Here is a 55,206-nt window from a genome sequence, read left to right as displayed (position 1 = left end):
GGACGCTTCCGAAGGCCTGCTGGTGACCCTGCCGAAATCCTTCGACCAGGATCCGGCCAACGTGGCCCTGGCGGATGCCTTCAAGGCCAAGAAAGAAGACCCGAGCGGTCCGTTCGTGTTCCCTTCCTACTCGGCTGTCCAAGTGATTGCCGAAGGCATCAAGGCCGCCAAGTCCGAAGACGCCACCAAAGTGGCCGAAGCCATCCACGCCGGTACGTTCAAGACCCCGACCGGCGACCTGAGCTTCGACACCAAGGGCGACCTGAAAGACTTCAAGTTCGTGGTCTACGAGTGGCACTTCGGCAAACCTAAAACCGAAGTCTCGCCTCAATAAGGCCCTGTCTGACTGACTGCCAATAAAGCCCACGGCGTGCCGTGGGCTTTGTTTTGCGAACGTATTGGGCCTGTTTTCCGTGATCCGGAAGCCCGCCCACCTGAAAATCTCAAAACCGTCATCAGCGGTTCGCTGGCAAAACCTGACCCGAAGTGGATGCAGATCCACGGGGCGCAGGCGGGAAAATGACTCCACCAGTGAAATGCGTATCAGGTTTTTAGGAGCGCTGTAATGCCTGACCTCTATCACTTTTTCCAACAGCTGGTTAACGGTCTCACCGTTGGCAGCACGTATGCCCTGATCGCCATCGGCTATACGATGGTTTACGGCATCATTGGAATGATCAACTTCGCCCACGGCGAGGTGTACATGATCGGTTCCTATGTGGCGTTCATTGCCATCGCGGGCCTGACCATGATGGGACTCGACAGTGTCCCGCTCTTGATGACCGCGGCCTTCATCGCGACCATCGTCGTTACCAGTGCCTACGGCTACAGCATCGAACGGATCGCCTACCGCCCCCTGCGCGGCAGCAACCGTCTGATCCCGCTGATCTCGGCCATCGGCATGTCGATCTTCCTGCAGAACACGGTTTTGCTGGCGCAAGACTCCAAGGACAAATCCATCCCCAACCTGATCCCGGGCAACTTCTCCATCGGGCCGGGTGGCGCACATGAAGTGCTGATCTCCTACATGCAAATCGTGGTGTTCGTGGTGACCCTGATCGCCATGCTCGGCCTGACCCTGTTCATCTCTCGTTCCCGCCTGGGCCGCGCCTGCCGTGCCTGCGCCGAGGACATCAAGATGGCCAACCTGCTGGGTATCAACACCAACAACATCATCGCCCTGACCTTCGTGATCGGTGCCGCGCTGGCGGCGATCGCGGCCGTGCTGCTGAGCATGCAATACGGCGTGATCAACCCCAACGCCGGCTTCCTGGTCGGTCTCAAGGCCTTCACCGCCGCGGTACTGGGCGGCATCGGCAGCATTCCGGGCGCCATGCTGGGCGGCCTGGTACTTGGGGTGGCGGAAGCCTTCGGTGCCGATATCTTCGGCGACCAGTACAAGGACGTCGTGGCGTTCGGCCTGCTGGTTCTGGTGTTGTTGTTCCGGCCAACCGGCCTGCTGGGCCGTCCGGAGGTTGAGAAAGTATGACTAGGAATCTTCGACAGGCGTTCTTCAGCGCCTTGCTGGTGTGGGCCGTCGCCTACCCGATACTCGGTTTGAAACTGACCATCGTCGGCATCAACCTGGAAGTCCATGGCACCAGCCCCACCACGCTGATGATCATCGCCGCGTGTTCGGTGCTGATGTTCCTGCGGGTGCTGTTCGACCAGCAGATCAGCGCGGCCTGGAAGTCCTCGCCCAATATGCCGGTGATCCCGGCCAAGGCCAGTAACTTCCTGACCCTGCCGACCACCCAGCGCTGGATCATCATTGCGTTGATCATCGGTGCGCTGGTCTGGCCGTTCTTCGGCTCCCGCGGCGCAGTGGACATCGCCACCCTGGTGCTGATCTACGTGATGCTCGGCCTGGGCCTGAACATCGTGGTCGGCCTGGCCGGCCTGCTGGACCTGGGGTACGTCGGCTTCTACGCCGTGGGCGCCTACAGCTATGCGCTGCTGTCGCACTACTACGGCTTGAGCTTCTGGATCTGCCTGCCTATCGCCGGCCTGATGGCGGCCACTTTCGGCTTCCTGCTGGGCTTCCCGGTATTGCGCCTGCGCGGTGACTACCTGGCGATCGTGACCCTGGGCTTCGGCGAGATCATCCGCCTGTTCCTGCGTAACCTGACCGACCTCACCGGTGGTCCGAACGGTATCAGCAACATCGATAAACCGACGTTCTTCGGCCTGTCCTTCGAACGCCGGGCCGCCGAGGGCGTGCAGACCTTCCACGAGTACTTCGGCATCGAATACAACTCGATCAACAAGGTGATCTTCCTTTACCTGGTCGCGCTGTTGCTCGCGCTGTTCGCCCTGTTCGTCATCAACCGCTTGCTGCGCATGCCCCTGGGGCGTGCCTGGGAAGCCCTGCGTGAAGACGAAATCGCCTGCCGCGCACTGGGCCTGAACCCGACCGTGATCAAGCTGTCGGCCTTCACCCTGGGTGCCTGCTTCGCCGGTTTCGCCGGCAGCTTCTTCGCCGCGCGCCAGGGCCTGGTGACGCCGGAGTCCTTCACCTTCATCGAGTCCGCGACCATCCTCGCCATCGTCGTGCTGGGCGGCATGGGCTCGCAGCTGGGCGTGGTCCTGGCGGCCACCGTGATGATCCTGCTGCCTGAACTGATGCGCGAATTCAGCGAATACCGCATGTTGATGTTCGGCGCCATGATGGTGCTGATGATGATCTGGCGTCCTCAAGGCCTGCTGCCCATGCAACGCCCACACATGGAGTTGCGCAAATGAGCCGTGAGATCCTCAAAGTAACGGGCCTGAGCATGCGCTTCGGCGGCCTGCTGGCGGTCAACGGCGTGGCCCTGACCGTCAAAGAGAAACAAGTGGTATCGATGATCGGCCCGAACGGCGCCGGCAAGACCACGGTGTTCAACTGCCTGACCGGTTTCTACCAGCCCACCGCCGGCAGCATCCTGCTCGACGGCGAGCCGATCCAGGGCCTGCCCGGCCACAAGATCGCCCTCAAGGGTGTGGTGCGCACCTTCCAGAACGTGCGGCTGTTCAAGGACATGACCGCGGTCGAGAACCTGTTGATCGCGCAGCACCGTCACCTGAACACCAACTTCCTGGCCGGCCTGTTCAAGACCCCGGGGTTCCGCAAGAGCGAGCGCGAGGCCATGGAATACGCCGAGTACTGGCTGGAAAAGGTCAACCTCAAGGAGTTCGCCAACCGTCCCGCCGGCACCCTGGCCTACGGTCAGCAGCGGCGCCTGGAAATCGCCCGGTGCATGATGACCCGTCCGCGGATCCTCATGCTCGACGAACCGGCCGCCGGCCTCAACCCGCGGGAAACCGAAGACCTCAAGGCGCTGATCGGCGTGTTGCGCGAAGAGCACAACGCCACGGTGCTGCTGATCGAACACGACATGAAACTGGTCATGAGCATTTCCGACCACATCGTCGTGATCAACCAGGGCACGCCCCTGGCCGACGGCACGCCGGAACAGATCCGCGACAATCCTGAAGTGATCAAAGCCTACCTGGGGGAAGCGTAAATGCTGCAGTTCGAAAACGTTTCCACCTTCTACGGCAAGATCCAGGCGCTGCACAGCGTCAACGTCGAGATCCGCCAGGGCGAGATCGTCACCTTGATCGGTGCCAACGGCGCCGGCAAATCCACCCTGCTGATGACCCTCTGCGGTTCGCCGCAGGCCCACAGCGGCAGCATCCGTTACCTGGGTGAGGAACTGGTGGGGCAAACCTCGGCGCAGATCATGCGCAAGAGCATTGCCGTGGTGCCGGAAGGTCGTCGGGTGTTCGCCCGCCTGACCGTGGAGGAGAACCTGGCCATGGGCGGGTTCTTCACCGACAAGGGCGATTACCAGGAGCAGATGGACAAGGTCCTGGGCCTGTTCCCGCGTCTCAAGGAGCGCTTCAACCAGCGCGGCGGCACCATGTCCGGCGGCGAACAGCAGATGCTCGCCATCGGCCGCGCGCTGATGAGCAAGCCCAAGCTGTTGCTGCTCGACGAACCGTCCCTGGGCCTGGCGCCGATCATCATCCAGCAGATCTTCGACATCATCGAACAGCTGCGCCGTGACGGCGTGACGGTGTTCCTGGTGGAACAGAACGCCAACCAGGCGCTGAAGATCGCCGACCGTGCCTATGTACTGGAAAACGGCCGGGTGGTGATGCAAGGCACCGGCGAAGCCCTGCTGACCGACCCCAAGGTGCGCGAAGCCTATCTGGGCGGCTGAGCACTTGCTGCAAACAAGAACGGCCCTGCGGGGCCGTTTTTTTTCGCCTGGAAATCGCCCCTCCTGTAGCCGCTGCCGCAGGCTGCGATCGGGGCAACGCCCCCGCACAGGCTGACCACTCGGAAGGCTCGGTACACCGTGCTGCCAGTGATTGCGCCGGCTTCGCCGTCGATCGCAGCCTGCGGCAGCGGCTACAACTGGATTTTTTTCACCTGGGCTGTAACAAACCCCAGCGACCTTTCTCTAGAGGGGTAAGCAGGCACGAATGCCTGCCTACACCACTACCTTTTCTGGAGAAACACCATGACCGCTACCACTCGCACCCTGTCCGCCGCCGCCCTGGCCCTGGCCCTCGGTTCTGCCTTGAGCATCGCCGCGCTGCCGACCACCGCCCAGGCCGCCGACAACATGGAGAAATGCTTTGGCGTCGCCATGAAGGGCAAGAACGATTGCGCGGCAGGCGCGGGCACCACTTGTGCCGGTACCGCCAAGGTCGACCACCAGGCCAACGCCTGGAAGCTGGTTCCTAAAGGTACCTGCGAGAAAACCGCCAGCAGCACCTCGCCTACCGGTTTCGGCCAACTGCAAGCCTACAAAGCCAAGTCGTAAGCAACCTGCCTGAGTGTCGATGATGAACATGGCCGTACCACTCCCCCTCCATCCCGCCACTCAGGCGACCGTCTCCAGCCTGCCGCAACGCGCCGGGCTGGGGCTCAAGACCGAGCACTTTCGCCAGGTCCTGAAGGAACAGCCCGATATCGGCTTCTTTGAAGTCCATGCGGAAAACTACATGGTCGCTGGCGGGCCGTTCCATCACTACCTGGGGCTGATCCGCGAACAGTATCCGTTGTCGCTGCACGGCGTCGGCCTGTCGATCGGTGCCGAAGGTCCGCTGGACCAACAGCACCTGAAACGCCTGGCCGTGCTGATCGAGCGGTATCAACCCCAGTCCTTTTCCGAACACCTGGCCTGGTCCAGCCATGGCCCGGTGTTTCTCAATGACCTGCTGCCCCTGGCCTATGACCGGCCGACCCTGAACCGCGTCTGCGAACACATCGACCAGGTGCAGAGCACACTGCGCCGCCCCATGCTGCTGGAGAACCCGGCGACCTACCTGGAGTTTCGCCAGTCGAGCATGGACGAGGCCGAATTCATCCGCGAGGTGATACGCCGCACCGGCTGCGGCCTGTTGCTGGACGTGAACAATGTCTACGTGGCGTGCATCAACCACCGGCGCGACCCGCTGGCCTATATCGATGCCCTGCCGCTGCACGCGGTGGGCGAGATCCACCTGGCCGGGTTTGCCGAAGACACCGACAGCCTGGGCGACCGGCTGTTGATCGACGATCACGGCGCGCCGATCGATAACGCCGTATGGGCGCTGTACCTGCGGCTGCTGGAACGGATCGGAGCGACCGCGACCCTGATCGAGCGCGACAACCAGGTGCCGGCGTTTTCCGTGCTGCACGCTGAAGTACGCCAGGCGGATGAGCTGCTGCAATGCGCCAGGAGGCTGCCGTGAACACACAAGCCAGCTTCGCCAGCGCCCTGTTCGACTCCGAGCAACCCTGCCCTGCGGACCTGTACTGCGGCAACGGCGCCGACCCGGCCAGCCGCTTCGCGGTGTACCGCAACAATGTGCAGAGCTCGTTGATCAACGCCCTGGCCGATGCCTATCCGGTGGTGGCGCAACTGGTGGGCGATGAGTTCTTCCGGGCCATGGCCGCGCTCTACGTCAGGTGCTTCCCGCCCACCAGCGCCGTGCTCAGCGACTATGGCCATGACTTCGCCGATTTCATCGGCGGTTTCCCTCCCGCCGCCGCCGTGCCTTACCTGGCCGATGTCGCGCGCCTGGAGCGCCTGCGGGTCACCGCCTACCACGCCGCCGACGCCTGCCCGGTGCCACTGGCGCAGCTCGCGACGGCCATGGCCGAACCGCAAACGCTGGGGCAATTGCGCCTGGAACTCCATCCCTCGCTCGGCCTGCTGAACTCGCCCTATCCGGTGGTCGATGTATGGGCCGCCCACCAGGGCGATGACGACTGGCAAGGCGTCGACCTAAAGAACATCGACCTGTGCCAAGGACAAGACGCCCTGGTACTGCGTCATGAGCTGGAGGTCGAGGTGTTCGCCATCGACGCCGGGGTCGCCTGCTTCATCCATGCCCTGCACCACTCGCAGCCACTGCAAGTCGCCGCGGCCAATGCCTTGGCTGTCGATCCGGCGTTCGAGCCGAGCCAGGCCCTGGCGCTGCTGATCGGTCGCGGCGCCATCACTCGCCTGTCCCCCCATTCCGAGGTCTGAACATGCACACCCACTGCACCAAGCATCACCCGCTCACCCATGGGGTGAACCGGCTCATCCAGCTGCTGGAGCGTATTCCCCACAGCCTGATCGCCTTTATCGCGCGCTTCTCCATTGCCGCGGTGTTCTGGAAGTCCGGCCAGACCAAAATCGAGGGCCTGGCCATCGACCTGTTCTCCGGGACGTTCGAGTTCGGCATGCCGCGCCTGGCCGACTCGACCATTCCCTTGTTCCAGAGCGAGTACCGGGTACCGCTGCTCTCCCCCGAACTGGCCGCACACCTGGCGGCATTCGCCGAGCATCTGTTCCCGCTGCTGCTCCTGGTCGGTTTCGCCACGCGCTTCTCTGCACTGGCGCTGCTGGGCATGACCCTGACCATCCAGCTGTTCGTCTACCCCGACGCCTACCCGACCCACGGCACCTGGGCGGCGGTCCTGCTGTACCTGATGGCCCGCGGCCCCGGCAAGCTGTCCATCGACCACCTGATCGCCCGCCGCTATCGCTGAGCCCCCGCTGTAGCGCTGTAGCCGCTGCCGCAGGCTGCGATCGGCCCCGAAGGGGACGCAAGGTCTTGAGATCGCTGAAGGCCTTCGGCCTTATCGCAGCCTGCGGCAGCGGCTACAGGCGCAAACCGTCAGGTCAAAGGCGATCCAGCGCTTCGCCGCTGCGCTTGAACCAGCCGATCAGGTAATCGGCCAGGACCTGGGTACGCCTGGGCAACCCGCCCTGATACGGATGCACCAGGTACATCGGCATGCTGCGGGTCTGGTAATCGCGCAGCAGCCCGCGCAAACGCCCGTCGGCCAGTTCCGCCTGCAGCAGGTAGGACGGTAGTCGGGCGATCCCCGCCCCCACCAGCGCGGCCTTTTTCAGCAGGTTGTAGTGATTGCTGGCGAAAGGTCCCGACACCCGTACCCGAAACAGTTCGTGCTGCTGGTGATAGAGCCACTCCTCACGGCCGCTGTAATGGCTGTTGAGCAGGCAGCGATGCTCGGCCAGGTCCCTGGGCGCCTGTGGCTCGCCATACTGTTCCAGGTAAGCCGGGCTGGCGCAGGTCATCTCGTGCCAGGCCAGCAGCGGCCTGGCCACCAGTCGTTGGTCATTGGCCACTTCCGAACGGATCGCCAGGTCGAAACCGTCCCGGGACAGATCGCGGTAGTTGTTGTTCAGCTCCAGCTCGATCTGCACCTCGGAGTACTGCCGGGAAAACTCCAGCAGCAGGCCTTCGAAGAAGGTCTCGCCCAGGGACACCGGCACCGTCAGCCGCACCGGCCCGGCCATGTCGTCCTTGAGCCGCGCCAGCGCCTGGCGCGCCCGCTCGACCTGAACCAGCAGCGCCTGGGCCTGGGGCAACAAGGCGGCGCCCGCCGCGGTCAGGCTCAAGCGCCGTGTGGTGCGCTGCAACAGCACCACCGCGAACTGCGTCTCCAGGGCGCTGATGCGCTTGGACAATTGCCCCTTGCTGCACCCCAGTTGCTGGGCGGCCAGGGTAAAACTGCCTGCCTCGATCAGCACGGCGAACGCCGCCAGGTCATCCATCTCACTCATGGATTGTTTCCATTTGAAAACCAAAGGTTGCCTATTAGCGCGCTAATCAACAGGAAAAACCAGCACTAGACTGCAACCTCGTTCAACCCACGCGAGGAACAACCCCATGAAAATTCTTCTGATCGGCGCCAACGGCACCATTGGTTCGGCCGTCGACAAAGAGCTGTCGCAACGCCATGAAATCATCCGCATCGGCCGCAACAGCGGTGATTTCCAGGTGGATATCAGCGACAGCGCCTCGATCCGCGCACTCTTCGAGCAAACCGGCACATTCGACGCGCTGATCTGCGCCGCGGGCAATGTCACCTTCGCGCCGCTGGGCGAGATGAGCGCCCAGCACTTCGCCCTGGGCCTGCAGGACAAGCTGATGGGCCAGGTCAACCTGCTGCTGATCGGCCGCGAGTTCGCCAACGACGGCGCCTCGTTCACCTTCACCTCCGGCATCCTCAACCGCGACCCGATCCGCAGTGGCGCCTCGGCGGCCCTGGTCAACGGCGCCATCGACGGCTTCGTCCGCGCCGCCGCCATCGAACTGCCACGCGGCCTGCGGGTGAACTCGGTGAGCCCGACCGTGCTGGAAGAAGCCATGGACAGCTACGCCCCGTACTTCCGTGGCTACAAACCGGTTCCCGGCGCCGATGTGGCGCTGGCCTACGCCAAGAGCGTGGAAGGCCTGCAGACTGGCCAGACCTTTATCGTCGGCTGACCCACGCCTCTGCAGGAGCGAAGCTTGCTCGCGATAACATTGCACCCGGCATACCGCAGCGCCTGGATCGCCGGCAAGCCTGGCTCCTACAGAGACATGAGTGGATCCAGGGTTGTGATGAACGGTCAGGCTGCGTAACGTGGCGACACTTGATTGGAGACCCGACGATGCGTGCCGCCCGTTCCCTTGTTTGTATTGCCCTGCTCCCCCTGTTTGCCGGTTGCCAGATGCTGTCGGTGTTCGATGGCCAGTCCCGGACGCAGTCCCAGGCCGGCCAGACCCGCATGCAGGGCACGCTGACCGCCGCCGACGGCCAGTTGCTGTTCAAGCCCTGCGTCGGCGAGCAGCGTTATGTGGTCAAGGACAACGGCGGTACCAGCATCCTCCAGGAAGCCGCCAGCCTGGCCGACCAGCAGGGCACGCTGTTCGCCGACCTGCGCGGGCATTTCTCCCCGAGCAAGTCCGGCGGCGCCGACAGTGAAGTGGCGCTGAGCCAGCTGTATCGCGTCGAACGCTCGAACGACGCCTGCAGCGATCCCGACTTCCCGCGCCTGATCCTGCGGGCCAGTGGCAAGGCCCCGGACTGGAACGTCGACGTCAGCGCCAAGGGCATGCGCATCGAACGCGCCGGCCAACCGGCGCTGGCGCTGCCCTACCTGGAAGAGCAACTGGGCGACGGCCGTTTCAACCTCAGCAGCGAAGCCAACAACCGCCACGTCGAACTCTGGGTCGCGCCGCAGCGCTGCGTGGACAGCAAGACCGGCAGCGTGCAGCACCTGACGGCGGAACTGCGGGTCGATGGCCAGGTCCAGCGCGGTTGCGCCTATTTCGGCGGCTCGCGCAGCGACTGAGGCGACGGGCAACCGTTTTAACCTCACGGGGTCCGGGCTTTGCGGCTTATAATCGCCGGTTTGTAAAACCGCCCTGACGCATTGGTGCGTCCCGCGAACCGGACCCTGTCATGTTACGAATCACCGAACTCAAGCTGCCGATCGACCATCCCGATGAAGACCTGCGCCCTGCCATCCTGCAGCGCCTGGGCATCGCCAGCGAGGACCTGCTCGACTTCACCCTGTTCAAGCGCAGCTACGACGCGCGCAAGAAGTCATCCGAGCTGTGCTTCATCTATACCCTCGATCTGAACGTGCGCGACGAGGCCAGGCTGCTGCACAAGTTCGCCGACGACCGTAACGTCAACCCGGCGCCGGATGTCAGCTACAAGGTCGTCGGCCAGGCGCCCACCGACCTGGAACAGCGCCCGATCGTGGTGGGTTTCGGCCCCTGCGGGATTTTCGCCGGCCTGCTGCTGGCGCAGATGGGCTTCAAGCCGATCATCCTCGAGCGCGGCAAGGAAGTGCGCCAGCGCACCAAGGACACCTGGGGCCTGTGGCGCAAAAGCGTGCTCAACCCGGAATCCAACGTGCAATTCGGCGAAGGCGGCGCGGGGACCTTCTCCGACGGCAAGCTGTACAGCCAGATCAAGGACCCGAAACACCACGGCCGCAAGGTCCTGCACGAGTTCGTCAAGGCCGGCGCGCCGGAAGAGATCCTCTACGTCAGCAAGCCGCACATCGGCACCTTCCGCCTGACCGGCGTGGTCGAGAACATGCGCCAGCAGATCATCGCCCTGGGCGGTGAAGTGCGCTTCGAGCAACGGGTGACCGACGTGCTGATCGAAGACGGCCAGCTGGTCGGCGTCGAGCTCAACAGCGGCGAACAGATTCACTCGAAACACGTGATCCTGGCCCTCGGCCACAGCGCCCGCGACACCTTCCGCATGCTCCACGGCCGTGGCGTGTACATGGAGGCCAAGCCGTTCTCCGTGGGTTTCCGCATCGAACACCCGCAGTCGTTGATCGACAGCGCACGCCTGGGCAAGTACGCCGGTCACCCGAAGCTCGGCGCCGCCGACTACAAGCTGGTGCACCACGCGAAGAACGGCCGTTCGGTCTACAGCTTCTGCATGTGCCCGGGCGGCACCGTGGTGGCGGCGACCTCCGAGCCGAACCGCGTGGTCACCAACGGCATGAGCCAGTACTCGCGCAACGAGCGCAACGCCAACTCCGGCATCGTGGTCGGCATCACCCCGGAAGTGGATTACCCGGGCGGCCCGCTGGCCGGTATCGAGCTGCAGGAACGCCTGGAATCCCACGCCTTCGTGCTCGGTGGCAGCAACTACGAAGCACCGGCGCAACTGGTCGGCGACTTTATCGCCGGCAAGCCGTCCACCGCCCTGGGCAGCGTCGAGCCGTCCTACAAGCCGGGCGTCGCCCTGGGCGACCTGGCCCTGGCCCTGCCGGACTTCGCCATCGAGGCGATCCGCGAAGCGCTGCCGGCCTTCGAGCGGCAGATCAAGGGTTACTCCCTGCACGACGCGGTGCTGACCGGGATCGAGACCCGCACCTCGTCGCCGCTGCGCATTACCCGCGACGAATCGATGCAGAGCCTGAACGTGAAAGGCCTGTACCCGGCCGGTGAAGGCGCCGGTTATGCCGGCGGCATTCTGTCGGCCGGTGTCGACGGGATCCGCATCGCCGAAGCGGTGGCACGCAACATCCTCGGGATCGAGGCGTAAAAAAAGGCCCCTTTACAGGGGCCTTTTCACAGGCAGGCTCGCTCCCCAAGGAGCGGGCTTGCAGCCTCAGATGCCAGCGCGCAATACGCTGGCCGGCAACGCCTCGCCACGTTCCACACTCGCCGCCACCGACTCGATCAAGGCCGTCAACTGGTAACCCTGGGCGGTCAGCCAGTCCTGATCGTAATAGGTGGTTGCATAACGCTCGCCACCGTCACACAGGATGGCGACGATCGAACCACTCTCGCCGGCCTGTTTCATCTGCTGCGCCGCCATCAGCGCGCCGATCAGGTTGGTACCGCTGGAACCGCCCACCCGCCGTCCCAGGCGCTGCGCCAGGTAATGCATGGCCGCCAGCGACAGGGCATCCGGCACCTTGACCATCGCATCGATCACCTTGGGCAGGAACGACGCCTCGACCCGTGGCCGGCCGATCCCTTCGATGCGCGAGCCGCAATCCAGGCGCAGGCTGGCGTCACCGCTCTGGTAGTAATCGAAGAACACCGAACGCTCGGCGTCGGCGCAGAGTACCCGGGTGCAATGCTGGCGATACCGCACATAACGCCCCAGGGTAGCGGTGGTGCCGCCGGTGCCCGGACTGGAGATCAGCCATTTGGGCTCCGGGTAGCGCTCGAAGCGCAGCTGCTGGAAGATCGACTCGGCGATGTTGTTGTTCGCCCGCCAGTCGGTGGCGCGCTCGGCGTAGGTGAACTGGTCCATGAAATGCCCGCCACCCTCCCGGGCCAGGCGCTCCGACTCGGCGTAGATCTGCGTCGGGTCCTGCACCAGGTGGCTCTTGCCGCCGTAGAAGGCGATCTGCGCGATCTTTTCCTGGGACGTGGTGGCCGGCATCACCGCAATGAACGGCAAGCCCAGCAGGCGCGCGAAATAGGCCTCGGAAATCGCCGTCGAACCACTGGACGCCTCGATCACCGGCGCCCCGGGCTTGAGCCAGCCGTTACACAGCGCATAGAGGAACAACGAACGCGCCAGGCGATGCTTGAGGCTGCCGGTGGGATGGCTGGACTCGTCCTTGAAATACAGCTCGATGCCCGGCAGGCCCGGCAGGGGCAAGGGGATCAGGTGGGTGTCGGCGCTGCGCTGGAAGTCGGCTTCGATGATCCGGATGGCCTCGCGGGCCCACTGACGGTTGTCGCTCATGGTGTTTTCTCGTTGGCTCGAACGCCACACAGGACGCAGAAAGATGAAGTGCACCCAGCATAGGCGATCCAGGCACAAGGAAAATCGGGCGCTGCAACAGGCAAAAGTCCCCGGCCCGTCGGGATGGGGCCGGACATGTTAGGAAACATCCCCGGTCTCTCACAGGTACAGTTTTGAATCAATTGGATACACAACTGCTAGGCTGGTTTTCCAGCAGGCCGCTGCCGCGCTGCATATAACAAAAAAGAATATAACTTTTGTTTTAACAACTAACAGTACGGGTTAGGGTGTGCCACCTTTTTGGTTTTCTGATGGAGAGCGACCTTGCCTCTGCGTAGCACTTTCACGCGTTTCTTTCAGTTGGAAGCTGCCAGCGGTCTGTTATTGATTGCCGCTGCCGTGCTTGCCCTGATCATCAACAACTCACCGCTGTCCTGGCTGTACAACGGCCTGCTGGACACTCCCGTGGTCGCCCAGATCGGCGCCCTGAAAATCGCCAAGCCCTTGCTGCTGTGGATCAACGACGGCCTGATGGCCATGTTCTTCCTGCTGATCGGCCTGGAGGTCAAGCGCGAGCTCCTCGACGGCCACCTGTCCAAGCCTTCACAGATCGTCCTGCCGGGCGCCGCCGCCATCGGCGGCATGGTGGTACCGGCGCTGATCTACTGGTTCCTCAACAAGGACAACCCGCCGGCGCTCAGCGGCTGGGCGATCCCCATGGCCACCGACATCGCCTTCGCCCTCGGCGTGCTGGCCCTGCTGGGCAAGCGGGTTCCGGTGTCGCTGAAGCTGTTCCTGATGACGCTGGCGATCATCGATGACCTGGGGGCCATCATCGTCATCGCGATTTTCTACTCCGGCGCCCTGTCGACCCTGTCGCTGGTACTCGCGGCTGCCTGCCTGGCGGCGCTGGTGGCGATGAACCGCCTGGGGGTGGTCAAGCTCGGGCCGTACATGATCATCGGCCTGATCCTCTGGGTCTGCGTGCTCAAGAGTGGCGTCCACGCGACCCTGGCCGGCGTGACCCTGGCATTCTGCATCCCGCTGCGCACCCGCAATGCCGAGCCTTCGCCGCTGCTGAGCCTGGAACATGCGCTGCATCCGTGGGTCGCCTACGGCATCCTGCCGCTGTTCGCCTTCGCCAATGCCGGCCTGTCGCTGCAGGGCATCACCGTGGAAAGCTTCACCCACTATGTGCCCATGGGCATCGCCATCGGCCTGCTGCTGGGCAAGACCGTCGGCGTGTTCGGCCTGACCTGGCTGGCGGTGAAGATGGGGCTGGCCGCCCTTCCCGGCGGCGCCAACTGGGGCCAGGTGCTGGGCGTGGCGATCCTCTGCGGGATCGGCTTCACCATGAGCCTGTTCGTGGGTTCCCTGGCCTTTGTGCCCGGCAGCAGCGAATACGCCGGCATGGACCGCATGGGCATCCTCACCGGCTCGCTCTTCGCCGCCCTGATCGGCTACGCGGTGACGGCCGCGGCCAGCCGCAAGAACCCACAACTGCCGGCATAACCGCCGGCGTTGCCAGGGCTGAAAACACAAAACCCCGACCAGTTGCCTGGCCGGGGTTTTGTTTTGTCGCGGTTAACGCTTAGTGGGCGACACGGCTGGTGCCGTTGACGCTCATGATGCGTACGCGCTCGCCAACGCGGAACACTTCGTTTTGTTCAACTTGTTGTACATAGGCACGCATGCTGCCGTCGTCTTCACGCACGGTGATTTCCACGCCCTGGGTACGGGTCAGGCCTTCCTCGGTGGCGGAACCGATCAGGCCGCCCGCCACCGCACCGATGACCGCCGCCACGATGCTGCCTTTGCCGCCGCCGATGGCGCTGCCGCCAACGCCGCCGACCGCTGCACCAGCGAGGCCGCCGATCGGGGTCTTGGTGCCTTCGATTTTCACCGGACGCAGGGATTCGATGGTGCCCATGCGAACGGTCTGTACGCGACGCGCCTCGTCACGGGAGTAAGAGTCACCGGACAGATTGGATTGGCAACCGGTGAGCAACATGGCCATCGTGGAAAAGGAAGCAACCAGCAAAACAGACTTACGCATAGGATCAACTCCAAAGGACAGATAATCATTAAACTCCGCAGCTTGACGCCTGTCACGGCGTCGCCCGGATAAAATGTGTTCCATTCAGCAGCAGTACAGACTGCTTGCCTATAAAAACTCTTCACACGGTAGCGCTTATTTCCCGAGTTGCGCCACCGGCCAAAGGATTTTCCATGGATTACTTCATCATCGTCGTGACCACCGTTGCCGGCCTGTACTTCCATTGGTGGCTGTATGTACGGATCAAGCGCTGGATGGACCGGGACCTGGCGCTGTCGCTGGCCGGCGGGGACGAGAAGAAGAAATCCTTCATGCTGCAACAGCTGGCGAATGCTCATCGCCAGAAAGTAAAACGCCGGGACCTGCCACAGTGGCTAGAAGCCGCCGCGGCCGGTTATCCCGGCGAATGACCTGATTCCTGGTTCAGGGGGCCAGGCGCTCACGCACCCAGTCGGCACCTTGCAGGCGGTAGTTCAAGCGATCGTGCAAACGGCTCGCGCGCCCTTGCCAGAACTCGATGCGCTCCGGTAACAGGCGATAACCACCCCAGTGCTCGGGGCAATGGGGCTGGGTATCGCTGAAGCGCTCCTCGGTGTTCTTGAGCAAGGCTTCCAGCTCCTGGCGATCGGCGATCACCTGGCTCTGCGGCGATGCCCAGGCGCCCAGGCGGCTGCCCAGCGGGCGGACCTGGAAGTAGGCATCGGACTCCTCGGCGGTGACCTTGACCACCCGCCCCTCGATACGCACCTGACGCTCCAGGGCCGGCCAGAAGAAGGTCATGGCGGCAAAAGGCCGTGCGGCCAGTTGCTGTCCCTTGGCGCTGTCGTAATTGGTGAAAAAGGTGAACCCCTGCGCATCCAGCCCCTTGAGCAGCAGGATGCGGCAATGGGGGCGCCCCTCTTCGTCAACGGTCGCCAGGGTCATGGCGTTGGCCTCGACCGGCGGCTGCTCGGTTTTCACCGCCTGTGCGAACCACTGGTGAAACAGTGTGAAGGGCTCGACCGGAGCCTGGGCTTCGGTCAGTCCGTCACGGGTGTAGTCGCGGCGCATGTCCGCCAGTCCCTGGGTCATTGCAGGTTCCTTTTGCCCGATGCCTGATGAATCAGTTCTTCGCCTGTTCGGTCGCGGCCTTGGCCGGAGCCTTGGCAGTGGTGGTCTTCTTGGCGGTTTCTTTCTTCGCTACAGGCTTCTTGGCTGGGGCTTTTTTCGCCGGAGCGGCTTTCTTCGCCGCGACGGCTTTCTTCGAGGAAGCAGCAGGAACGACTGGTTTCACATCCTGTACGGCAACCAGTTCAGCCTCGGATGGAGTCGGCTGGTTGTACTTGCTCAGCAGGGCCAGCATGGTGCTGCGCTGGGTGACGATGATTTCCACGCGACGGTTCAGCGCACGCCCTTCGGCGCTGTCGTTGGCCGCACGAGGCATCACCGAACCCATGCCACGCAGCATCAGGCGATCGCGCTTCAGGCCAGTGAGGCTGAAAATCGCGGCGACGGACTGCGCACGGTCACGACTCAGCTTCTGGTTGGCCGCCGCGGCACCGGTGGTGTCGGCATGGCCCAGTACCAGCACGGAAGTCTTGGCGTCGGTACCCACGGCCTTGGCCACGCGGGTGAACGGGCTCAGGGTGACCGGCAGCAACATGGCCGGGCGATCCGGGTTGAACGAACCGTCGACCGGGGCGGTCACCACCAGGGTGTTCTCGCGACGCTCCAGTTGCAGGCGGCTGTCCTTGATGGCTTCACGCAGGCGCGGCTCGTAGTCGTCCAGCCAGGCCTGGGTGATTTTTGGATCCGGCATCGGGATGTCTTTAACATCTGCCTTGGTCGGAGACGTGGGCTGCTGATTGAAAGGCCACCACCAGTTGCCGGTCTCGGTCTTAGCGACCTTCGGGGCCGCTGTCGCGGCGTCCGCCTTGGCCTTGGCGTCGGCTACTGGCTCTTTGACTGCTTCTTTGCTCGTGTCCTTGGAAGGGAACGGCCACCACCAGTTGGTGGTTTCGGCCTTGGCGGCCGGAGCAGCGGCGGAAGCGGTTGCGGTTGCGGTTGCGTTTTCGACCTTGGCCGCTGCAGGAGCGGTCGCGGACTTGGCGGTGGATGTGGCGGCGGACTTGGCCGCGGAAACTTCGTTGGCAGCTGCTTTTGCTACCGGTTGCACCGCTTCCTTGCTGGCGGCCTTATCGGAACCGAAAGACCACCAGTGCCCTCCTTCTGCGTCATTTTGTGGAGTTTGTGCACAACCGGTGACAGTGAGGCAAAGAGCCAAGGCTAAAGACTTGTTCGACGACATGGGATATCCACAAAATGAGATCAAAAATTACGGTCTCTACGAACCGTACAAACAGACGCTTTGAAAGTATAAAAGCCACAGGGTTCCTTGCTGATGCTTTTACTCATGTTTAGGCAAAAAAATTCCTGACAGCAACTTTTTTACAGACAATCCGACAGAACCCTCACCAACTTCTGCGCCCTTGGATCCATTAGCACGTACGGACCCAGGGTATTGGTGACAAAACCGAAGGCCACATCGTACTCAGGATCGGCAAAGCCGATGGAGCCACCCGCTCCCGGATGGCCGAAGGCGCGTGGGCCGAGACCGAAGGTCGCGTTGGCCACCTGCGGCTGGTCAAGCATGCAACCCAGGCCGAAACGGGTCTGGGTCAACAGGGTCTTGTCCATGCCGACGCTGTGTTCGCGCGTCAGCTCTTCGAGCATGTCCGCTTCCAGCAGGCTGCCATCGAGCAGACCGCTGTAGAACCCGGCCAGGCTGCGGGCATTGCCATGGCCATTGGCCGCTGGCTGTTGCATGCGCCGCCATTCCGGCTTGTTGGTACTGGTCATGATCGACGGCGGGTTGGTGAACGCCCGGGTGGTCATGGCCGTGGGTTCGCGCATGGTCACTTGCAGCAGGCGCTGCGCGGCCGCATCGCCGACATTGCCCTTGCCCCGGGCGATGTGTGCCACGCGGTAAAACCCCTCGTCCGCCAGGCCGACATGGAAATCCAGCCCCAGCGGCCTGGCGACCCGTGCCACGATGGACTCGCCGGGACCGCGCCCGTCAGCCCGACGCAGCAGCTCACCCACCAGCCAGCCGTAGGTAATGGCCGCATAACCATGACCTTCACCCGGTGTCCACCAAGGAGCCTCCGCCGCGAGGGCATCGACCATGGTTTGCCAGTCGTAGAGCGCCTCCGGCGCCAGCAGCTCACGCAAGGCCGGAAGCCCGGCCTGATGGCAGAGCAACTGCCGCAGGGTGATCGCTTCCTTGCCGGCCGCGGCGAACTCAGGCCAATACCGGGCAACTGGCGCGTCCAGCTGCAACTTGCCTTCGGCCACCAGTTGCAGGGCGGTGACCGCGGTAAAGGTCTTGGTGCAGGAAAACAGGTTGGCGATGGTATCGCTGTGCCAGGCCTCGCTGCCGTCCTTGTCGGCGGTGCCGGCCCAGAGGTCGAGCACGGTTTCCCCGCCGATCTGAATGCACAACGCCGCGCCGCGCTCCTGGGGATCCTCGAAGAGTGCCGCGAAGGCTTCGCGCACCGCCTCGAATTTAAGCTCGTAATGACCCTGAATCTGCACCCGTGACTCCCCCAGACCATGCTCTACAAAGTGGTGCGCATTGTTCCAGCCCTTGAGGGTTTTGGGAACAGAAGCGAGCCCGGTGGCGATCCACCGGAAGAATTGTTCAGAAATCGACAGACATTGAACGCAGCGCGGGCCGGTCAGCCCCTACGGGTGACAGCAGAGGCGGACCGGCCCGCGTGAGGGAAGCCGTACCCTAAAGGCCTGGCTCAGCGATCAATGGCCATTGCCCGAATGACCACCCGCATGGCCGCCGCCCTGCCCTGCGCCCTTGCCATCATGGCCCGGCTTGCCACCATCGGCATGACCAGCGGTCTTGTCGGCCTCTGCCTTGGCCTTCCCGGCTTCCTTGCCCAACTGCTCAAGGGCCTGCAGGTTGCTCTTGCGCACGCTGTCGACAAACCCCTGGAACGGCACATCGGTAATGCCCACCAGGCCGAAATGGCCGTTCTCGCCGTCCAGCAGACGGCCGGTGACCGGTTGATCAAGGTACTGGAACCAGTGCACACCGACAATCGACGGCTCGTTCAGCGCCTGCTTGAGGAATTGGGTATAGGCCGGGCCGCGATCCTCCTCCCGCACCAGCTCGGTCACACCACCCCAGAATGGGCCGCGATCCCGGGAGCCGAAGTTGAACTCGGTGATCAGGACCGGCTTGTCCAGCGTGTTCAGCCGGGCAAAGTCGTAACCGTCCTGTGGCTTGAGGGTGTACATGTTGAAACTCAACACATCGCAATACTGGGCGCAGGACGCCACAGCCTCGGGGGTGCTGATGGCGAAGCGTCCACCCAGCAGCAGATGATTCGGCGCGTGCCATTTCAGCGAATCGGAAATGGTCTTGAAGTAGGTGTCGGCAAAGACCTTCTGGAAGTACTTGAAGTCGGCTTCGATCTCCGGATGCTCAGGGCTAGGCAAAGGCGGCTCGAACCCCGGGTCTTCCATCAGCTCCCAGGCGGTCAGGTTGATGCCCCAGGCCTTCGACAGGCCCTCCTGGTTACGGTACTTGTCGCGCAGTTGCTTGAGGAACGCACGCTTGGCCGGCACGTCGGTGGTCATGCGCAACGTGCCGTATGCCAGGGCATAACGCGACTTGGGGTCGTCGCCGGGGCCGGCCCAGGCCAGTTCGTTGTCGGCGAAGTAGCCGATCAGCCAGGGATCGTCGCGGTGATCGCGGGCGGCAATGGCCACGGCGCGCTCGGTGGCCATGGCGAAACGCGGATCGAACGGATCGGGCATGCCGCCCCACCAGTCGGTGCCGGTGCTGATGCTTGCATAGTCGCCGACGATCGACAGCGGCAAGGTGTAGGGCACGCGATCGTTCAGGCCCAGCGCCGGCGCGCTCCAGTTGCCGATGGTGTTGAAACCCCAGGCTTGCAGGCGATCCAGGGTGTGGCTGGCCCAGCGTTTCTGGTCCAGGGCTGCGGCAGGGCAAGCTGGCGCGGCTGGCGGCTCGGTGCCCGACCCGGCCTGTGCCTCCTGGGCGTCGGCCTTGGCGGCATCCGCCACACCGGCCTTGGTTTCACTGCCCGGGGTGCAAGGCACACCGTAGGTGCGTTGCAGGTTGGCGCCATAGAAGTCGTACCAGCGACCGGCGTTGTAGGCACGGCCCTGGTCGGCGCCATTGCCGCCGCGGTTGTCCCCTTCGCCGTAATAACCGGCCAGCGGCTCGCCGACGTTGGGCAGTGTCGCGAACATCCACTCACGACCGGCAACGTAGGTCTGGCTATTGTCCGCCGCGACCGCATTGACCCCCAGGGAATAGAACGGATGCCCCTGGGGCGTCACCAGATACCAGCGGCCATCGCGCTTCTCGGTACGGAAGAAACCACTGGCCTTGAAGGCCGGCCCGTTGCTCCAGCCACCGAAGGTGTCCAGGGAGGCGCGCTCACGTTCGGCCAGCCAGGTTTTCAGTTGCTGTTGTTCCTTGCTCGCGGCGGCCTTGAGCTGCTCGTCGCTGGCGATCTTTTCCGGCCACTTGGCCCGGGTCGACTGGCCATAGGCATCCACCAGACCACCGTAGGCCGCCTTGGCCACCGCCTCGCCGTCCTGGACGCCGAAACGTTCGAGCAGGATGCTCTGGGCGGCTTTCGGGTGATCCATGGACAAGGTCACCGAGACCACCTGGCTACGGTCCAGCTCGCCTTCGCTGCTGGCCAGCAGTACGCGCTGGCCTTCGAAGGTCATCGGCATCGGCGGACCGGCCTTCATGCCCTGGCTCAGCGGCGAACTGGCAACCAGCGGCACCAGCAGGGTCTGCGCCGGGCCGGCCGGCAGGTCGATGCGACTGACCAGGGTCTTGCCGTCATTGCTCTGGATCTTCACGTACAGGGTCAGGGCCCAGTTCATCGCGCTCTGGATCCGCAGGCTCATGACCCCGGACTGCGACCAGTCCCAGGCACCGGTCTGCGGGGTCAGGCGCAGGCTGGGTTGAATCGCCGGATTGAAGGTCACCCGGCGCAGCACTTCGCCCTCGGCTGTCTGCTCCGCGTTGGATTGCGGCAGGCTGGCATCTACTGTCGCCACCTGCACCACATCGGCAGGCCGGACAAAGTTGAACAGCGTCTGTTGCCCCGCGGGCGCGGCGAGCAGCGGCGTGGCGAACAGCAGAGCAAAGACAGCGGGTAACGAACGGCGAATCATAGGGACCTGGTGCTCCTTAACGGCCGATGAGCGGCCTGTGTGCAATCAGAGGGATATGCAATGGACAACGCGGCCGGCCTACAGGCCGACCGCGCTCAGGAAATTTCCCGGCGGAACGGCGGCAGCGCATTGAGAATAGCCTTGCCATAACGCTGGGTGACCAGGCGCCGGTCCAGCAGGGTGATGGTGCCGCGGTCCTGTTCGGTACGCAGCAGGCGACCACAGGCCTGGACCAGCTTGAGCGAGGCGTCCGGCACCGAGATCTCCATGAACGGATTGCCGCCCCTGGCTTCGATCCACTCGGCCAACGCGGCCTCCACCGGATCGTCCGGCACCGAGAACGGGATCTTGGCGATCACCACGTGCTCGCAGTAAGCGCCGGGCAGGTCCACACCCTCGGCAAAGCTGGCCAGGCCGAACAGCACGCTGGAATCGCCGCCATCGACCCGCGCCTTGTGCTTGTTCAAAGTTTCCTGTTTCGACAGGTTGCCTTGAATGAACACCTGCTTGCGCCAGTCGCGGTCGAGGCCGTCGAACACGTCCTGCATCTGCTTGCGCGACGAGAACAGCACCAGGGTGCCCCGCGAGCCTTCCACCAGTTCCGGCAGGTCGCGGATGATCGCTGCGGTGTGGGCCGGCGCATCCCGTGGGTCGGCGCGCAGGTCGGGGACGCGCAGCACCCCGGCATCGGCGTGATGGAAGGGGCTGGGCACCACCGCCGTCACGGCCTTTTTCGGCAGCCCGGCACGCATGCGGAAGCGGTCGAAGGAGCCCAGGGCGGTCAGGGTGGCGGAGGTCACGAGCGCGCCATAGGCCACGTTCCACAGGTTGCGACGGAGCATCTCCGCGGCGAGGATCGGGCTGGCGTTGACCTCGATGTCGAACAGCGAGCCGCTTTCCGCCAGGGTCAGCCAGCGTGCCATCGGCGGGTTGTCTTCCGGGTCTTCGGTGGTGAAGGCGGTCCACAGCTCCCAGTTGCCCGAGGAGCGGGACAGCAGGCTGCCGAACAGCGGGTACCACTCTTCGGCCTGGTTGCTGGCGATGCCGATATTGACCTCGCCGTCCATGCCTTCCTTGAGCAGGTCGGTCAGGCGGGTGAACAGGTCGGTCAGGCGCGAGAAGCCTTTTTTCAGCTCGATGCCCATTTCACGCATATGGTCGGGGATCAGCCCGCCGACAAAACGATGGCGCGGCCGCTCGCGGCCTTCCATGTCTTCGCCGGTCTTGAAGTCGGCCAGTTGTTCGCAGGCGGTGAACATGAACTGCTGCTGGGTCTTGATCTCCCGCGCCAGCTCCGGCACCTGCTCGATCAGCTTGCCCAGATCGCCCGGCAACGGGTGCTGGGCCAGCAGCTTGGTGAGGTTCTTGGCGGTCTGCTCCAGCCAGTCGGCGGTGGAGCGCAGGCGAGTGTAATGGGCGAAGTGGCCGATGGCCTTGTCCGGCAGGTGATGGCCTTCGTCGAACACATAGAGGGTGTCGCGCGGGTCCGGCAACACCGCGCCGCCACCCAGGGCCAGGTCGGCCAGGACCATGTCGTGGTTGGTGACGATCACGTCGACCTTGCCCATGCCTTCGCGGGCCTTGTAGAAGGCGCACTGGCCGAAGTTCGGGCAATGGCGGTTGGTGCACTGGCTGTGATCGGTGGTCAGGCGCGCCCAGTCAGAGTCCTCCAGGGCGGTGGGCCAGCTGTCGCGGTCACCGTCCCATTTATTGCCGGCGAGCTTCTCGATCATGCTGGTGAACAGCTTCTGGCTGGCCTCGTCGACCTCGATCTTGAAGCCTTCTTCTTCGAACAGCTGGGCGGTGGCGGTTTGCGCGTGGCCTTCCTGCAGCAGCATGTCGAGCTTGGACAGGCACATGTAGCGGCCACGGCCCTTGGCCAGGGAGAAGGTGAAGTTCAGCCCGCTGTTGCGCATCAGGTCGGGCAGATCCTTGTAGACGATCTGCTCCTGCAGGGCGACGGTGGCGGTGGCGATCACCAGGCGCTTCCCGGCGGCCTTGGCGGTCGGGATCGCGGCCAGGCTGTAGGCCACGGTCTTGCCGGTACCGGTGCCCGCTTCCACGGCCACCACGGCCGGGTCGCCGGAGCGCCGGCCTTCGTCATCGGTGTCGACATCGCCCAGGACCTTGGCCACTTCGGCGATCATCAGGCGCTGGCCGTAACGCGGTTTCAGGCTCTTGGCTTCGAGAAAACGCGAGTAGGCGCCCTGGATCGTGGTTTTGAGTTCGTTGCTGATCATGGTTCTTCGGGCGCGAGAAACGCTGGATAAATTTTCAGTGGTTCGGATCGGCCGCTATCATACCCCGCTAATTCATCCCGCGCAGAACGGAGTACCCGAATGACAGCCTTTGCCCTTGCCTACACCCTGCATGTCCTGGCCGCCCTGGTCTGGGTCGGCGGCATGTTTTTCGCCTGGATGGTGCTGCGCCCCGCGGCGGCGGTGGCCCTTGAGGGGCCGGCGCGGTTGAAGCTGTGGGCAGAAGTGTTCCCACGGTTTTTCGTCTGGGTCTGGGTCGCGGTGGTGCTGTTGCCGATCAGCGGCGTCGGCCTGATCCACCTGCGTTTCAGCGGCTTCGAGACCGCACCGCGTTATGTGCAGGTGATGATGGGCCTGTATGTGGTGATGACCGCGCTGTTTATCCGGATCCAGTCGTTGCAGCTGCCAGCGCTGCGTCAGGCGGTGGCGGCCGAGGACTGGCCGACGGGGGCCACGACCTTGGGCAATATTCGGAAATTGGTAGGGATCAATCTGATCATCGGCCTGTTGCTGGTGGCCGTGGCGGCGGCCCGGCCGATGTTCTAAAAGCCGATACCGGAAAAAGCATCGCGGGCAGCCTCGCGCCTACAGACAGCACAATCGTGTAGGAGCGAGGCTTGCCCGCGATAGCGTCAGAGTCAGCAGCGCCTGTTCGAAGGCCGCCTACAGGCGTTGCACGGTTACCGAACCCGCGGGGCCTGCCGGCCCTGCATGGCCTTCGGCGCCAGGACGGCCACTCTTGCCACCGTCGGCGCGATAGACGAAGCAGCCTTTGGCCTTGCCACCGGCCCCGGGTTTGCCGCCCGCACCGGCCACACCGCCGGCCCCACCATCGACTAAGACCTTGATCTGCTCCGCCGGATAATCCCGCGGCAGCTCGACCCGCACCTGGGCGCCCGCCGCCCCCGGCTGGCCATCACCGCCGTTGTCGCCATCGGCGCCACGCCCGGCCTGGCCCCAGGTGCAACCCGGCTCCTCGCCGTTGGCGCCATCGAGGCCGACATAACCCGGCGCGCCGGTGCCACCGCGCGCATCCACCGAAAGCTCCCCGGCCTGCAGCGAGGTGATGCGCAGCGTCAGGTTACGTCCGGGCTTGGCCGCCTTCTCATAGGTCCCCGGAGCCCCGCGGGAGGTGATCTGGCTGCCGGCCTCCAGATCGGCATGGTCGATGTCCAGTTGCAGGCTTTGTTCAGCTGGAACGATAGCGATCCGCGCTTCGCGCCCCAGGCGCAACTCGCCGACCTTGACCTCGGTGACCGTGGACGGAATCAGCAAGGTGCCGTAGTCGGCCACTTCCAGGCGTTCCAGTTGCAGGCTGCTGGTGGTGTTGGGAAGGCGCATCAGGGAGTGGGTCTCGACTGTCACCACCTGGGCCTGGACCAGTGGGCTGCACAATGCCGCGAGCAGGCAGAGCTTACGCATGAGCGGCCTCCACAGGCTTCGCCGCCTTGAAGGTTTGCAAGTGGAAAATACCGGTCAGGAGAATCTGCAGGCGATCGCGCCAAGGGTGGGCACGGCCTTTGAGGCTGCCGTTGAACAGCAGCAACTCCATCAGGTGGGTCAGTAGCAACAGGCTGCCTGCCAGATTGAGCAACAGATGAATCGGATTGATCAGCGGGCTGACCAGATTAAATAGCACCAGCAACCAGAACAGCAGCGTCAACAACTTGCCCAGCCCCCAAAACACCTTCATATGCCCCCCTTTGCGAGTTTTTCTTTGCGCGCACAGTAACGACTTCGGCGAGGCATAAGCCAGAGGGCGGCGAAAATTCTCCCGCCGCCGCCTGCCAAGCCGCCCTGGCGCCTGGTGATCAACGCTGAATATGCAGCTCCACCCGACGGTTCTGCGCCCGCCCTTCTTCGGTGGCGTTGTCGGCGACCGGCTCGCTCTCGCCCTTGCCCTGGCTGGTCAGTTTGTCCGGTGCCAGGCCTTGGCTCAGGAGGAATGCGACGACGCTGCTGGCGCGGCGTTCGGAGAGTTTCTGGTTGTATTCATCCGTCCCTTGGCTGTCGGTGTGGCCGACCACCTTGATGCTCTGCACGTCGGCGCCCTGAAGCTTGGCCAGCAGCCCCAGCAGCTGGTTTTGCGCTTCGGGGGTCAGCTGCGCCGAGTCGAAGGCAAACAGCACATCGCCCTGATCGCTGAGGGTGATCACCTCGGATTGCGCCGCCGGCTCGGCTGCCGGTGCGGCCGGGTATTGCGGCAGCGGGCAGCCGCGGTTGTCGACCGGGGTATTGGCCGGGGTATCCGGGCAACGGTCACGGCGGTCGAACACGCCGTCATCGTCCTTGTCGCCATCCTGGGCGTAGCAGATCAAGCCACCGGTCACCAGGCCGAACGCCGCTCCGCCCGCGGCCCAGCCACCGCTTTCAATGGCGCCCAGGCCGCCGCCCACCAGGCCGCCAAGCAGGCTGCAGACCGGCCACGTACGCTGGTTGAGGGGGGCAGTGCCGTCGCTGTGGGTAGCACAGCCTGTGAGCAGGCTGCCGAGCAGTAGAACCGGCAAGGCGGCTCGCGAGAGAAGACTCATCATGAATGCTCCTGTGTCACCGGCCCATACCGGTCACACAGGAGTAAAGACCCGCATGGGCGGCTGCACAAGCCGCCCATGCCAGGCAATCACGCCGGGCAATCAGCGGTTGATTTTGATTTCCGTGCGACGGTTCATCGCCCGGCCATCGGCGGTCTTGTTATCCGCAACCGGTTGGCTTTCGCCAGCACCGACGACCGAAACGAAACTGCTGCGGGGTACGCCCGCGCTGATCAGGTACTCGGTCACCGAGCGCGCGCGCTTTTCCGAGAGGCGCTGGTTGTAGGCATCGCTGCCCACGCTGTCGGTGTGCCCGGTCACGCGCAGCTGCGCACTCGGGGCTTCCTGTTTCAGGCGTGTGGCGATGGTGTCGAGCTTGGTTTTGTCAGCGGTCGTCAATTTGGCCGAGTCGAATTCGAAGTGCACGTCACGGATGACAATGGTCTCTTCCTTGACCACCACCACTTCCTCGACCACTGCTACAGGCTCTGGCGGGCAACCGTTGGCGTCCACTTGCACGCCTTTAGGCGTGCCAGGGCACTTGTCGCGGCTGTCCGGCACGCCATCGCCGTCTTCGTCGCCATCTCCATGCACCCAGCAATAACCGGCCGCGACGCCGGCGCCCAGCAAGGCGCCGTATCCCGCCCAGGACGAGCTTTCAATCGCGCCCAACGCAGCCCCACCGACACCCCCGACAGCAGCGCAGGTCGGCCAATCGGTTTTCTGCAAACCTGCGCAACCAGTCAACACACTGGTTAGCAGAACCAAGGGTAATGCTGTCCGAACTATGCTCATCTAGTTATCTCCTGAGGGAATCGGCTTAGAACCGATTGGGGGAGTAAAGACCTGGCTTTAAATCTCCGCCAGCATCAGGCCGGCGGGCTTTGCCCCTGGATTTACCCAGGATCGGCTGTCATTTCAGACAAAACGGCTCTAGGCCCGCGGGTCCGGGCAGGCTAGTCTTTGCCACTCAAAGAGTGAGGAACTTCGATGACCGCAGGTATTTCTTCGCGCACGCCCCAGCAGGCCCTGGCCGCCCTGCTCGATCGCTACGCCCCGCAACAGCTGCTGCTGATCGGTGCCAGCGGGTTTCCGGCCCTGGAGGCGTTTCGCCAGGCACACCCCGAGACCGTCATTGCCCAGACAGCGCCCGGCCCATTGCCGGCGGAACTGGCGGCGCGCCGTTTCGACCTGGCGCTGGCGGTCGACTGCCTGGAGCATCTGCCCAAACGCGACGGCCTGAACCTGCTCGGCGGCATCCGCAACCTCAACGCCAGCCGCATCGCGGTACTGGCCGACCTGAACGCCTGCGGCTGGCAGGAGACCGACTTTTTCTCCCTGGCCCTGCAGGCCAGCGAACGTTTCCAGCGCGACGAACAGGTCCTGACCCTGTTCACCTACGATCTGCTTGAATACAAACAAGTGCCCGACTGGCTCAATTCCAGGTTCTGGGCGAACCCGGAAAACTTCGGAAAGTACTGGTGGTAATGCAATGAGTACCTCTATTTGTCCCTGCGGCAGCGGCAACCTGCTGGATGCCTGCTGCGGCCACTACCACGCCGGCCACCCCGCGCCCTGCGCCGAGGCCCTGATGCGCTCGCGCTACAGCGCCTACGTGCTGGGCCTGGTGGATTATCTGGTGGCCACCACGCTGCCGGCGCAACAGAGCGGCCTGGATCGCCAGTCCATCGGCGACTGGAGCGCGCAAAGCACCTGGCTGGGCCTGGAAGTCGAAAGCTCGGAAGTCTTCGGCGGCCAGCCGGAGCACGCCTTTGTCACCTTCACCGCGCGCTGGCACGACAGCCACGGCGAACACAGCCATCGCGAACGCTCATCCTTCGTGCAGAACAGCGGGCACTGGTATTTCATCGACCCGACCGTGCAACTCAAGGCCGGCCGCAACGACGCCTGCCCCTGCGCCAGCGGGCAGAAATTCAAGAAGTGCTGCGCCGGCTACTTCACCAGCTGAATACCCGCCCCTGAGCCTGTCCTCGCGTGCGCTCCATGGTTGCTAGACTGGGAGTTCAAACGGAGTAACGCCATGGTCGTTCAGCTGCGCGCACTACGGACCCTCGGACTGCTCACGGTGCTGGCGCTTTCAGGCTGCGCCTCGTGGTTCGTCGACGACACCCTCGACCCGCAGGTGCACCTGGTCAAGGTCGAGGTGATCAAGGCGAATTTGCTGGAGCAGCGCCTGCTCCTGCACTTTCGGGTCGACAACCCCAACGATGCCGACCTGACCGTCCGCGCCCTGGAATACCGGGTTCATCTTGGCGACGTGTTGCTGGCGGAGGGTGAGCATGAACACTGGTTCACCATCGGCCCCAAACACAGCGCCTACTTCCAGGTCCCCGTGCGCACCAACCTGTGGCCGCAGATTCGCCAGGTGGTGAAATGGCTGAAGGAACCGCAGCAACCGATCCCCTATCGTCTGGACGGTTTGCTGGAAACCGGATTATTCATCGGCCATGACGTGCACCTGGCGCGCAAAGGCGAGATAATTCCCGCCGATTTTATTCCGGAGCAACCTCGATGACCCAGCAACCCCATGTCCATGGCCCTGACTGCAACCACGATCATGACCACCACGATCACGACCACGGCCATGTTCACGGTCCGCATTGCAACCACGCTCACCAGGAGCCGGTGCGCAACGCCTTGAAAGATGTCGGCCGCAATGACCCTTGCCCATGTGGCAGCAGCAAGAAATTCAAGAAGTGCCACGGCGCCTGATGGCGTAACGCCCGGCCTTTATCTTCTGTAGGAGCGAAGCTTGCTCGCGATGCAGGCGCCTCGGACCTTACGGTGCCAAGACGTTCTGATCGCGAGCAAGCTCGCGCCTACAAGGGCGAGTGAAGAATCTGCTGGGTTGTAGTCACCGTCGCATACTCGCCATGCAGATTGCCCAGCGACATGGCATGCACCTCCTCGGCGCTGTGGGCCTGGCCGAAAAAGTCGGCCTTGTCGAAGGTGTAGCAGGCGTCTTCCACCACCCAGGTATCGAACCCCAGGTTGCCGGCGGTCCGCGCCGTCGACTCCACCGAGTTGTGGGTCGCCACGCCGACGATCACCAGCTGGCCTATCCCGGCCTTGCGTAAATCGGCCTCCAGGGTCGTGGCGCAGAAGGCATCCGGCACTTGCTTCTGGATCACCGCCTCAGCGCCCAGCGGCATGAACCGCTGCTGAAACTCCACTCCCGACTGCCCCGGCCAGAACACCGACTGCTCGCTACGGGACAGATGCTGCACATGGATCAACGGCCGCGCCGTCTGGCGCCAGTAAGCCAGCAACTCGACGATGCGTTCCTCGGCCTCGGGGTTGTTACGCCGCCCGAGCCGGGGATGCAGGATGCCCTGTTGCTGATCGATCAGGATCAGCGCCGCATTGGTCTGAAGCTCCATGCTGACTTTTCTCACCTTGGGTCATTGAATTCCACGCACTTCAACATCACCTCTCCCGACAGGCAAGCCGTCGAACGTAAACCGGACCACCGAATACCGCTGTTTGCTGTCCGTAGCAGAATGTCCTTCGTTTACCTGGAGAGTTCCATGATCGATCTGTATTACTGGACCACCCCCAACGGCCACAAGATTTCCCTGTTCCTCGAGGAAACCGGCCTGCCCTACAGCCTGCACCCGGTCAACATTGGCCAGGGCGAACAGTTCAAGCCCGAGTTCCTGAAGATCGCGCCGAACAACCGGATCCCCGCCATCGTCGACCATCAGCCGGCCGACGGCGGCGCGCCGCTGTCGCTGTTCGAGTCCGGGGCGATTCTGCTGTACCTGGCGGAAAAGACCGGGCAGTTCCTGCCCAAGGACCTGCGTGGCCGCCAGGAAGCCCTGCAGTGGCTGTTCTGGCAGATGGGCGGCCTGGGGCCGATGGCCGGGCAGAACCACCATTTCAGCCAGTTCGCCCCGCAGAAGATCCCCTACGCGATCAAACGCTACGTCGATGAAACCGCGCGGTTGTACGGGGTGCTGGACCGACGCCTGGCGGACCGGGATTTCGTCGCCGGCAGCGAATACAGCATTGCCGACATGGCGATCTATCCATGGGTCGTTTCCCACAAGTGGCAAAGCCAGAACCTGGAAGATTTCCCCAACCTGCACCGCTGGTTCAACCGCATCCTCGATCGCCCGGCGACCGCGCGCGCCTACGCCATCGCCGCACGGATCAACCCACCCAAATCCTGAGGCCCGATAGCCCATCGCCGGCCCGCCAACTGCGGTAGTTGCTCCGTTTCGAGCAACCACCGGGCGGGCGGTGCGGGCTATTTACCCGGCAACGCAGAAATACTCTCGGCCCCCGCTTGCGCGGCACTCGCCTGCTCACTAACGTAGCGCCTTTATCGACGCTACCCCCCGCAGGAGCTTTGCCATGGCCTCGCCAGCCTTCTCACATTTTCTTCCCCGGTTCGGCGTTGCCGCGGCAGTGGCCGGCGTTCTCAGCCTGGCCGGTTGCCAGTCATGGAACACCCAGGACAGCCTGCCGCCGACCTCCGGCGTGCAGCCGCTCAAGGGCCTGGCCCAGAACGTTTCGGTGCGGCGCAATGCCATGGGCATGCCGCTGATCGAAAGCAACACCTTTCACGATGCGTTGTTCGCCCTGGGTTACGTGCACGCCAGCGACCGGATCAACCAGATGGTGACCCTGCGCCTGCTGGCCCAGGGCCGGCTGGCCGAGATGTCCGGCGCCGATGCACTGGACATCGACCGCTACATGCGCGCGGTCAACCTGAAGAACAGTGCCGGCGAGCTGTACAAAGCCTCGTCCCCGCGGATCAAGCGCTTCTTCGAGGTTTACGCCCGCGGAGTCAACGCCTACCTGTTCCGCTATCGCGACAAGCTGCCGCCGGACCTGGCCGCCACCGGCTACAAGCCCGAATACTGGAAGCCGGAAGATTCGGCGCTGATTTTCTGCCTGTTGAACTTCAGCCAGTCGGCCAACCTGCCGGAAGAAATCAACGCCCTGGTGCTGGCGCAGAAAGTCGGCGCCGACAAGCTCGCCTGGCTAACCCCAAGCTACCCGGACGAAGCGCTGCCGCTGGCCGAGAGCGACAAGCTCAAGGGTCTCAACCTGAATGTCCCGGGCCTGAGCGAAATCAGCAGCGCCGCCGGCAAGCTCGGCGAACTCAACTCGCTGAGCGTGGCCGGCGCCAGCAACTGGGCCATCGCGCCACAGCGCAGCCGCAGCGGCAGAAGCCTGCTGGCCGCCGACAGCCACTCGCCGGCGTGGAACCTGGTGCAGATCCGCGCGCCCAAGTACCAGGCCGCGGGCGCTTCGATCGCCGGCCTGCCGATGATCGTCCAGGGCTTCAACGGCCAGGTGGCCTGGAGCATGACCTCGGTCGCCGGCGACAACCAGGACCTGTTCCTGGAGAAACTCAAGCGCCAGGGCAATGCGCTGTATTACGAAGCCAACGGCAAATGGCTGCCGGCCGTGGTGCGTAACGAAACCTACTTCGTCAAAGGCCAGCGGCCGATTCGCGAGGCGGTCTATGAAACCCGTCACGGCGCCCTGCTCAACAGCGCCAGCAACCTGAGCGCCGGCTACGGCCTGGCCCTGCAACAGCCGGACCTTGCGGACGACAAGAGCCTGGATGCGTTCTTCGACCTGACGCGGGCGCAAAACGTGGAACGGGCCTCCGACGCCAGCCGCGAGATCCGCGCCATCGGCCTGAATATGCTGTTCGCCGATGCCAGCCATATCGGCTGGCAGGTCACCGGCCGCTTCCCCAACCGCCGTGAAGGCGAAGGCCTGCTGCCATCGCCGGGCTGGGAAGGCCGCTACGACTGGGACGGTTATGCCGACCCGATGCTCCACCCCTATGACCAGGACCCGGCACAAGGCTGGCTGGGCACCGCCAACCAGCGGATCATCCCCCACGGCTACGGCATGCAGCTGTCCAACTCCTGGTACTACCCCGAGCGTGGCGAACGCCTGGCCGAGCTGGCCGGCAGCGGCAAGCACGACGGGCGCAGCATGATCGCCATGCAGTACGACCAGACCACCACTTTCGCCACCAAGCTGAAGAAAATGTTCGAAGCCCCCGGCATGGCGCAGCCCCTGAAGAAAGCCATCGACGCCCTGCCCGAAGCAGACCGCAGCAAGGCCCGCGAGGCCTACAGCCGCCTGATGGCGTTCGACGGCAAACTCAGCCCGGTGTCGGCCGATGCGGCGATCTATGAGCTGTTCCTGCAGGAAAGCGCCCGGCAGATCTTCCTCGACAAACTGGGCCCGGAGTCCAGCCCCGCCTGGAAAGCCCTGGTGGCCAACGGCGCGCTGTCCTACTCGGCCCAGGCCGACCACCTGCTGGGCCAGGAAGACAGCCCGTTCTGGGATGACAGCCGCACCCCGCAGAAAGAAGACAAGCCGGCGATCCTCGCCCGCAGCCTGGCCGCCGCCATCAGCGCCGGTGAAAGCCAGCTGGGTGGCGACCGCCGGGCCTGGCAATGGGGCAAGCTGCACAGCTACAACTGGAAGAACGCCAGTGGCCAGGTGATTCGCGGGCCGCTGCAGGCCGGTGGCGATCACAGCACCCTGAACAGTTCGCCGTACCGCTGGGGCCAGGACTTCAATGTGACCCAGGCTCCGGCACTACGGCTGGTCGTCGATTTCGGCCAGAGCGAACCGCTGAGCGTGATGAACAGCAGCGGCCAGTCCGGCAACCCGGCCAGCCCGAACTACCTGAACGGCATCGACGCCTGGCTCAAGGGCCAGTACCTGAGCCTGCCGCTGCAACCGCAGAACTTCGACCGCCTCTATGGCAAGACCCGCCTGACCCTGGCGCCAGGCAAGTAACACCGGCCAGCCCGTCCCTCTGCACAAGGGGCGGGCTGGCGCCCGGTAACGCTTCAATCCCCTCACCGATCCGTCCCTGCCACGCTCTCGGCAGCCGCGCCCTTTCCTGCGCGAAATCTCCCACGCGCCCTATTGATGCAAGGCTTCCCACACGCTCTTTTTTGGGGCGCAGCCGACCCACGGCAGGCTCTCGCACCACCTTTTAAAACAGTTGTTCGGGACTCTGGTTCGGAAATTGCTACTTTCATTAAGTCTGACGCTTTGCAGTAACAGTACTAATGCGCCACAAGCGCTCATATTGGTTTTTAGGGATTGAATAATGAAAAAAGCATTGCTGACCCTTTCTGCACTGGCTCTCTGCATGGCCGCCGGCTCCGCGCTGGCCAAGGAATACAAGGAACTGCGCTTCGGCGTTGACCCGTCCTACGCACCTTTTGAATCCAAGGCCGCCGACGGCAGCCTGGTCGGCTTCGACATCGATCTGGGCAATGCCATCTGTGCCGAACTGAAGGTCAAGTGCAAATGGGTCGAAAGCGACTTCGACGGCATGATCCCGGGCCTTAAAGCCAATAAATTCGACGGCGTGATCTCATCCATGACCGTCACCCCGGCCCGCGAGAAAGTCATCGATTTCTCCAACGAACTGTTCTCCGGCCCGACTTCCTTCGTGTTCAAGAAAGGTTCCGGCCTGACCGAAGACACCGCCTCGCTCAAGGGCAAGACTGTCGGCTACGAGCAGGGCACCATCCAGGAAGCCTACGCCAAGGCCGTGCTGGACAAGGCTGGGGTGAAAACCCAGGCCTACCAGAACCAGGACCAGGTGTATGCCGACCTGATTTCCGGACGCCTCGATGCCTCGATCCAGGACATGCTGCAAGCCGAGCTGGGCTTCCTGAAGTCGCCACAAGGCGCCGACTACGAGGTGAGCAAGCCAGTGGACAGCCCGCTGCTGCCGGCCAAGACAGCTATCGGTATCTCCAAAGGTAACAAAGAGCTCAAGGCGCTTCTGGATAAAGGTATCAAAGCGTTACACGACGATGGCACCTACGCCACCATTCAGAAAAAGCACTTTGGCGATCTGAATCTCTACAGCGGTAAATAAGCTCCTGGCGCCCATCCTCGATGGGCGCCTTTTTTATCGCCACAGGTCTCTGATTTATGTTCGAAGAACTTCTGCAAACCCTCGGGCTTTCCGCCTTCAGCCTCAAGGGGTTCGGTCCGTTGTTGCTGGAAGGCACCTGGATGACCATCAAACTCTCGGTATTGTCGCTGTTACTCAGTGTCCTGCTCGGCCTGCTCGGCGCCAGCGCCAAACTCTCGCGGCTGGGCCTGCTGCGCCTGCCCGCCCAGCTCTACACCACGCTGATCCGCGGCGTACCGGACCTGGTGCTGATGCTGCTGATTTTCTACAGCCTGCAAACCTGGCTGACCACCTTCACCAACTTCATGGAATGGGAATACATCGAGATCGACCCGTTCAGCGCCGGGGTCATCACCCTGGGCTTCATTTATGGGGCGTACTTCACCGAAACCTTCCGTGGCGCCATCCTCGCCGTGCCGCGCGGGCAGATAGAAGCCGCCACCGCCTACGGCCTCAAGCGCGGCCAGCGTTTTCGCTTCGTGGTGTTTCCGCAGATGATGCGTTTTGCCCTGCCGGGTATCGGCAATAACTGGATGGTGATGCTCAAGGCCACCGCGCTGGTGTCGATCATCGGCCTGGCCGACCTGGTCAAGGCGGCCCAGGATGCCGGCAAGAGCACCTATCAGTTGTTCTACTTCCTGGTGCTGGCGGCGTTGATCTACCTGGTCATCACCAGCGCCTCCAATATTGTCCTGCGCTGGCTCGAACGCCGTTATGCCGCGGGCTCGCGGGAGGCGGTGCGATGATCGAGCTCCTGCAGGAATACTGGAGACCTTTCCTCTACAGCGACGGCTACAACGTCACCGGCCTGGCCATGACCATGTGGTTGCTCAGCGCCTCGATCTTCATCGGTTTCCTGGTGTCGATCCCGCTGTCCATCGCCCGGGTCTCGCCCAAGCTCTACCTACGCTGGCCGGTGCAGTTCTACACCTACCTGTTTCGCGGCACGCCGCTCTATATCCAGCTGCTGATCTGCTACACCGGGATCTACAGCATCGCCGCGATCCGCGCCCAGCCCGTGCTCGATGCGTTCTTTCGCGACGCGATGAACTGCACCATCCTCGCCTTCGCCCTGAATACCTGTGCCTACACCACGGAGATTTTCGCCGGGGCGATCCGCAGCATGGCCCACGGCGAGGTCGAGGCGGCCAAGGCCTACGGCCTCAGCGGCTGGAAGCTGTACGCCTACGTGATCATGCCGTCGGCCCTGCGCCGCTCGCTGCCCTACTACAGCAACGAAGTGATCCTGATGCTGCACTCGACCACCGTGGCCTTCACCGCGACCATCCCGGATGTGCTGAAAGTCGCCCGCGACGCCAACTCGGCCACCTTCATGACCTTCGAGTCCTTCGGCATCGCCGCACTGATCTACCTCACCGTGACCTTCGCCCTGGTCGGCCTGTTCCGCCTCGCCGAACGCCGCTGGCTGGCCTTCCTCGGGCCGACTCACTAGAACAAGGCAAATCATCATCCATGCGCCAACAGACTCATGATCTGCTCGCCCCGCTACCGGGGACCTCGCGCCAGATCCACAGCTTTCACTTCGGCCCCGAGCGGGCCGAAGGCAAGGTCTACATCCAGTCGTCGCTGCACGCCGATGAACTGCCGGGCATGCTCGTGGCCTGGCACCTCAAGGCACGCCTGGCGGAACTGGAGGCCCAGGGCCGCCTGCGCAACGAAATCGTCCTGGTGCCAGTGGCCAACCCGGCCGGCCTGGAACAGGTGCTGATGGACGTGCCGCTGGGCCGCTACGAGCTGGAAAGCGGGCAGAACTTCAATCGCTGGTTCCTCGACCTCGGCGAAGAGGTCGGCAACGACATCGAAGGCCAACTGGGCGACGATCCGCGGCATAACCGTGAAATCATCCGCGCCAGCCTGCGCAACGCCCTGGCGCGGCAGACCGCCGGCACCCAGTTGCAGTCCCAGCGCCTGGCCCTGCAGCGCCTGGCCTGCGACGCGGACATGGTGCTGGACCTGCATTGCGATTTCGAAGCCGTGGCCCATCTGTACACCACGCCCGAGGCCTGGCCGCAGGTCGAACCGCTGGCCCGCTATATCGGCTCGCAAGCTTGCCTGCTGGCCACCGATTCCGGCGGCCAGTCGTTCGACGAGTGCTTCACCCTGCTCTGGTGGCAATTGCAGCAGCGTTTCGGCGAGCGCTTCGCCATTCCCCACGGCAGCTTCTCGGTCACCGTCGAGCTGCGCGGCCAGGGCGACGTCAACCACGACCTGGCCAGCCGGGATTGCCAGGCCATACTGGATTATCTGAGCCATTTCGGCGCTATCGCCGGCGAGGCTCCGCCCATGCCCGAGTTGCCCTACCCGGCCACCCCGCTGGCCGGCGTGGAACCTGTGGCCACGCCTGTGGGCGGCCTGCTGGTGTTCACCGCCCTGCCCGGGGAGTACCTGGAAGCCGGGCAACAGGTGGCCGAAGTCATCGACCCGATCAACGATCGCGTCACCCCCATTCATTGCAGCTGCGCCGGCCTGCTCTACGCCCGCTCGCTGCGCCGCATGGCCACGGCCGGCATGGTGATCGCCCATGTCGCCGGCCGCGAAGCCTATCACAGCGGCTACCTACTTTCGCCTTGAGGATGCATGCCCCATGTACAAACTGACCATTGAAGGCCTGCATAAATGCTACGGCGACAATGAAGTGCTCAAAGGCGTTTCGCTCAAGGCGAAGACCGGCGACGTCATCAGCCTGATCGGCGCCAGCGGCTCGGGCAAAAGTACCTTTCTGCGCTGCATCAACTTCCTGGAAACCCCGGACGACGGCGCCATGAGCCTGGACGGCCAGCCGATCCGCATGGTCAAGGACCGCCATGGCATGCACGTGGCCGACGCCGACGAGCTGCAACGGATTCGCACCCGTCTGGCCATGGTGTTCCAGCATTTCAACCTGTGGAGCCACATGACGGTGCTGGAGAACATCACCATGGCGCCGCGCCGGGTGCTGGGGATCAGCAAGAGGGACGCCGAAGACCGCGCCCGGCGCTACCTGGACAAGGTCGGCCTGCCCGCCCGCGTGGCCGGCCAGTACCCGGCCTTTCTCTCCGGTGGCCAGCAACAGCGGGTGGCAATTGCCCGAGCCCTGGCGATGGAGCCGGAAGTGATGCTGTTCGACGAACCCACCTCGGCCCTCGACCCGGAGCTGGTGGGCGAAGTGCTCAAGGTGATCCAGGGCCTGGCCGAGGAAGGCCGGACCATGATCATGGTCACCCATGAAATGAGCTTCGCCCGCAAGGTGTCGAGCCAGGTGCTGTTCCTGCACAAGGGCCTGGTGGAAGAGGAAGGCGCGCCGGAAGAGGTGCTGGGCAACCCGAAGAGCGAGCGCTTGCAGCAGTTCCTCAGCGGTAACCTGAAGTAAGCCAGGCGCCGCTATGGACAAAGGCCAGCCCGCCGGTGGAGTCCGGCGGGCTGGCCTTTTTTATGAATTGGCGTCAATCAGGCGACAGGAGCGGGAGGCGGTTCGTCCGGCAAGGTCGGTTCGCCAGGTTCGGTCGGCTCGGCGGGTTGCGGGGTGTCCGGGTCGGGTTGACCGGGAATGCCGCCTGCCGCGCTGGGGTGTGCCAGCAATGACCAGGCCAGGACGCCGACCTGATTGGGCTCAAGTCTGGCAAGTGTGGCGCTTATAAGCGGATCGATCTTCATGAGGCACTCCTGAGCTAAGCACGGTCCGCTGTGCGCAAACCGGGGCAGTCCCCTGATTAGAGTATCTGCCCGCTGAGGAATTCCCGCTATTCGTCAGACGACGAACTCAGGTACGCGGCAGGGTCACGCCACGCTGGCCCTGGTATTTGCCGCCACGGTCCTTGTAGGACACTTCGCACTCTTCGTCGGACTCCAGGAACAGCATCTGCGCCACGCCTTCGTTGGCGTAGATCTTCGCCGGCAAGGTGGTGGTGTTGGAGAATTCCAGGGTCACGTGACCTTCCCACTCAGGCTCGAGGGGGGTGACGTTGACGATGATGCCGCAACGGGCGTAGGTGCTTTTACCCAGGCAGATGGTCAGCACGTTGCGCGGAATGCGGAAGTACTCGACGGTGCGGGCCAGGGCGAAGGAGTTCGGCGGAATGATGCACACGTCGCTCTTGATATCGACGAAGCTGCCGGCGTCGAAGTTTTTCGGATCGACGGTGGCCGAATTGATATTGGTGAACACCTTGAACTCATCGGCGCAACGCACATCGTAGCCGTAGCTCGACACACCGAAGGAAATCAGCCGCTCCGCGCCTTCGCCGCGCATCTGGCGCTCCACGAAAGGCTCGATCATGCCGTGCTCTTGCGCCATGCGGCGAATCCACTTGTCCGATTTGATGCTCATGGCGGGTGTCCTGAAATAGCGAGGTGGAAAAATTCTGTCCGGCATCTTACCGGGGTGCGCCTGCGGGTTCAAAGTCTGGGCCGCTTTTCTCGCTGAAAGCCGCAATACTTGCGGGCTGGAAGGTATGTACGGCACCGCCAGTCACTAAAAGCGCGAATCCTTGGCAAAGAACATTGGCAGGTTCCGGAAAAAGGGTTAAGGTGGCGCCACTGTGCTGCTTGTGTCACTGAGAATCTCTACACGATGTTGAATTTCGATCCAACCATCTCCAAGAATTTTTCCTGCTCTTTGCACTCAGTCTCGGCCAGGGCTTTTCCTGAGTCGCAGTTAACTTTGTCCAAGGAGATACACCATGTCTAATCGCCAAACCGGTACCGTTAAGTGGTTCAACGATGAAAAAGGCTTCGGCTTCATCACTCCACAATCCGGTGACGACCTGTTCGTACACTTCAAAGCTATCCAATCCGACGGCTTCAAAAGCCTGAAAGAAGGCCAACAGGTTTCTTTCATCGCTACCCGCGGTCAGAAAGGCATGCAAGCTGAAGAAGTTCAAGTTATCTAACTTGTACTGAAACAGTAGAAAGCCCCGCCCTCAAAGCGGGGCTTTTTTGTGCCCGGATGTTTTTGCTTAATGGCACCCAGGCTATATGATCCGCCCCCTCGGACAATCATATGGAAACTGCAGGATGCCGTTCAGACACCGGAAGTTGTTGAGCGCAGCGGTGCTCACACTCGCCCTCCCTCTCGCACTCAACGCCACACCTCGCCCCGACCATCCAACGATCATCGTCGGCATGGACAGCGGCGCCAGCTACATTGCCAAGGACTCGCAGCAACAACCCGAGTTGCGACGCGCGGTACTGCTGGAGCTTTCCAGCGCCCATCGTTGCGGCAGCAACGAGGTTTACCTCACCCCCGAATCCTCAGGCATCCCCGCGGAGTCGTTCGGCCAGGTCCTGGAAGAAATCCAGCAACTGATCGATGACCAGACCCCACTCCTGCTGACCCTCTCGGACTGCGACGGAAAACGAGCCTTTTTCGAAAAGGTCCGGCCCTGCACCGCCCAGGAATGCGGCGAGCTGACCGCATCCCAGGTCGACGGCAAGCTCTACCTCGACGAGCGCTATGCGCCGACGGGCCAAGGCCAGGCCTCGTACTTCCTGACGATGCCGATGAGCTACGACAAGCGGCAAAAAGCCTGGAACGCGAGAATCTTCTACGTCGAATCAGGCACCCTGCGCCGGGACTATTTCGTCAGCGCCGAGGACTTCGTTTCGGGCAAGGCCGTTCATGCCTCGAAAACCTACTATCCGGACGGCCAGGTCCGCCACAGCGCTGGCTATGACCTCAATGGCAAACGCCAGGGAGAGGCGCTGACCTACTCCGAGAGCGGTGTCGTGGTTAAACGCTCGAACTATCGGGATGGCCTCCTCGAGGGCTGGCAGAGCACCTACCACGACAATGGAAAAGTCGCCGAATCCTACAACTGGCGCCAGGGCAAACGCGTCGACGGCGAATACCTGGAATACGACGAGAACGGCAAGCGGGTCGGGCGCATCACCTACCGGGCGAATCTGCCGGACGGACCGATCACCAGCTATTACCCGGATGGCAAGCTCAAAGACAGCGGACAGTTCGTTGCCGGCAAGAAAGTCGGCCCCAGCCCGTCCTATTACCCTGACGGCACACTGGAAAGCACCGTCGATTACGTGGACAACCAGCCCGTGGGCTGGCAAATCCAGTACCACCCCAACGGCAAGGTAAAACAGAAGCAATTCAACGACGAACACGGCACCCAGCGCAGTTATGCCCTCTGGAACGAACAGGGCGTGCAGACGCTTCAGTGGCAATGGGATGAACAGCACCGCGAGCAGGGCGACTTCAAGGCCTGGTACGACAACGGCCAGCTCAAGGAGCACAAGGTCTACAAGGACGCGAAACTCGAAGGCCCCGCCGTCACCTGGTACGACAGCGGTCAGATGGAATCATCTACCGATTACCTGGATGGCAAAGAGCATGGCTGGATGCGCCTCTGGAACGAGGACGGCAGCCTGCAGAGCGAATGCCAGTACCAGACGGGCCCCCGTCAAGGTGCATGCAGTTGAGGCTGACATAACGCAGCGCTATTGAGACAGCACTCTTGCGCTGCCAAACAAAAAAGTCCCGCGGGTGCAAACCGCGGGACTTTTTCATTTCCAGGCCTGCGAGCTTACCAGGCGACGCCAAACCCCGCGGTGTAGCGGGTCTTGTTGAGATCGCTGTCCTTGGTGCCACTGATGATGTCCCGTTCGGCCTTGAGGTTGAGCGACGCCCATTCCGTGACCTTGTAGCGCAGGCCGATCTCGGCATCCAGGGCGTAATCGGCAATATTGGACAGCGGCCGCCCCACCTCGCCATTGGTAAACAACTCGACCCGCTTGCCAATCAGGTAACGGTTGTAGTCCCACTTCATGGCCAGGGAATAGAAGTTGTCTTTGCCGCCATCCTTGTACTCGTAGTCGGTGCGGTTGAGCAGCGAACCCAGGGAGAACGCACCCAATTCGTTATCCCAGAACTGGTAACCCGGACCGGTACCCACCACGCGCTGGCGCGCCAGCGCCTCGACCTTGTCACGCTTGTAATTCAACCGCCCCTGCCAGAACCATTTATCGGTGAGGAAGCGGTCCAGTGCGTATTCGCCGCGCCAGTTGTCGGTGGTGACCACATCGTTCTGGAATTCGCGGTTGTACTCGCCTTCCGCCGTGTGCCGCCATTTGCCGTGGCGCGCCGAGGTCTTGAAGTCGATGTCGTAGTCGTCGGTGTCCTTTTCCGCCCGCTGATAATCCAGCGCCATGTCGACATTGCCCTTCCATACCAGGTCCTCGACCACCGGCTTGGGCTTCATGATCTGCTGGATGCTCGCCAGCTCGACAGTCTTCGGCGCCTCGCCATTGGCCAGGGTGACCTTGCCGTCTTCCGCCGCGTGCAGGGACTTGGCCTTCTCGCCGGTGTAGGCATCCTGCTTGACCAGCAGTTCCTGATCGCTCTCCAGCGTCTTGACCTGCTTCCAGTCGATCGGGATGGCCCCGGCATACTCGGTCTGGATCAATAACTTGCCACCGTCGAACACCTTGATCTTGCCACTCAGACGGTCACCGTTCTTCAACCAGACGGTATCGGCGAGCAAAGGCGTGGCGGTACTGAAAACGGCAAGGCACAGCAGGGTTCTGGACAACATAAACAGATACAAGGCTCGAGTTCGCGAAAAAAACCGGCATTATCCACATGAATAAAACCTCAGGTAGGGACTGACTCGACTATCTATAGTGAGTTCAATTCTCAATTATTAATAAACCCTTTGTCCTACAGACGGTTTACAGGCCTGCATCAGGAAACCCGAACGTGATCGAACCGCTCGACGTCGACCAAAGCCCTGCCGAAATCCGACGCACGGCGCTCTACCTGACCCTGGCCCAGGTCCCGGAAGGCAAGGTAGTCAGCTATGGGCAACTGGCGGAAATGGCGGGCCTGGGTCGCGCCGCGCGCTGGGTGGGACGCACCCTCAGCCAGTTGCCCGCCGACACCACCCTGCCCTGGCACCGCGTACTGGGCGCGGGCGGGCGCATCAGCCTGCCCGTGGGCAGCGCTTCGGGCGACGAACAGCGCGCGCGACTGCGTATGGAAGGTGTCTCGATCCTGAACAATCGTGTGGATATTCGGCGCCATGGCTGGCGTCCGGTAGAGCACAGCGGTTAGAGTGCGCGCTTTGTTTCCGTAATTCTTGAGGCAGACTCCAGCCCATGCCCCGTAAAACCTGGCGCGCCGCGCTCGCCGCCTATGCCAGCCCCTCGACGCTCGTGCTGTTGCTGCTTGGTTTCGCCGCCGGCCTGCCTTACATGCTGGTGTTTTCGACACTTTCAGTCTGGTTGCGCGAAGCCGGTGTGGCTCGCGAAACCATTGGCTACGCCAGCCTGATTGGTCTGGCCTACGCCTTCAAATGGGTCTGGTCGCCCTTGCTCGACCAATGGCGCCTGCCCTTGCTGGGCAAACTCGGACGCCGCCGCTCCTGGCTGGTCCTGTCGCAATCGCTGGTGCTGCTCGGGCTGATCGGCATGGGGTTCTGCGATCCGCAAAAGCACCTGTCCTGGCTGATCGCCATTGCGGTTATCGTCGCCTTCGCCTCTGCCACGCAGGACATCGCGGTGGACGCCTACCGCCTGGAAATCGCCGAAGACAGCCGCCAGGCCGCCCTGGCCGCCGCCTATATGTCCGGCTACCGCGTCGCCGCCCTGCTGGCCACCGCTGGCGCCCTGTTCTTCGCCGAAGGTTTCGGCTCCACCGGTTTCAGCTATAAACACGCGGCCTGGACCGGCACCTACGTGCTGTTCGGCGTGCTGATGATCCCGGCCCTGCTGACCACCCTGTTCATGCGCGAACCGCCGGTGCCGCTGCGCACCCAGCTGTCGGCCGGGCGCTACAGTTTCATGCACCAGCTGGTGTCGGTGTTCGTGCTGATCGTGCTGCTGGTGTCGGTGCCGGCGATGTTCACCCAGCTGTACAACACCGACTTCGCCAGCGTGCTGTTCGAAGGCGCCAGCCTGCTGGACCTGCTGCTGGAAGACCGAGCGTTCCTGCGCGCCATTCTCTACACCATCCTGACCGCGCTGTGCCTGTCGGCCATGGGCCGCCGCGGCCTGGCCCCGGTGCTGACGCCGGTCAACGACTTCATCCTGCGCTACCGCTGGCAAGCCCTGCTGCTGCTGGGCCTGATCGCCACCTATCGGATGTCGGACACGGTGATGGGCGTGATGGCCAACGTGTTCTACATCGACCAGGGCTTCACCAAGGACCAGATCGCCAGCGTCAGCAAGATTTTCGGCCTGATCATGACCCTGGTCGGCGCCGGCATGGGCGGCCTGCTGATCGTGCGCTTCGGCATCCTGCCGATCCTGTTCATCGGCGGCGCCGCCTCGGCCGCGACCAACCTGCTGTTCCTGATGCTGGCCGACATGGGCCCCAACCTGCAGATGCTGGTGGTGACCATTTCCCTGGACAACTTCAGCTCGGGCCTGGCCACCTCGGCCTTCGTCGCCTACCTGTCGAGCCTGACCAACCTGAAGTTCTCGGCGACCCAGTACGCCCTGCTCAGCTCGATCATGCTGCTGTTGCCGCGCCTGATCGGCGGTTATTCGGGGGTCATGGTGGAGAAGTTCGGCTATCACGACTTCTTCCTGATCACCGCCCTGCTCGGCGTGCCGACCCTGGTCCTGATCGCCCTGCACTGGTTCCAGGAAAACCGTCGCGCCGAACCGCCGCAAGCGCCCGAAGCCACACCGCCGGCCACGCCACCCGCTACAGCTGTCAGCGAAGAACCCTAGGAAACCCCGGGGCATACCGGCATTCACCCGGCGCCCCGACCTCCCCCGGCCGCAATCCTGTACGCCAACGGTTCTCGCCCGTACAATGCTTCGTCATTTCTAGTCTTCAGCAACCGACAACGGCCTACCATGCGCACCAGTCAATTTTTGCTCGCCACACAGAAAGAAACGCCTTCCGATGCGGTCGTGATCAGCCATCAGCTGATGCTGCGCGCCGGCATGATCCGCAAACTGGCCTCGGGCCTGTACACCTGGCTCCCGATGGGCCTGCGGGTGATGCGCAAGGTCGAAGCCATCGTTCGTGAAGAAATGAACGCCGCCGGCTCGCTTGAAGTGTTGATGCCGAGCACGCAGCCGGCTGAACTGTGGCAGGAATCCGGGCGCTGGGAGGAGTACGGCCCTGAACTGCTGCGCTTCAAGGATCGCCACGGTCGCGACTTCTGCGCCGGTCCGACCCACGAAGAAGTGATCACCGATCTGGCCCGCAACGAGCTGAGCAGCTACAAGCAGCTGCCGATCAACCTGTACCAGATCCAGACCAAATTCCGCGATGAAATCCGCCCACGCTTCGGCCTGATGCGCGGTCGCGAGTTCATCATGAAGGACGCCTATTCCTTCCACGCCGACCAGGCATCGCTGCAGGTCACCTATGACCGCATGCACCAGGCCTACTGCAACGTGTTCACCCGCCTGGGCCTGAAGTTCCGTCCGGTCGAAGCCGACAACGGCTCCATCGGCGGCGCCGGCTCCCACGAATTCCACGTACTGGCCGAGTCCGGCGAAGACGACATCGTTTTCAGCAACGGCTCCGACTACGCGGCGAACATCGAGAAAGCCGAAGCCGTGCCACGGGAAACCTCGCGCCCGGCGCCGAGCGAAGAACTGCGCCTGGTCGACACCCCTGACGCGAAAACCATCGCGCAGCTGGTGGAAGGCTACAACCTGCCGATCGAAAAGACCGTCAAGACCCTGGTGGTGCACGCCGAGGAAGCCGGCAAGCTGATCGCCCTGATCATCCGTGGCGACCACGAGCTGAACGAAATCAAGGCTGCCAACCAGCCTGGCGTCGCCAGCCCGCTGGTGATGGCTTCGGAAACCGAACTGCGTGACGCCATCGGCGCCGGCGCCGGCTCCCTGGGCCCGCTGAACCTGCCGCTGCCAATCATCGTCGACCGCTCGGTGGCCCTGATGAGCGACTTCGGTATCGGCGCGAACGTCGACGACAAGCACTATTTCGGCTTCAACTGGGAACGTGACATGCCGGTCCCGACCGTGGCCGACCTGCGCAATGTCGTCAGCGGCGACCCAAGCCCGGACGGCAAGGGCACCCTGGAAATCAAGCGCGGCATCGAAGTCGGGCACATCTTCCAGCTGGGCAACAAGTACAGCAAGGCGATGAAGTGCGAAGTGCTGGGCGAGAACGGCAAGCCGGTCACCCTGGAAATGGGCTGCTACGGCATCGGCGTGTCCCGCGTGGTGGCCGCGGCCATCGAGCAGAACAACGACGAGAACGGCATCATCTGGAGCGACACCCTGGCCCCGTTCCAGATCGCCCTGGTACCGCTGCGTTATGAAACCGAGCAGGTTCGCGAAGCCACCGACAAGCTGTACGCGCAACTCACCGCCGCCGGCTTCGAAGTGCTGCTGGACGACCGCGACAAGAAGACCAGCCCGGGCATCAAGTTCGCGGACATGGAGCTGATCGGCATTCCACACCGGATCGTGGTCAGCGACCGCGGCCTCGCCGAAGGCAACCTGGAATACAAGAGCCGTACCGAAGCCGAGGCGCAAGCGCTGCCGGTGGCTGACGTGCTGTCCTTCCTCCAAGCCCGTATCCGTCGCTGAAACCAGATAGAGAAGTCATGTTCAAGCGAAACACCTTAAGCCTCGGTGGCGCCGCCTTGTGCGGCGCCCTGTTGCTCAGCGGCTGTGCCAACCAGATGTCGCAACGCAGCGAGCACGAGGAACGTGTCGAGCGCAAATTGCTCGATCACAGCCTGCAGATCGATGTCGGTGAGCCTAAGGTGCTTGAGCTGCCGCAACGCCGGGTACGCATCCACGAGCAGAAGACCTTCGAGGTCACCGAGTTCGAAGTCACGCGTCGCTACGATCGCTACACGCCCTATCAACCCTGGCGGGAGCTCTACGAGATCCCACTGGGCGCGGTAGCCGTGGTCGCGGGTGTCGGCGCCAACGTGGTCAATGTGTTTGCCCTGGGCAACCTGCCGGACAGCGTCACCAAGGACTGGATCAGCTACGGCGTGGCCGGGCTCAACCCGTTCATGAACGTGCAGTCCCACGGTCGGGCGCAGCAGAACCTGGCGGGGATCGATGAAGTCCAGCGCGACAAGCGCGTGGAGTATTCGAGCCTGCCCTGGAGCGAACGCCCGGTGCAGGTCAAGGCCGGCAAGGAAACCCACGAGCTGAGCACCGACCGCAACGGCGTACTGCGCCTGAACCTGTTGGACAGCCCGTTTTCCGAACAGGACCTGAACCACATCGGCAAGCTGCAGATCAGCGTCGCGGATGCCCAGGACGACGTGCATTCCGACTCGTCGCTGGCCATCAGCAACACCCTGCGCGGCAAGCTGCTGGAAGCGCACAACCTGATCTACGACGACCTCGAAGATGACGAAGTGAGCCAGTGGGTGCACCGGGTCAAGCGTCTCTCCGAACTGGGCCTGGAAGAAGAAGCCAGCGAACTGGAGCAGAGCCTGATCGAGCTGACCCGCAACGATCCGGAACTGCAAAGCGAATTTCTCAAGTCGCTGACCAAGAACGCCGGCCGCCTGGTCGCCGACCCCGGCGCCCATTGATCAGATAACCATCGCGAGCCAGCCTGTTTCCGCACTGCGGGGGTGGGCTGGCTCGCGATGCTGTTTCAGGAACGGCTGAACAGCTCCAACTGCTCATGCCCGCCACGCAGATCCTGCAAACGCACACCAATCCCCAATAGCCGCACCGGCCTGTCCCCGCGCTTGAACGCCTGGGTCAAAAGCTGCCGGTAACTCTCCAGGTCCCGCCCTGCCCCCGCCTGTTCGAGCGTGGTCTGGGTGAAATCGTGAAACTTCACTTTGACGAAGGGCTTGCCCGGACGATAGCTGCTGTCGATTCGCTCGATCCGGCCGGCCAGGGTCTGCATCAGCTCCGGGAGTTTATCCAGGCAGCTCTGCAGATCGGGCAAATCGACGTCGTAGGTGTTTTCCACGCTGATGGACTGCCGGCGACTGTCGTTCTGCACCGGCCGCTCATCGATACCCCGGGCGAGGTTCCACAACCGCTCGCCAAAACTGCCGAACTCGCGCACCAGCGCCAGCTTGCTCCATTCGCGCAATGCCTCGCAGCTGACGATGCCCAGGCGTCCCAGCTTGTCAGCTGTGACCTTGCCCACGCCATGCAGCTTGTTGACCGGCAAGGCCGAAACGAAGTCCTCGACCTGGTCCGGGGTGATCACGAACAGGCCGTTGGGCTTTTTCCAGTCGCTGGCGATCTTGGCCAGGAACTTGTTCGGCGCCACCCCGGCCGACACCGTGATATGCAGCTGGTTGGAGACCCGGCGACGAATGTCCTGGGCGATGCGCGTGGCGCTGCCGGCGAAGTTGGGGCTGTCGGAAACGTCCAGGTAGGCCTCATCCAGGGATAAAGGCTCGATCAGGTCGGTGTAGTCGCGAAAGATCGTATGGATCTCTTTCGACGCTTCCCGGTAGGCCTCCATGCGCGGCTTGACGATCAGCAGGTCGGGGCACAGCGTCAGCGCATGCCGCGAGGACATGGCCGAACGCACGCCAAAAGCGCGGGCTTCATAGTTGCAAGTGGCGATCACCCCGCGTCGCTCCGCCGAGCCGCCCACCGCCATCGGCCTGCCAGCCAACTGCGGGTCGTCGCGCATTTCGATGGCGGCGTAGAAGCAATCGCAGTCGATGTGGATGATTTTGCGCTGCGTCATATAAAGGCAGAGTTCATGGAAGCAAGAGGTCGATCACAAGACAGGGCGACAGTATCTCACCGAGAACTGTATATAGCACCAGTAGTTTGATTTCTCCTGCCTACCACCAGAAAAATCGGAAGATGAATTTATTTTCTCAATCGGTCAAAGCCCCTCAATAGAGCTGAAAGCCTTGTGCAGCATGCCCTCAGGGTCGATCCAGGGGCGGTATTTTCAAGCTAAGCAATTGAACGAGAACAGTTTTTTTCGGCCAATCGGTTGACAGGCCGGCGATCCTCTGTAGAATGCCGCCACACAGACGCGGGATGGAGCAGTCTGGTAGCTCGTCGGGCTCATAACCCGAAGGTCGTCGGTTCAAATCCGGCTCCCGCAACCAAACATCAAAAAAGGCTACTCGAAAGAGTGGCCTTTTTTGTGCGCGCTCGTTTTGTTGTCGCGCAAAACAAAACCCTTTGCAGCACCGGGACTTAACCCGCCTTGCGAGTCATTCAATACTTATTTGACTCAATGGACCATTAACGGTTGACACTCCGGCGTTCGTCTGTAGAATGCCGCCACACAGACGCGGGATGGAGCAGCCTGGTAGCTCGTCGGGCTCATAACCCGAAGGTCGTCGGTTCAAATCCGGCTCCCGCAACCAAACAACAAAAAAGGCTACTCGAAAGAGTGGCCTTTTTTGTATCTGTCGAAAAAATCTTTTCGCAACAATGACCTGGCAACCTCCTGTGAACCGTCAGTCACCTCCCCCACCCTTTCCAACCCGCTATGCTCATTGCCAGGCAGCCGCTTGAAAACGCTGGCCGTCCGGGCTCGCAGGGCCATGGTGAGACGCGTTAATATTTGAAACTATTTTTTCTGCAGGGATTGGTAACTTGGCTGGATACCCCCATCCTGTCGCGCACAATCCACGAGGTGATTGATGCGCGCCAACTCGTCTGACTCACAAGACACCGATACCGTTACAGCGAACCAACCGGTTGCTGCCACCCGCTTGCGCTGGCTGGAGCTACTGAGCAAATACCGCCAGCCCATCGGCATGGTCGTGACCCTGCTGCTGTTCGGCATCGCCCTGATTGCCTGTCGTCACCTGCTCAGCGAGCTGGATCTGTATGCCCTGCATGATTCGATCCTCGACGTGCCCAAGCCGGCCCTGCTCGGCGCCCTGGCCGCGACCGTGGTCGGTTTCGTCATCCTGCTCGGCTACGAATGGTCCGCCAGCCGCTACGCCGGGGTGAACCTGCCGCCGCGCACCCTGGCCCTCGGGGGCTTCACCGCCTTTGCCATCGGCAACGCCATCGGTCTGTCGCTGCTCTCCGGTGGTTCGGTGCGTTACCGCCTCTATGCCCGGCATGGCGTGGGTGCCGGCGACGTCGCCCATATGACGCTGTTCGCCAGCCTGTCCCTGGGTTGCGCCCTGCCACCGCTCGCGGCCCTGGCGACCCTGAGCAACCTGCCCGCCGCCTCCGCCGCCCTGCGCCTCTCCGAAGGCCTGCTGGCCAGCATTGCCGGCGCCGTACTGCTGCTCTGCGCGATCCTGGTCATCGGTATCTACCGGCGCCGCCTGCCTGAACAGCCATTGCCGGACAACCTGTTGGTCAAGGCCGGGCGCCGTACCCTGCGCCTGCCTGGACGCCGCCTGACGCTCCTGCAACTGCTGATCACCGCCCTCGACGTCGCCGCCGCAGCCACCGTGCTGTATCTGCTGCTGCCCGAGGCACCGCCCTTCGGCGCCTTCCTGCTGGTCTACCTGCTGGCCCTGGCGGCCGGCGTGCTCAGCCATGTACCCGGCGGCGTCGGGGTGTTCGAAGCGATTCTGCTGGCCGCCTTCGCCGACAAGCTCGGCGCGGCGCCACTGGCCGCCGCCCTGCTGCTGTACCGGCTGATCTACGTGATCCTGCCGATGCTGGTGGCCTGCGTCCTGCTGCTGATCAATGAGGCCCAGCGCCTGTTCCAGACCCGTCAATCGCTGCGGGTGGCCTCGGGCCTGGCCGCACCGATCCTCGCGGTGCTGGTGTTCCTGTCCGGCGTGGTGCTGCTGTTTTCCGGCGTGACCCCGGAAATCGACACCCGCCTGCAACACATCGGTTTTCTGATCCCGCACCGCCTGGTGGATGCCTCGCACTTCGGCGCCAGCCTGGTCGGGGTGCTTTGCCTGCTGCTGGCCCAGGGCCTGCGCCGGCGCCTGTCCGCAGCCTGGATATTGACCACTATCCTGCTGCTGGTCGGTGCCGTGCTCTCGCTACTCAAGGGTTTCGACTGGGAAGAAGCCAGCCTGATGACCCTGACCGCCAGCCTGCTGGCGGTCTTCCGGCGCTCCTTCTACCGGCCGAGCCGCCTCACCGAACTGCCGTTCTCGCCGCTGTACCTGGTGGCCAGCGTCTGTGTGCTGGGCGCATCGATCTGGCTGCTGCTGTTCGCCTATCAGGACGTGCCCTACAGCCATCAGCTGTGGTGGCAGTTCACCCTCGACGCCGATGCCCCACGGGGCCTGCGCTCGCTGCTGGGGGCCGCGGTGCTGCTGGTGGTGGTGTCCCTGACCTGGCTGCTGCGCACCGCGCGCCCGGTGATTCACCTGCCCAATGGCGAGGAGCTGGACCGCGCGGCGAAGATCCTCATGGCCTCTTCCCAGCCCGACGGCGGCCTGTCCCTGACCGGCGACAAGGCCCTGCTGTTCCATCCCAACGACGACGCCTTCCTCATGTATGCCCGGCGCGGCCGCAGCCTGGTGGCGCTGTACGACCCGATCGGGCCGACCCAGCAACGGGCCGAGATGATCTGGCAGTTCCGCGACCTGTGCGACGTCCACCATGCGCGTCCGGTGTTCTACCAAGTGCGCGCGGAAAACCTGCCGTACTACATGGACATCGGCCTGACCGCGATCAAGCTTGGCGAAGAAGCCCGGGTCGACCTGAACCGCTTTGACCTCGAAGCCAAGGGCAAGGAGATGAAGGACCTGCGCTACACCTGGAACCGCGGTACCCGCGACGGTCTGGCGCTGGAAATCCATGAGGCCGGGCAGGCGCCGATGGACGAGCTGAAAGTCATTTCCGATGCCTGGCTGACCGGTAAGAATGTCCGCGAGAAAGGCTTCTCCCTCGGGCGTTTCAGCGAGGACTACCTCAAGCATTTCCGTATCGCGATCATCCGTTTTGAAGGACGTCCGGTGGCCTTCGCCAACCTGCTCGAGACCTACAGCCATGACCTGGCCAGCCTCGACCTGATGCGCGCCCACCCGGAGGCTCCCAAGCTGACCATGGAATTCATGATGGTCGGCCTGATCCAGCATTATAAAAACCATGGGTATGCCCGCTTCAGTCTGGGCATGGTGCCGTTGTCGGGTCTGCAACCCCGGCGTGGCGCGCCACTGACCCAGCGCCTTGGATCGATGGTTTTCCGTCGGGGTGAGCAGTTGTACAACTTCCAAGGGTTGCGCCGTTTCAAAGACAAATTCCAGCCTGACTGGGAACCTCGTTACATGGCCGTGCCCGCCGGACTGGATCCGCTGGTGGCACTGGCCGATACCGCCGCCCTGATTGCGGGCGGCCTGACTGGATTGGTGAAACGCTGATGATTCAACGCTCCTGGCGGTATGTATTAGCCACTCTGGTGGTGCTTGCCCTGATAGCAGGAGGCGGCTACTGGTACTGGAATCGTCCGGCACCACAACCGACCCTGGAACACCTGGCCCAGACCGATGGCTCGACCCTGACCCGTGTCACCCCGGCCGCCCAGGCCAAGGCCCGGGTCGCCGTGGCCGTCCTCGCCGACGAAGCCCTGACCGATACCCAACTCCTGGCCCTGAGCCGCGGCGGCGCGGCGCAGATCGTCCAGGTGATCCTGCCCAAGGACGACTGCAAGCTGCAGGAACAAGCCCTGCAGACCGCCCTTGGCCAACTCGCGGGCCAGGCGACCCTGGTCAGCGGCATCGGCCCTGGTGCCGCCCTGGCCTGGCGCTGGATCGCCACCCAGAACGACGACAAGGCCCAGGCCGTGTCGGTGGGCTTTACCATCAACCCGGCCCCAGGCTGCACCGACCCGTTGCCCAAGACCCTGGCCCACGGCCACTGGCTGGTGGCCTGGAACGACAACCCGGATGACGAAAGCGCCGGCTTCGTGCGTGACACCCCCAATGCCAGCACCAGCATCAGCGACTACGACATTCACCTGCCTCAGGTGCTGAACAACGAGCTGCGCAAGCTGCTGGTAGGTTCGGACAACGGCGGCCTGAATATCCCGGTGGTCGAAGTGCCGGCCGGCCAGGCCAAGGACACCGTGACCCTGTTCCTCTCCGGTGACGGCGGCTGGCGCGACCTGGACCGTGACGTGGCCGGCGAGATGGCCAAGATCGGCTACCCGGTGGTCGGCATCGACACCCTGCGCTACTACTGGCAGCACAAGACCCCGGAACAGAGCGCCACCGACCTGACCGAACTGATGCAGCACTACCGGCAGAAATGGGGCACCAAGCGCTTCGTGCTGACCGGCTACTCGTTCGGCGCCGACGTGTTGCCAGCCATCTACAACCGCCTGCCGGAAGCCGAGCAGCAGCGGGTCGACGCCATTATCCTGCTGGCCTTCGCCCGCACCGGCAGCTTCGAGATCGAAGTCGAAGGCTGGCTGGGCAACGCCGGCAAGGAAGCCGCCACCGGCCCGGAAATGGCCAAGCTGCCAGCAGCCAAGGTGGTGTGCATCTACGGCGAGGAAGAAGTCGACGAAAGCGGTTGCACCGACAAGACCGCCGTCGGCGAAGCCATGAAACTGCCGGGCGGCCATCACTTCGACGAAAACTACCCGGCCCTGGCCCAGCGCCTGGTCAACGTCATCGAGAAACGCCAGGGCAAGGACAAGGTCGTCGAAGAGTGATCTGAGTTCCCCAGACAAGGCCCCCGCTGCCCACCGGCACCGGGGGCTTTTTCATCCTTGAAATCCCCCTCTGCGGGAGCGGAGCTAGCTCGCGATCAGCGCTGGCTGTCAGGTAGAGCGCCATCGCGAGCAAGCTCGCTCCTGCAGGGGAAAGCGCCCTCCTCCAACAAAAAAGCCCCCGTCACCACAGCGGTGACGGGGGCTTCTGCTCTCGCGCCAGCTTACATCTCGATCTGGGTCCCCAGCTCGATCACGCGGTTCACCGGCAGCTTGAAGAAGCGCAGGTTGCCGTTGGCGTTCTTGAGCATGAAGGCGAACAGCGTCTCGCGCCAGCGCGCCATGCCGACGATCTTGGAGGTGATGACCGTCTCGCGGCTGAGGAAGTAGGTGGTGCGCATCGGGCTGAAGTCCAGCTCGTCCAGGTGGCACAGCTTCAGCGCTTCAGGCACGTCCGGCTCGTCGGTGAAACCGAAGTGCAGGATCACCCGGAAGAAACCTTCGCCATAGGAATCCACCTCGAAGCGCCGTTGCGTCGGCACCCGCGGGATATCCTCATAGACCACGGTCAGCAGCACCACTTGCTCGTGCAGCACCTGGTTATGCAGCAGGTTGTGCAACAGCGCATGGGGCACGGCGTCGGAGCGCGCAGTGAGGAACACCGCGGTGCCCTGGACCCGATGCGGTGGCTGCACACGGATGCTGTTGATAAAGATCGGCAGCGGCAACGCGCCCTCGCCGAGGCGGTCCATCAACAGTTCTTTGCCGCGTTTCCAGGTGGTCATCAGGGCGAACAGCACAATCCCCGCCAATACCGGGAAAGCGCCGCCCTGGAAGATTTTCGGCACGTTGGCGGCGAAGAACAGCCCGTCCACCAGCAGGAAGCCCAGCAGGATCGGCACCGTCAGCACCGGCGACCATTTCCACAGCAACAGCATCACCGCCGACACCAGGATGCTGGTGATCAGCATGGTCCCGGTCACCGCCACGCCGTAGGCCGAAGCCAGTGCGCCGGAAGACTCGAAGCCCAGCACCAGGAGAATCACCCCGACCATCAGCGCCCAGTTCACCGCGCCGATGTAGATCTGCCCCTGCTCCGCGCTGGAGGTGTGCTGGATGTACATGCGCGGGATATAACCCAGCTGGATCGCCTGGCGGGTCAGGGAGAACGCGCCGGAGATCACCGCCTGGGAGGCGATCACGGTAGCCAGGGTCGCCAGGACCACCAGCGGGATCAGGGCCCAGCTCGGCGCCAGCAGATAGAACGGATTACGTGCCGCTTCCGGGTTCTCCAGGAGCAAGGCGCCCTGGCCGAAATAGTTGAGCACCAGCGCCGGCAGCACCAGGGCGAACCAGGCGCGAGCGATCGGCTTGCGCCCGAAGTGGCCCATGTCGGCGTACAGCGCTTCGGCACCCGTCAATGCCAGCACTACCGCGCCGAGAATGGCCACGCCCATGCCCGGATGCACGATGAAAAACCGCACGCCCCAGACCGGGTTCAGTGCCTGCAGCACTTCCGGATGCTGGGCGATGCCGTAGACCCCCAGCCCGCCCAGGGTCACGAACCACAGGACCATCACCGGCCCGAACAGCTTGCCGATGCGATCGGTACCGTGTTTCTGGATCAGAAACAGCGCCACCAGCACGATCAGCGCCATAGGTACGACCCAGTGCTCGAGCCCGTCGAAGGCAATCTCCAGCCCCTCTACCGCCGACAGTACGGAGATCGCCGGGGTGATCATGCTGTCGCCGTAGAACAAGGCCGCGCCGATCAGGCCCAGGATGACCAGAACCACCCGCAGCCTCGGATAGGGCGTCGACGCCCGCCGGGCCAGGGCGGTCAAGGCCATGATGCCGCCCTCGCCCTGGTTGTCGGCCCGCAGGATGAACAACACGTATTTGATCGAGACCACCCAGACCAGCGACCAGAAGATCAATGCAAGAATGCCGAATACACCGTCGTGGTTGACCGGAACCCCGTAATGCCCCGCGAATACCTCCTTCAAGGTATAAAGCGGGCTGGTCCCGATGTCGCCATAAACCACCCCGACCGCCGCCACCAGCATCCCCAGGGGCCTGGCCCTGGAATGCTCGCCGCTTACCGCCTGACTACTTGCCTGACCCATCCACCACTCCTACTACCCAGATCGGGGCTTCTTATAAAAGGCATGACATTCAAGACAACGCCAAGCTTGCAAGACTCTCGTGAATGCCCATGCAGCATGCGCCCTTTTACTTACAGTTACAGACGTTCTGTTGACTAGTAAGAATTCACCCGGGCGCAACGGCGCGAAGCATAGCGCAGCACTCGTCGTATTTCCCTGCATAAAGCTGGTCAAGTGCGCCGGCCATCGCTAGAATTGCGCACTTTTTGATCAGAGGCGCCCCTAGCGCCCATCCGTCGCCAGCGGTTTTATCCAGATTGCCGAGCGGCCCGACACCTATACCGAGGTTAGACATGTCCACCCCTACCGCGCCAGCCAACCCCAAGGTCGGCTTCGTTTCCCTGGGTTGCCCGAAAGCGCTGGTCGACTCCGAGCGCATCCTCACGCAACTGCGTATGGAAGGTTATGACGTGGTGTCCACCTACCAGGACGCCGACGTCGTGGTGGTCAACACTTGCGGTTTCATCGACTCGGCCAAGGCCGAATCCCTGGAAGTGATCGGCGAAGCCATCAAGGAAAACGGCAAGGTCATCGTCACCGGCTGCATGGGCGTGGAAGAAGGCAATATCCGCGACGTGCATCCGAGCGTGCTGGCCGTGACCGGCCCGCAGCAGTACGAGCAAGTGGTCAGCGCGGTGCACGAAGTGGTGCCGCCGAAACAGGATCACAACCCGCTGATCGACCTGGTGCCGCCACAAGGCATCAAGCTGACGCCGCGCCACTACGCGTACCTGAAGATTTCCGAAGGCTGCAACCACAGCTGCAGCTTCTGCATCATCCCGTCGATGCGCGGCAAGCTGGTCAGCCGCCCGGTCGGCGATGTGCTGGACGAAGCCCAGCGCCTGGTCAAGTCCGGGGTCAAGGAGCTGCTGGTGATCTCCCAGGACACCAGCGCCTATGGCGTCGACGTCAAGTACCGCACCGGCTTCTGGAACGGCGCGCCGGTGAAAACCCGCATGACCGAGCTCTGCGAAGCCCTCAGCACCCTGGGCGTCTGGGTCCGCCTGCACTACGTCTATCCGTACCCGCACGTGGACGAGCTGATC

At 63.2% G+C, this 55,206-nt stretch carries 53 protein-coding genes and 2 tRNA genes (2 of these 55 running past the window's edge); 37 read left to right on the top strand and 18 right to left on the bottom strand.

The window, feature by feature from the left end:
* The 9 genes from AC3RCP_RS07710 to AC3RCP_RS07670 form a co-directional block, all read left to right on the top strand.
* Window positions 1–334 carry the final stretch of a branched-chain amino acid ABC transporter substrate-binding protein gene (locus tag AC3RCP_RS07710; RefSeq protein ID WP_007926614.1) on the top strand. 794 nt of this gene lie to the left of the window's left edge, so the window shows 334 of its 1,128 coding nt (coding positions 795–1,128); its start codon lies beyond the left edge, outside the window; it ends in the stop codon at window positions 332–334.
* Between the two features lie 231 nt (window positions 335–565).
* Window positions 566–1,489 carry a high-affinity branched-chain amino acid ABC transporter permease LivH gene (gene livH, locus AC3RCP_RS07705; RefSeq protein ID WP_007926616.1) on the top strand — a complete coding sequence of 308 codons (924 nt, stop codon included), beginning with the start codon at window positions 566–568 and terminating at the stop codon, window positions 1,487–1,489.
* The gene (locus AC3RCP_RS07700) at window positions 1,486–2,742 is read left to right on the top strand and encodes a high-affinity branched-chain amino acid ABC transporter permease LivM (RefSeq protein ID WP_101337031.1); all 1,257 of its coding nucleotides are present in this window, start codon (window positions 1,486–1,488) and stop codon (window positions 2,740–2,742) included. Before livH ends, AC3RCP_RS07700 begins: the two co-directional genes overlap by 4 nt.
* A complete protein-coding gene (livG, locus tag AC3RCP_RS07695; protein WP_009047385.1) occupies window positions 2,739–3,506 on the top strand; it encodes a high-affinity branched-chain amino acid ABC transporter ATP-binding protein LivG in 768 nt (255 codons plus the stop codon). Before AC3RCP_RS07700 ends, livG begins: the two co-directional genes overlap by 4 nt.
* The gene (locus AC3RCP_RS07690) at window positions 3,507–4,208 is read left to right on the top strand and encodes an ABC transporter ATP-binding protein (protein ID WP_007926621.1); all 702 of its coding nucleotides are present in this window, start codon (window positions 3,507–3,509) and stop codon (window positions 4,206–4,208) included.
* A gap of 303 nt (window positions 4,209–4,511) precedes the next feature.
* Window positions 4,512–4,817: a BufA1 family periplasmic bufferin-type metallophore gene (locus AC3RCP_RS07685; RefSeq protein WP_009042485.1), complete on the top strand. Its 306-nt coding sequence runs from the start codon at window positions 4,512–4,514 to the stop codon at window positions 4,815–4,817.
* Between the two features lie 28 nt (window positions 4,818–4,845).
* Window positions 4,846–5,730, top strand: a complete 885-nt coding sequence (gene bufB, locus AC3RCP_RS07680; RefSeq protein ID WP_223815857.1) for an MNIO family bufferin maturase — start codon at window positions 4,846–4,848, stop codon at window positions 5,728–5,730.
* Window positions 5,727–6,512, top strand: a complete 786-nt coding sequence (locus AC3RCP_RS07675; RefSeq protein WP_492569476.1) for an HvfC/BufC family peptide modification chaperone — start codon at window positions 5,727–5,729, stop codon at window positions 6,510–6,512. The genes bufB and AC3RCP_RS07675 overlap by 4 nt, the downstream gene beginning before the upstream one ends.
* A gap of 2 nt (window positions 6,513–6,514) precedes the next feature.
* On the top strand, window positions 6,515–7,018 hold the full coding sequence (locus tag AC3RCP_RS07670; RefSeq protein ID WP_492569474.1) for a DoxX family protein: 504 nt from the start codon (window positions 6,515–6,517) through the stop codon (window positions 7,016–7,018).
* A 133-nt stretch (window positions 7,019–7,151) separates the two neighbouring features.
* Here AC3RCP_RS07670 and AC3RCP_RS07665 read toward each other — a convergent pair whose 3' ends face one another.
* Entirely contained in the window at window positions 7,152–8,060 is a 909-nt protein-coding gene (locus AC3RCP_RS07665; RefSeq protein ID WP_101337027.1) for a LysR family transcriptional regulator, read from the bottom strand.
* Window positions 8,061–8,166: 106 nt separating this feature from the next.
* On the opposite strand from AC3RCP_RS07665, the gene AC3RCP_RS07660 reads away from it, so the two are divergent.
* The 3 genes from AC3RCP_RS07660 (at window position 8,167) to AC3RCP_RS07650 (ending at window position 11,341) form a co-directional block, all read left to right on the top strand.
* A complete protein-coding gene (locus AC3RCP_RS07660; RefSeq protein WP_101337026.1) occupies window positions 8,167–8,766 on the top strand; it encodes a short chain dehydrogenase in 600 nt (199 codons plus the stop codon).
* 167 nt (window positions 8,767–8,933) lie between these two features.
* Entirely contained in the window at window positions 8,934–9,617 is a 684-nt protein-coding gene (locus tag AC3RCP_RS07655; RefSeq protein ID WP_009042479.1) for a COG3650 family protein, read from the top strand.
* Between the two features lie 110 nt (window positions 9,618–9,727).
* Complete coding sequence (locus AC3RCP_RS07650) at window positions 9,728–11,341, top strand: NAD(P)/FAD-dependent oxidoreductase (protein WP_101337024.1); 1,614 nt, start codon at window positions 9,728–9,730, stop codon at window positions 11,339–11,341.
* Window positions 11,342–11,407: 66 nt separating this feature from the next.
* On the opposite strand, the gene AC3RCP_RS07645 is transcribed toward AC3RCP_RS07650, so the two are convergent.
* Window positions 11,408–12,502: a PLP-dependent cysteine synthase family protein gene (locus AC3RCP_RS07645; RefSeq protein ID WP_101337023.1), complete on the bottom strand. Its 1,095-nt coding sequence runs from the start codon at window positions 12,500–12,502 to the stop codon at window positions 11,408–11,410.
* 324 nt (window positions 12,503–12,826) lie between these two features.
* On the opposite strand from AC3RCP_RS07645, the gene nhaA reads away from it, so the two are divergent.
* Window positions 12,827–14,014 carry a Na+/H+ antiporter NhaA gene (gene nhaA / locus AC3RCP_RS07640; RefSeq protein WP_087089228.1) on the top strand — a complete coding sequence of 396 codons (1,188 nt, stop codon included), beginning with the start codon at window positions 12,827–12,829 and terminating at the stop codon, window positions 14,012–14,014.
* Between the two features lie 79 nt (window positions 14,015–14,093).
* Here the strand turns inward: nhaA and AC3RCP_RS07635 are convergent, their stop codons facing one another.
* Complete coding sequence (locus AC3RCP_RS07635; RefSeq protein WP_007923357.1) at window positions 14,094–14,558, bottom strand: outer membrane lipoprotein; 465 nt, start codon at window positions 14,556–14,558, stop codon at window positions 14,094–14,096.
* A gap of 173 nt (window positions 14,559–14,731) precedes the next feature.
* On the opposite strand from AC3RCP_RS07635, the gene AC3RCP_RS07630 reads away from it, so the two are divergent.
* A complete protein-coding gene (locus AC3RCP_RS07630; RefSeq protein WP_009047374.1) occupies window positions 14,732–14,968 on the top strand; it encodes a hypothetical protein in 237 nt (78 codons plus the stop codon).
* 13 nt (window positions 14,969–14,981) lie between these two features.
* Here the strand turns inward: AC3RCP_RS07630 and pdxH are convergent, their stop codons facing one another.
* The 5 genes from pdxH to dinG form a co-directional block, all read right to left on the bottom strand.
* Window positions 14,982–15,629, bottom strand: a complete 648-nt coding sequence (pdxH, locus tag AC3RCP_RS07625; protein WP_009047373.1) for a pyridoxamine 5'-phosphate oxidase — start codon at window positions 15,627–15,629, stop codon at window positions 14,982–14,984.
* Window positions 15,630–15,660: 31 nt separating this feature from the next.
* Window positions 15,661–16,845: an OmpA family protein gene (locus tag AC3RCP_RS07620; RefSeq protein WP_492569470.1), complete on the bottom strand. Its 1,185-nt coding sequence runs from the start codon at window positions 16,843–16,845 to the stop codon at window positions 15,661–15,663.
* Window positions 16,846–16,985: 140 nt separating this feature from the next.
* The gene (locus AC3RCP_RS07615; protein ID WP_492569468.1) at window positions 16,986–18,131 is read right to left on the bottom strand and encodes a serine hydrolase domain-containing protein; all 1,146 of its coding nucleotides are present in this window, start codon (window positions 18,129–18,131) and stop codon (window positions 16,986–16,988) included.
* Between the two features lie 219 nt (window positions 18,132–18,350).
* On the bottom strand, window positions 18,351–20,774 hold the full coding sequence (locus tag AC3RCP_RS07610; protein ID WP_492569466.1) for a beta-galactosidase: 2,424 nt from the start codon (window positions 20,772–20,774) through the stop codon (window positions 18,351–18,353).
* A gap of 95 nt (window positions 20,775–20,869) precedes the next feature.
* Entirely contained in the window at window positions 20,870–23,014 is a 2,145-nt protein-coding gene (gene dinG, locus AC3RCP_RS07605; RefSeq protein WP_492569464.1) for an ATP-dependent DNA helicase DinG, read from the bottom strand.
* Between the two features lie 99 nt (window positions 23,015–23,113).
* Here dinG and AC3RCP_RS07600 point away from each other — a divergent pair, with 99 nt between their 5' ends.
* On the top strand, window positions 23,114–23,578 hold the full coding sequence (locus tag AC3RCP_RS07600) for a CopD family protein (RefSeq protein ID WP_492569462.1): 465 nt from the start codon (window positions 23,114–23,116) through the stop codon (window positions 23,576–23,578).
* A 117-nt stretch (window positions 23,579–23,695) separates the two neighbouring features.
* Here the strand turns inward: AC3RCP_RS07600 and AC3RCP_RS07595 are convergent, their stop codons facing one another.
* The 4 genes from AC3RCP_RS07595 to AC3RCP_RS07580 all read right to left on the bottom strand — a co-directional run bounded on the left by AC3RCP_RS07595 (window position 23,696) and on the right by AC3RCP_RS07580 (window position 26,358).
* Window positions 23,696–24,454, bottom strand: a complete 759-nt coding sequence (locus AC3RCP_RS07595) for a collagen-like protein (RefSeq protein ID WP_492569460.1) — start codon at window positions 24,452–24,454, stop codon at window positions 23,696–23,698.
* Entirely contained in the window at window positions 24,447–24,725 is a 279-nt protein-coding gene (locus AC3RCP_RS07590; RefSeq protein WP_101337019.1) for a DUF1145 domain-containing protein, read from the bottom strand. The genes AC3RCP_RS07595 and AC3RCP_RS07590 overlap by 8 nt, the downstream gene beginning before the upstream one ends.
* A gap of 118 nt (window positions 24,726–24,843) precedes the next feature.
* On the bottom strand, window positions 24,844–25,563 hold the full coding sequence (locus AC3RCP_RS07585) for a PA1041 family peptidoglycan-binding anchor lipoprotein (RefSeq protein WP_492569458.1): 720 nt from the start codon (window positions 25,561–25,563) through the stop codon (window positions 24,844–24,846).
* 102 nt (window positions 25,564–25,665) lie between these two features.
* A complete protein-coding gene (locus AC3RCP_RS07580) occupies window positions 25,666–26,358 on the bottom strand; it encodes a PA1041 family peptidoglycan-binding anchor lipoprotein (protein WP_101337017.1) in 693 nt (230 codons plus the stop codon).
* 195 nt (window positions 26,359–26,553) lie between these two features.
* On the opposite strand from AC3RCP_RS07580, the gene AC3RCP_RS07575 reads away from it, so the two are divergent.
* The 4 genes from AC3RCP_RS07575 (at window position 26,554) to AC3RCP_RS07560 (ending at window position 28,296) form a co-directional block, all read left to right on the top strand.
* Entirely contained in the window at window positions 26,554–27,051 is a 498-nt protein-coding gene (locus AC3RCP_RS07575) for a DUF6231 family protein (protein ID WP_007923053.1), read from the top strand.
* 4 nt (window positions 27,052–27,055) lie between these two features.
* Window positions 27,056–27,532, top strand: a complete 477-nt coding sequence (locus tag AC3RCP_RS07570; protein WP_101337016.1) for a YchJ family protein — start codon at window positions 27,056–27,058, stop codon at window positions 27,530–27,532.
* A gap of 72 nt (window positions 27,533–27,604) precedes the next feature.
* Entirely contained in the window at window positions 27,605–28,099 is a 495-nt protein-coding gene (locus tag AC3RCP_RS07565; protein ID WP_053259848.1) for an LEA/WHy family protein, read from the top strand.
* The gene (locus AC3RCP_RS07560; protein ID WP_007923047.1) at window positions 28,096–28,296 is read left to right on the top strand and encodes an SEC-C metal-binding domain-containing protein; all 201 of its coding nucleotides are present in this window, start codon (window positions 28,096–28,098) and stop codon (window positions 28,294–28,296) included. Before AC3RCP_RS07565 ends, AC3RCP_RS07560 begins: the two co-directional genes overlap by 4 nt.
* A 107-nt stretch (window positions 28,297–28,403) precedes the next feature.
* Here the strand turns inward: AC3RCP_RS07560 and AC3RCP_RS07555 are convergent, their stop codons facing one another.
* Window positions 28,404–28,964, bottom strand: coding sequence for a cysteine hydrolase family protein (locus AC3RCP_RS07555; RefSeq protein WP_101337014.1), 561 nt, complete (start codon window positions 28,962–28,964; stop codon window positions 28,404–28,406).
* Window positions 28,965–29,111: 147 nt separating this feature from the next.
* Here AC3RCP_RS07555 and AC3RCP_RS07550 point away from each other — a divergent pair, with 147 nt between their 5' ends.
* The 7 genes from AC3RCP_RS07550 to AC3RCP_RS07520 all read left to right on the top strand — a co-directional run bounded on the left by AC3RCP_RS07550 (window position 29,112) and on the right by AC3RCP_RS07520 (window position 36,875).
* Window positions 29,112–29,756, top strand: coding sequence for a glutathione binding-like protein (locus AC3RCP_RS07550; protein ID WP_492569455.1), 645 nt, complete (start codon window positions 29,112–29,114; stop codon window positions 29,754–29,756).
* Between the two features lie 184 nt (window positions 29,757–29,940).
* Complete coding sequence (locus tag AC3RCP_RS07545) at window positions 29,941–32,364, top strand: penicillin acylase family protein (RefSeq protein ID WP_492569453.1); 2,424 nt, start codon at window positions 29,941–29,943, stop codon at window positions 32,362–32,364.
* 319 nt (window positions 32,365–32,683) lie between these two features.
* Window positions 32,684–33,466, top strand: coding sequence for a transporter substrate-binding domain-containing protein (locus AC3RCP_RS07540; protein WP_007923900.1), 783 nt, complete (start codon window positions 32,684–32,686; stop codon window positions 33,464–33,466).
* A gap of 56 nt (window positions 33,467–33,522) precedes the next feature.
* Window positions 33,523–34,251 carry an ABC transporter permease gene (locus AC3RCP_RS07535; protein ID WP_009042461.1) on the top strand — a complete coding sequence of 243 codons (729 nt, stop codon included), beginning with the start codon at window positions 33,523–33,525 and terminating at the stop codon, window positions 34,249–34,251.
* Entirely contained in the window at window positions 34,248–34,958 is a 711-nt protein-coding gene (locus tag AC3RCP_RS07530; RefSeq protein WP_087091473.1) for an ABC transporter permease, read from the top strand. Before AC3RCP_RS07535 ends, AC3RCP_RS07530 begins: the two co-directional genes overlap by 4 nt.
* Window positions 34,959–34,978: 20 nt before the next feature.
* The gene (locus AC3RCP_RS07525; RefSeq protein WP_492569451.1) at window positions 34,979–36,097 is read left to right on the top strand and encodes a succinylglutamate desuccinylase/aspartoacylase family protein; all 1,119 of its coding nucleotides are present in this window, start codon (window positions 34,979–34,981) and stop codon (window positions 36,095–36,097) included.
* A 13-nt stretch (window positions 36,098–36,110) separates the two neighbouring features.
* Window positions 36,111–36,875: an ABC transporter ATP-binding protein gene (locus AC3RCP_RS07520; protein ID WP_101337010.1), complete on the top strand. Its 765-nt coding sequence runs from the start codon at window positions 36,111–36,113 to the stop codon at window positions 36,873–36,875.
* A gap of 77 nt (window positions 36,876–36,952) precedes the next feature.
* Here the strand turns inward: AC3RCP_RS07520 and AC3RCP_RS07515 are convergent, their stop codons facing one another.
* On the bottom strand, window positions 36,953–37,159 hold the full coding sequence (locus AC3RCP_RS07515; protein ID WP_007923905.1) for a hypothetical protein: 207 nt from the start codon (window positions 37,157–37,159) through the stop codon (window positions 36,953–36,955).
* Window positions 37,160–37,265: 106 nt separating this feature from the next.
* On the bottom strand, window positions 37,266–37,832 hold the full coding sequence (dcd, locus tag AC3RCP_RS07510; protein WP_007923906.1) for a dCTP deaminase: 567 nt from the start codon (window positions 37,830–37,832) through the stop codon (window positions 37,266–37,268).
* A 352-nt stretch (window positions 37,833–38,184) separates the two neighbouring features.
* On the opposite strand from dcd, the gene AC3RCP_RS07505 reads away from it, so the two are divergent.
* Both AC3RCP_RS07505 and AC3RCP_RS07500 read left to right on the top strand, forming a co-directional pair.
* Window positions 38,185–38,394, top strand: coding sequence for a cold-shock protein (locus AC3RCP_RS07505; protein ID WP_002554837.1), 210 nt, complete (start codon window positions 38,185–38,187; stop codon window positions 38,392–38,394).
* 160 nt (window positions 38,395–38,554) lie between these two features.
* Entirely contained in the window at window positions 38,555–39,937 is a 1,383-nt protein-coding gene (locus AC3RCP_RS07500) for a toxin-antitoxin system YwqK family antitoxin (protein ID WP_492569449.1), read from the top strand.
* Window positions 39,938–40,041: 104 nt separating this feature from the next.
* Here AC3RCP_RS07500 and AC3RCP_RS07495 read toward each other — a convergent pair whose 3' ends face one another.
* Window positions 40,042–41,049, bottom strand: coding sequence for a DUF481 domain-containing protein (locus AC3RCP_RS07495; protein ID WP_492569447.1), 1,008 nt, complete (start codon window positions 41,047–41,049; stop codon window positions 40,042–40,044).
* A gap of 164 nt (window positions 41,050–41,213) precedes the next feature.
* Between AC3RCP_RS07495 and AC3RCP_RS07490 the strand changes: the two genes are divergently transcribed.
* From AC3RCP_RS07490 to AC3RCP_RS07475, 4 genes are all read left to right on the top strand, one after another.
* On the top strand, window positions 41,214–41,567 hold the full coding sequence (locus tag AC3RCP_RS07490) for an MGMT family protein (protein ID WP_492569445.1): 354 nt from the start codon (window positions 41,214–41,216) through the stop codon (window positions 41,565–41,567).
* A 44-nt stretch (window positions 41,568–41,611) separates the two neighbouring features.
* Window positions 41,612–43,189, top strand: a complete 1,578-nt coding sequence (locus tag AC3RCP_RS07485; protein WP_492569443.1) for an AmpG family muropeptide MFS transporter — start codon at window positions 41,612–41,614, stop codon at window positions 43,187–43,189.
* 129 nt (window positions 43,190–43,318) lie between these two features.
* A complete protein-coding gene (locus AC3RCP_RS07480) occupies window positions 43,319–45,034 on the top strand; it encodes a proline--tRNA ligase (RefSeq protein ID WP_007923915.1) in 1,716 nt (571 codons plus the stop codon).
* 17 nt (window positions 45,035–45,051) lie between these two features.
* The gene (locus AC3RCP_RS07475; protein WP_007923917.1) at window positions 45,052–46,005 is read left to right on the top strand and encodes a hypothetical protein; all 954 of its coding nucleotides are present in this window, start codon (window positions 45,052–45,054) and stop codon (window positions 46,003–46,005) included.
* Window positions 46,006–46,070: 65 nt separating this feature from the next.
* On the opposite strand, the gene dinB is transcribed toward AC3RCP_RS07475, so the two are convergent.
* Window positions 46,071–47,135, bottom strand: coding sequence for a DNA polymerase IV (dinB, locus tag AC3RCP_RS07470; protein WP_009042451.1), 1,065 nt, complete (start codon window positions 47,133–47,135; stop codon window positions 46,071–46,073).
* Window positions 47,136–47,434: 299 nt separating this feature from the next.
* Between dinB and AC3RCP_RS07465 the strand changes: the two genes are divergently transcribed.
* From AC3RCP_RS07465 to AC3RCP_RS07450, 4 genes are all read left to right on the top strand, one after another.
* Window positions 47,435–47,511: transfer RNA gene (locus AC3RCP_RS07465), tRNA-Met, on the top strand.
* 187 nt (window positions 47,512–47,698) lie between these two features.
* Window positions 47,699–47,775: transfer RNA gene (locus tag AC3RCP_RS07460), tRNA-Met, on the top strand.
* A gap of 279 nt (window positions 47,776–48,054) precedes the next feature.
* Complete coding sequence (gene mprF, locus AC3RCP_RS07455; protein ID WP_277587996.1) at window positions 48,055–50,703, top strand: bifunctional lysylphosphatidylglycerol flippase/synthetase MprF; 2,649 nt, start codon at window positions 48,055–48,057, stop codon at window positions 50,701–50,703.
* Window positions 50,703–51,998, top strand: a complete 1,296-nt coding sequence (locus AC3RCP_RS07450; protein WP_492569440.1) for a virulence factor family protein — start codon at window positions 50,703–50,705, stop codon at window positions 51,996–51,998. Before mprF ends, AC3RCP_RS07450 begins: the two co-directional genes overlap by 1 nt.
* 221 nt (window positions 51,999–52,219) lie before the next feature.
* On the opposite strand, the gene AC3RCP_RS07445 is transcribed toward AC3RCP_RS07450, so the two are convergent.
* Complete coding sequence (locus AC3RCP_RS07445) at window positions 52,220–54,061, bottom strand: potassium transporter Kup (protein ID WP_492569763.1); 1,842 nt, start codon at window positions 54,059–54,061, stop codon at window positions 52,220–52,222.
* A 392-nt stretch (window positions 54,062–54,453) separates the two neighbouring features.
* Between AC3RCP_RS07445 and rimO the strand changes: the two genes are divergently transcribed.
* On the top strand, window positions 54,454–55,206 hold the 5' portion of the coding sequence (gene rimO, locus AC3RCP_RS07440) for a 30S ribosomal protein S12 methylthiotransferase RimO (RefSeq protein WP_007923924.1). The gene runs 585 nt beyond the window's last position; the window shows 753 of its 1,338 coding nt (coding positions 1–753); it begins with the start codon at window positions 54,454–54,456; the stop codon falls past the right edge of the window.

This window comes from Pseudomonas sp. GW822-FHT05A08 (assembly GCF_058800485.1).
The sequence above is the reverse complement of the archived record's forward strand: the minus strand, read 5'-3'. Positions and strand labels throughout refer to the sequence as shown.

What these genes read in the sequence shown, in the direction of transcription:
- livH (WP_007926616.1), top strand. Translation starts at nt 566, where the DNA reads ATGCCTGACCTCTATCACTTTTTCCAACAGCTGGTTAACGGTCTCACC.
- AC3RCP_RS07700 (WP_101337031.1), top strand. Translation starts at nt 1,486, where the DNA reads ATGACTAGGAATCTTCGACAGGCGTTCTTCAGCGCCTTGCTGGTGTGG.
- livG (WP_009047385.1), top strand. Translation starts at nt 2,739, where the DNA reads ATGAGCCGTGAGATCCTCAAAGTAACGGGCCTGAGCATGCGCTTCGGC.
- AC3RCP_RS07690 (WP_007926621.1), top strand. Translation starts at nt 3,507, where the DNA reads ATGCTGCAGTTCGAAAACGTTTCCACCTTCTACGGCAAGATCCAGGCG.
- AC3RCP_RS07685 (WP_009042485.1), top strand. Translation starts at nt 4,512, where the DNA reads ATGACCGCTACCACTCGCACCCTGTCCGCCGCCGCCCTGGCCCTGGCC.
- bufB (WP_223815857.1), top strand. Translation starts at nt 4,846, where the DNA reads ATGGCCGTACCACTCCCCCTCCATCCCGCCACTCAGGCGACCGTCTCC.
- AC3RCP_RS07670 (WP_492569474.1), top strand. Translation starts at nt 6,515, where the DNA reads ATGCACACCCACTGCACCAAGCATCACCCGCTCACCCATGGGGTGAAC.
- AC3RCP_RS07665 (WP_101337027.1), bottom strand. Translation starts at nt 8,060, where the DNA reads ATGAGTGAGATGGATGACCTGGCGGCGTTCGCCGTGCTGATCGAGGCA.
- AC3RCP_RS07660 (WP_101337026.1), top strand. Translation starts at nt 8,167, where the DNA reads ATGAAAATTCTTCTGATCGGCGCCAACGGCACCATTGGTTCGGCCGTC.
- AC3RCP_RS07655 (WP_009042479.1), top strand. Translation starts at nt 8,934, where the DNA reads ATGCGTGCCGCCCGTTCCCTTGTTTGTATTGCCCTGCTCCCCCTGTTT.
- AC3RCP_RS07650 (WP_101337024.1), top strand. Translation starts at nt 9,728, where the DNA reads ATGTTACGAATCACCGAACTCAAGCTGCCGATCGACCATCCCGATGAA.
- AC3RCP_RS07645 (WP_101337023.1), bottom strand. Translation starts at nt 12,502, where the DNA reads ATGAGCGACAACCGTCAGTGGGCCCGCGAGGCCATCCGGATCATCGAA.
- AC3RCP_RS07635 (WP_007923357.1), bottom strand. Translation starts at nt 14,558, where the DNA reads ATGCGTAAGTCTGTTTTGCTGGTTGCTTCCTTTTCCACGATGGCCATG.
- AC3RCP_RS07630 (WP_009047374.1), top strand. Translation starts at nt 14,732, where the DNA reads ATGGATTACTTCATCATCGTCGTGACCACCGTTGCCGGCCTGTACTTC.
- pdxH (WP_009047373.1), bottom strand. Translation starts at nt 15,629, where the DNA reads ATGACCCAGGGACTGGCGGACATGCGCCGCGACTACACCCGTGACGGA.
- AC3RCP_RS07620 (WP_492569470.1), bottom strand. Translation starts at nt 16,845, where the DNA reads ATGTCGTCGAACAAGTCTTTAGCCTTGGCTCTTTGCCTCACTGTCACC.
- AC3RCP_RS07610 (WP_492569466.1), bottom strand. Translation starts at nt 20,774, where the DNA reads ATGATTCGCCGTTCGTTACCCGCTGTCTTTGCTCTGCTGTTCGCCACG.
- dinG (WP_492569464.1), bottom strand. Translation starts at nt 23,014, where the DNA reads ATGATCAGCAACGAACTCAAAACCACGATCCAGGGCGCCTACTCGCGT.
- AC3RCP_RS07600 (WP_492569462.1), top strand. Translation starts at nt 23,114, where the DNA reads ATGACAGCCTTTGCCCTTGCCTACACCCTGCATGTCCTGGCCGCCCTG.
- AC3RCP_RS07595 (WP_492569460.1), bottom strand. Translation starts at nt 24,454, where the DNA reads ATGCGTAAGCTCTGCCTGCTCGCGGCATTGTGCAGCCCACTGGTCCAG.
- AC3RCP_RS07590 (WP_101337019.1), bottom strand. Translation starts at nt 24,725, where the DNA reads ATGAAGGTGTTTTGGGGGCTGGGCAAGTTGTTGACGCTGCTGTTCTGG.
- AC3RCP_RS07585 (WP_492569458.1), bottom strand. Translation starts at nt 25,563, where the DNA reads ATGAGTCTTCTCTCGCGAGCCGCCTTGCCGGTTCTACTGCTCGGCAGC.
- AC3RCP_RS07580 (WP_101337017.1), bottom strand. Translation starts at nt 26,358, where the DNA reads ATGAGCATAGTTCGGACAGCATTACCCTTGGTTCTGCTAACCAGTGTG.
- AC3RCP_RS07575 (WP_007923053.1), top strand. Translation starts at nt 26,554, where the DNA reads ATGACCGCAGGTATTTCTTCGCGCACGCCCCAGCAGGCCCTGGCCGCC.
- AC3RCP_RS07570 (WP_101337016.1), top strand. Translation starts at nt 27,056, where the DNA reads ATGAGTACCTCTATTTGTCCCTGCGGCAGCGGCAACCTGCTGGATGCC.
- AC3RCP_RS07565 (WP_053259848.1), top strand. Translation starts at nt 27,605, where the DNA reads ATGGTCGTTCAGCTGCGCGCACTACGGACCCTCGGACTGCTCACGGTG.
- AC3RCP_RS07560 (WP_007923047.1), top strand. Translation starts at nt 28,096, where the DNA reads ATGACCCAGCAACCCCATGTCCATGGCCCTGACTGCAACCACGATCAT.
- AC3RCP_RS07555 (WP_101337014.1), bottom strand. Translation starts at nt 28,964, where the DNA reads ATGGAGCTTCAGACCAATGCGGCGCTGATCCTGATCGATCAGCAACAG.
- AC3RCP_RS07550 (WP_492569455.1), top strand. Translation starts at nt 29,112, where the DNA reads ATGATCGATCTGTATTACTGGACCACCCCCAACGGCCACAAGATTTCC.
- AC3RCP_RS07545 (WP_492569453.1), top strand. Translation starts at nt 29,941, where the DNA reads ATGGCCTCGCCAGCCTTCTCACATTTTCTTCCCCGGTTCGGCGTTGCC.
- AC3RCP_RS07540 (WP_007923900.1), top strand. Translation starts at nt 32,684, where the DNA reads ATGAAAAAAGCATTGCTGACCCTTTCTGCACTGGCTCTCTGCATGGCC.
- AC3RCP_RS07535 (WP_009042461.1), top strand. Translation starts at nt 33,523, where the DNA reads ATGTTCGAAGAACTTCTGCAAACCCTCGGGCTTTCCGCCTTCAGCCTC.
- AC3RCP_RS07530 (WP_087091473.1), top strand. Translation starts at nt 34,248, where the DNA reads ATGATCGAGCTCCTGCAGGAATACTGGAGACCTTTCCTCTACAGCGAC.
- AC3RCP_RS07525 (WP_492569451.1), top strand. Translation starts at nt 34,979, where the DNA reads ATGCGCCAACAGACTCATGATCTGCTCGCCCCGCTACCGGGGACCTCG.
- AC3RCP_RS07520 (WP_101337010.1), top strand. Translation starts at nt 36,111, where the DNA reads ATGTACAAACTGACCATTGAAGGCCTGCATAAATGCTACGGCGACAAT.
- AC3RCP_RS07515 (WP_007923905.1), bottom strand. Translation starts at nt 37,159, where the DNA reads ATGAAGATCGATCCGCTTATAAGCGCCACACTTGCCAGACTTGAGCCC.
- dcd (WP_007923906.1), bottom strand. Translation starts at nt 37,832, where the DNA reads ATGAGCATCAAATCGGACAAGTGGATTCGCCGCATGGCGCAAGAGCAC.
- AC3RCP_RS07505 (WP_002554837.1), top strand. Translation starts at nt 38,185, where the DNA reads ATGTCTAATCGCCAAACCGGTACCGTTAAGTGGTTCAACGATGAAAAA.
- AC3RCP_RS07495 (WP_492569447.1), bottom strand. Translation starts at nt 41,049, where the DNA reads ATGTTGTCCAGAACCCTGCTGTGCCTTGCCGTTTTCAGTACCGCCACG.
- AC3RCP_RS07485 (WP_492569443.1), top strand. Translation starts at nt 41,612, where the DNA reads ATGCCCCGTAAAACCTGGCGCGCCGCGCTCGCCGCCTATGCCAGCCCC.
- AC3RCP_RS07480 (WP_007923915.1), top strand. Translation starts at nt 43,319, where the DNA reads ATGCGCACCAGTCAATTTTTGCTCGCCACACAGAAAGAAACGCCTTCC.
- AC3RCP_RS07475 (WP_007923917.1), top strand. Translation starts at nt 45,052, where the DNA reads ATGTTCAAGCGAAACACCTTAAGCCTCGGTGGCGCCGCCTTGTGCGGC.
- dinB (WP_009042451.1), bottom strand. Translation starts at nt 47,135, where the DNA reads ATGACGCAGCGCAAAATCATCCACATCGACTGCGATTGCTTCTACGCC.
- mprF (WP_277587996.1), top strand. Translation starts at nt 48,055, where the DNA reads ATGCGCGCCAACTCGTCTGACTCACAAGACACCGATACCGTTACAGCG.
- AC3RCP_RS07450 (WP_492569440.1), top strand. Translation starts at nt 50,703, where the DNA reads ATGATTCAACGCTCCTGGCGGTATGTATTAGCCACTCTGGTGGTGCTT.
- AC3RCP_RS07445 (WP_492569763.1), bottom strand. Translation starts at nt 54,061, where the DNA reads ATGCTGGTGGCGGCGGTCGGGGTGGTTTATGGCGACATCGGGACCAGC.